The following is a 43,688-nucleotide window of genomic DNA, read 5'->3' as shown; positions in this document are numbered from 1 at the left end:
TATCATCCGCATCAATGAACTCGCCATGATCACTGAAGATGTCGTCGATGCCGCAGGACAGGCCCTCGTCATCGGAAACGCCAAATAGCAATCAAAATTCAAAGCCATGTAGCGATCAAGCTCACACCTGTTCGAGGGCACATGCCCCTGCACCGGGTGTGAGCGCCCCTCTCTCGCCTCGCATGGAGCTTCGGCTCTGAAGGACGCTCTCGGCAACTCGATATTCCGAAACACTTGGTGCGGGGGCTCCTCATCTGCCATTCAGCACGCAAGTATGTGCCCCCTGTCCGATCAAGGATCGATCAGATCGGCCATCATTGCCTTCACAACCAGATGAGTCCGGCTTGTGGCATCCATCTTCTTTTTCGCATTTTCTATGTGATAGAGGACCGTTCTCTCGGCCAACCTAAGAATCTGACCGATCTCCCAAGTACTCTTTCCTCGCGCAACCCAAGTGAGCACCTCAGCTTCACGATCTGTCAACACAGGCAAGTCCCCCAAAAACTTACGCCAAACCAGCTTGAGCAACCCCTGTGGCAAAAGCCGGACTACACAGATACAGAATCAACTGCACGCTTCCTTTTGCCAGGCAAGCATACAAAACAAGACGGCGAAAGAAGCCCCGACACAAACCCCGAAGGGCACCCTGCAGGAACCTGCATTGAATGCACCCAGAAACTCAACCAATAGGGTAAATCTGCTTCGAAAACCAACTATAAGGAATGGGGATACCGGATCAAAGCCCCAAAGACAAAACAAAATCAAAAAAACAAGCAGCAGGCGCGGAAGAGTCTCTCAACCGCGCCTGTCTCAATCATTCCCGATTAGCTCTTGCCAAGGTATCAACCAAGGCCCTGATTTTCTCTCTCTGATTGGCCGGCATATGCCAATAAGACCGGACAAGCTCAAGACTCTCTGTCTTGTTCATAAGGTCGCCAACCGGTCGCCGACCCCGCCCACCAAGGGCAGCAGGATCAATAACATCAGCGTTGCGCTTACGGGAACGCAACACTTCTTCGGTAATATCCTCGAAGAAGTAGAGCATCGAAACACCAAGCGCCTGACACACATCAAAAAGACGACTGGCACTCAATCGATTCAGACCTCGTTCATATTTCTGAACCTGTTGAAATGACACACCAATGGCTTTAGCCAATTGTTCCTGCGTCATGCCCATCAAGGTACGACGCAGCTGCATCCGCGAACCGACATGGATGTCGATCGGATCAGGATCTTTTTCACTATTCACGTTAGACACCTCTCAACAACTCGATAGCACTTATAAAGCACAACCTTGCAGAGAAGGTCAATTACCCGCGCCACACACCATACAAGAGGACTATGAAATAGCCATCCCAAGTAGCTTTTCTATCCCAAAAGCAAATATGTATGCATACATTATAACGCCAAGGTATACCAGAAAGAGATCAATCATGGATTGCAAATCGACTCAAGGCCCTCATGTCCAGGGTAAAGCAAGACAACCCATCAGCATACCGAAACAATGAGATAATCCGGCACAGTATGCAGCACGGCTCTTGCAACGCCACGAATACGGGAACAGAATACCCAACCAGCCTTAATGAAGGGCGCTATCTCAGGGGGGGGGACAGTAAGTATGCCAACAGAGGTTCGCAGGCTGCTTTTCACACAAGATGAAGTATGCAAGGCCATGACTATAGACATGGCTGATCGCCATGAAGAAGATGAAAGCGGCACTGTTATTGGCATAGAAATTATCAACAGTGATCCGGTCAATGTGCGCGGCGTCATTCAGATGCAAAGCGGACGGCAGGTATCCAAGAGCTACGATGCAGCCCTGCTGTGCTCTGCCCTGATTGCTTGGTGTATGGACCAAAAAATTCCAATTGCGCGCAAGGCTCACAAGGCAGCCCGTATAACCCGGGACAAAACCGTCGCCTTGGACCTGACAGTCTCCGCCCCCCCCAAGTAACCCATCATTCTTCCTCTTCTTCAACGTCTGTGACGATAACTGAACCGCTCCAAACCGGAGCAAGCCCCTCATCAGCAACGACGACACTGGTTGATCCCCTTAGACGCCCGACAATAAACAACATGTCGGGATCTCTTAGGTAAAGGTTGGCAACCTCCGGAGCCGAAGAAATAATAATCTTCCCTCCAGCCGGCAGGCGAATGATTTCCAGAGAATCCCTCACCACCTTCACGTCATGAATTTTGTCCGGATTGATAACGGGTGCTTTTGCCTTTTCATCTTCCCAAGGCATCCTGAAGGCTTGGGCCATTACTGGACCAGAGAAAAACCATAGAAACATGCATAAGAAGACGACAATAAACCTTAAGGTACGCACCGCAACGCTCCCCTGCTACAACCCTTTTCTACACTGCCAAAAGGGCTATCCACTTGGCAACTCCGCCGACGGGGGAACGCCCGGGTAGTCATGATCACAGGAATTCCTTGACAGGAATACGCCCCGACTGGATTTTCCGGATGCTTCTTCCGTCCCCTTCATACAGGTCCAAGCCCCCATACACCAATCCTATCAGGAGAAAAGCCTTGATTCCCCGTTACTCCCGCCCCGAAATGGTTTCTGTCTGGGAACCTGCCAACCGGTTTCGCATCTGGTTTGAGATCGAGTCTCACGCTTGCGATGCTCAGGCAAAACTGGGAATCATTCCACAGAAAGCCGCTGAGTCTGTCCGCACATACGGCAACAAACCGTACACGCCTGAACGGATCGCACGGATCGATGCCATAGAACAAACAACAAAGCACGACGTGATTGCCTTCACCACAGAGCTGGCCGAACATATTGGTGAGGATGCCCGCTTTGTGCACCAGGGCATGACATCTTCCGATGTTCTGGATACCTGCCTGGCTGTACAGCTGGCACAGGCATCAGACATTCTTCTGAAAGATATCGATGCCCTTCTGGATGCCCTCAAGACCCGCGCCCTGGAGCACCGGTTGACGGTTTGCATGGGGCGAAGCCATGGCATTCATGCAGAACCTGTCACAATGGGGCTGAAGTTTGCAGGCTTCCACGCCGAGTTCCAGAGAGCACGCGCCAGATTGCTCCAGGCACGGGAGAATATAGCAACATGCGCTATTTCCGGGGCTGTCGGGACCTTTGCCAACATTGATCCTTTTGTTGAGGAATACGTCGCAGAGAAACTGGGACTGAAGCCTGAACCTCTGTCCACCCAGGTTATCCCCCGTGACCGGCATGCCGAATACTTTGCGACCTTGGGAGTCATTGCTTCTTCCATCGAACGGGTTGCAACCGAAATACGTCATCTCCAGAGGACAGAACTGCGTGAGGCTGAAGAATTCTTCTCGGAAGGACAAAAGGGCAGCTCTGCCATGCCCCATAAACGCAACCCGGTCCTGACAGAAAACCTGACAGGACTGGCGCGTCTGGTACGTGGCTATGTCATCCCCGCGATGGAAAACGTAGCCTTGTGGCATGAACGCGATATCAGTCATTCATCCGTTGAAAGGATGATTGCACCGGACGCTACCATAACCCTTGATTTTGCCTTGGCCCGGTTGACCAGCGTTGTCAGGAACCTGCTCATTTACCCCGAAGCTATCGAACGCAATCTCAACCAGATGGGTGGTCTTATCTTCAGCCAGAGGATCCTTCTGGCGCTTACACAGGCGGGTGTCAGCCGGGAAGATGCCTATGCACTGGTACAACGCAATGCCATGAAGGTCTGGCAAGGAAACGGTGATCTTTTGTCCATTCTCAAGCAGGACAAGGACATCACCACCCATATACCGGAAGCAGACCTGACAAAACTGTTCGACCTTGGCTACCACACACGCCACGTTGACACCATATTTCGCCGGGTTTTCGGGGAAAAAATTGCCTGAAGTCAAAGGCACACCAAAAAGCCCGGCACTACGCCGGGCTTTTTGTCAAGCAACAAGCAAACAAGACGCTACCCATCATGCAAGATGCTATCCCTTGCCTCGGTCATTATTTTCTCGACCTTCACTTTCAGACGTGCCTCCGTCATATCCACGTCACGCTCCTGAAAGTCAGTGAGTATCTTCCTGATCACACCCTCCTCACCGGCTTTCTCCAGAGCGACCGTAACAAGGTTGCGCGCGTACTCTTCGGCCCCACCACCGGCTATTCCCAAGGCTTCAGCTACCCACAGACCCAGCATTTTATTACCCCGGGCCCGAATCCGGAACGCCAGATCCTGATCATGCCCGAACTGGGCCTCAAATGCTTTCTCACGATCACGAAAAACCTCAGCCATGCTGAACATATCCCCCATTGCGGCCAGAGATCACGGACCAAGACCCCGTAAAAGGAGAATCTGGTCAATCAAGAAAACCCGGGGATTTATATCCATCCCCAATTCATTACCCACCAAAGATCCCGAAGCTCTACAAAACCTATTGTAACAGACCCCGATGCATAAGGACAAGCTCATGGGACAAGATAATTATATGATATAAAAAGGAATTATAACGTAGTGCATCGTACTCATACTCACACGGGCACACTGCCCTTCCCCACGCACCCCACCCTGACAAAGGCCCGGAAGACTGTCAGTTCACCATTGTCGGTAACGATGGCGCCTGCTATACCGCTTCCGAACCGGAAGAACCCCGGCCTGCCCTGCTTCTTGGCGGACGGCTTCATCCTTGTACCTATTCCGCTCTCCTGCCGTACGGCAGGGTGGAGCCACGAACGGACAATCGCTCACGATGGGACGTCGCAGACAGATTTATGAAGGAAAAGCCAAGATCTTGTTCGAGGGTCCCGAGCCCGGAACATTGGTTCAGTACTTCAAAGATGATGCAACCGCTTTCAATAACCATAAAAAGGGTACCATTACCGGCAAGGGTGTTCTGAACAACCGGATTTCTGAATACCTGTTCCAGAAACTGGGTGACATTGGGGTCCCGACACACTTTATCCGACGCCTGAACATGCGGGAGCAACTGGTCAGAGCCGCAGAAATCATACCGATCGAAGTTGTTATTCGTAACAGCGCCGCCGGCTCCCTTTCCAAGCGGCTGAGCATTCCCGAAGGCACGCTGCTCCCCCGCACAATCGTCGAGTATTATTACAAAAATGATGAGCTGGGGGATCCCATGGTTTCCGAAGAGCACATCACCGCTTTTGGCTGGGCCACGATTCAGGACATTGACGAAATTCTTTCCGTCAGCCTGCGCATTAATGACTTTCTCTCGGGTCTTTTTCTTGGGGTCGGGCTACGCTTGGTTGACTTCAAGCTTGAATTTGGCCGGATTTATCACGAGAGCGGCGAGCCACAGATCATCCTGGCCGATGAAATCAGCCCCGACAATTGCCGTCTGTGGGATGTAAAGACCAACGAAAAACTGGACAAGGACCGCTTCCGCCGTGACATGGGTTCTGTGGAAGAGGCCTATCAGGAAGTGGCGCGCCGCCTCGGGATCCTGCCCGAAGGTGGCCCACGCGACATGCCCGGCCCCGCAACCATGCAATAAGGCAGGGACAGACTCTCCCCGATATTTCTGCGGAAGGACTAAAATCCGTGAAGGCAAAAGTACACGTCACCCTGAAAAACGGGGTTCTGGACCCACAGGGCAAGGCTATTGAAGGGGCGCTGAGAAACTTGGGGCTTGCCGGTATCGACAATGTTCGCCAAGGCAAGTATATCGAGCTGGAACTCGGCGCAACGGATCCAGCAGAAGCCCGTGCACTGGTGGAAAAAGCCTGCCGGGACTTGCTGGCAAATACCGTTATGGAAAATTACACAATCACCATAGAGCCATAAGCCGGAATCAGGTGCGCCCCTGACCGGGGTGACCTGAACACCACCCCGTCTCCTGACATATAGCAGGATATCCGATGAAAGCCGCCGTTATTGTATTTCCCGGCTCCAACTGCGACCGAGACCTTGCTGTCGCCCTGGAGAAAAGTTCGGGCAAGGCTCCGGCCATGATCTGGCACCGTGAAAGCCAGCTTCCTGATCATCTTGACCTTGTTGCCATCCCCGGCGGCTTTTCGTACGGGGATTATCTGCGCTGTGGTGCCATGGCTGCACAAAGCCCTGTCATGCGTGAAGTCAAACGCTTGGCCGCACGGGGAACCCGTGTTCTGGGGATCTGTAACGGATTCCAAATCCTGACCGAAGCTGGCCTTCTCCCCGGTGCCTTGATGCGCAACCGCAACTTGGCCTTTATCTGCCGTGATGTCTTTCTGAGAACAGAAAACAACCAAAGCCCGTTCACGGGGCGGTACACGCCGGCACAAGTCATTCGCATCCCGGTTGCCCATCATGATGGAAACTTTTTCACAGATGACCAAACCCTTGCCCGAATTGAAGACAATGGGCAGGTCGCCTTCCGTTACTGCACTGCTGATGGCGTTGTGGATGAGCGCGCAAACATCAACGGCAGCCGTAACAACATTGCCGGCATCCTTAATGAAAGCAAAACGGTCCTTGGCATGATGCCCCATCCTGAACGACTAGCTGACGAGAAACTCGGCGGCGTGGATGGCAAGCCATTGTTTGATTCCCTGGTGGAGACCCTGTCACAATGACCGCATTGACCCCGGATGTTATTGCAAGCCATGGCCTGAACCAAGGCGAGTATGCGCTGATTCTGGAGATCATGGGGCGGGAACCCAACCTGACCGAGCTGGGGATCTTCTCGGTCATGTGGTCGGAACACTGTTCCTACAAATCATCCAAGAAATGGCTGAAAACACTGCCAACCAAAGCACCGTGGGTGATCTGCGGCCCGGGTGAGAATGCCGGCATCATTGATATCGGCGAAGGCCTGGCCGCTGTCTTCAAGATGGAAAGCCATAATCACCCGTCCTTTATCGAACCCTGCCAAGGGGCAGCAACGGGCGTCGGCGGCATTTTGCGGGATGTGTTCACAATGGGTGCCCGTCCTGTCGCCAATCTCAATGCCCTGCGTTTCGGTGCTCCGGAACATCCCCTGACACGCCACCTCATATCAGGTGTTGTAGCGGGGATTGGTGGGTACGGAAACTGTGTTGGCGTGCCCACTGTCGGCGGCGAGGTTAACTTCCACCCGTCTTACAACGGTAACATTCTGGTCAATGCCATGACGGTTGGCGTTGCCCGCCAAGACCGTATTTTCTACTCTGCCGCAGCAGGGGTGGGAAATCCAGTTGTCTACGTTGGCTCCAAAACCGGGCGCGATGGCATCCATGGCGCCACCATGGCCTCGGCTGAATTTGGTGAAGGGGCCGAGGAAAAGCGACCGACTGTACAGGTTGGTGATCCGTTCACGGAAAAACTCCTGATCGAAGCCTGTATGGAGCTGATGGCCACCGATGCAATTGTGGCTATTCAGGACATGGGGGCTGCCGGCCTCACGTCATCTTCCTTTGAGATGGCCTCCAAGGGTGGCATGGGCGTGGAGCTGGAACTGGACAAGGTTCCCATGCGTGAACCCGGCATGACTCCCTACGAACTGATGCTGTCTGAATCCCAGGAACGTATGCTGATGGTACTGGTTCCGGGCAAGGAAGACATGGCCCGCCGTATCTTCGAGAAATGGGAACTGGATTTTGCTATTATTGGCACCCTGACCGATAGCGGGCGCATGGTATTGAAGTGGCACGGCGAAGTGGTTGGTGACTTGCCGATTGACCCCCTGGCCCAAGCCAGCCCGGAATATGATCGTCCGTGGGTCCCTACCCCACCACAGCCAGAGCTGCCCCCCGATGACGTACCGGAACATGCGTGGACAGGAGTTCTGCCAAAGCTTCTCTCCTGCCCGGACATGGCCAGTCGCCGGTGGATATGGGAACAGTACGACCACATGGTGATGGGCGACACCGTGGTTCGCCCGGGTAGCGATGCGGCTGTTGTCAGATTGCACGGCACAAATCGCGCCCTCGCCATGACAACCGACTGCACGCCACGTTATGTCAAGGCTGACCCTGTTGAAGGCGGGAAACAGGCTGTGGCCGAAAGCTGGCGGAACTTGACGGCATCTGGCGCACGCCCTCTGGCCATTACCGACAACATGAACTTCGGCAACCCGGAGAAGCCCGCCGTCATGGGACAGTTCGTCGGGGCCTGCCAAGGCATTGCGCAAGCCTGTACCACACTGGACTACCCCGTGGTTTCGGGTAACGTGTCCCTGTATAATGAAACCAGTGGCCAAGCGATCTTGCCAACACCAGCCATCGGCGGCGTCGGGCTGATCGAGGATCTGGACCGAACAGCAACCATTCCATTCCAGGCACCGGGGCAAACGATTATCCTGGTTGGTCAGGGAGAACGGCGGGGCTGGCTGGGGCAGTCTCTTTACCTGCGCGAAATCCTTGGCCGGGAAGACGGTGCCCCGCCGCCGGTTGACCTGCACCATGAACGCAAGACCGGTGACTTTGTGCGCTCGGTTATTCAGTGTGGCCATACCCGTACGGTGCACGATGTCTCGGATGGAGGCCTGTTGGCCGCAGTTGCCGAAATGGCGATGGCATCAAGCATCGGGGCAGAGCTGACGCTTGACTTTGGTGGCCCGCTGCATGCAGCCCTGTTCGGTGAAGATCAAGGCCGTTATGTTGTGGTGACAGACGATGGTGAACCCGCACGCGCCATTCTGGCGATGGCTGCCGGGGCCGGGGTTTCAGCCCGCGTGATCGGGCGCACCGGCGGTGATCGCATCATCGTTAACAATCAACATGGTCCCACTGTGAAAGATCTCCACCATACCCACGAAGCTTGGCTGCCGGATTACATGGCCGGCTGAAAGCAGCACAACACAGCGAAAGGACACGATAGACCATGGCCATGCACGCCGCTGATATCGAAGCCCTGATCCGCGAGGCGTTTCCCGACGCCGACGTGGTGATCGAAGATCTGGCCGGAGATGGTGACCATTATGCTGCCCGGGTTATATCCCGCGCGTTTGCCGGCAAAAGCCGCGTGCAACAGCACCAGATGGTGTACGCGGCACTGAAGGGCAAAATGGGCGGAGAGTTACACGCCCTGGCACTGCAAACCGCCGTGCCGGAATAAACGCCATGGCACCGGTCGATCACCCCCACTGGCACGCGTGGACCCCGCAGGAACGGGCTGCGGTGATCGACCGGGATTCCCTGCGCCGTTTGGTTCTGGCTTTCTACGACCGCGTACAAGCACACCCTGATCTGGGGCCAGTGTTCGAGAGCACAATCCAGGGCAACTGGCAACCACACTTGGACAAGATGGTGGAGTTCTGGTGTTCCATGATGCTGGGCACCCGCACTTATGACGGGCGCCCACTGCCCGCGCATCTGGCTTTGCCTGATTTGCAGGATCATCACTTTACCCAGTGGCTGGCCCTGTTCCGCGCCACCACAACTGATGTGTTCTGCCCTGAACCGGCGGAACAATTGTGCATACGCGCGGAACGCATGGCCGCATCGTTCCGCATGGCGCTGGCCATCCAGCGTGGTGAGCGTTTGTTCTAGCGCATCCTGTTTTTTATTTCGTCGCAAGACGGGCCTGTGATCCTGAGAAGCACAGGTCGTGCTTGTGCACGCTTTTTTATAAAAAAATAATAAAATATATTTCATCTTATCAGATAATTTTCGTATAAATGCCCGGATATTTAATGATTGCTCTTGGCGATCTGTCATGGTGCGCGGTTCGTGTGCCGTTTTTGTCTGGCGTTCATACACAAGGATTATTCCCCCGTTATGTCTGAAATCCGTACAAACCTTCTGGCCACCACCGCTTTGGCCGCTGCCCTTTCCCTGCCCGGCATCGCGTATGCGACAAACTGCGACACTGATGAAGCCTTTGACCCAAACAAGGCAGGTAATATCGAAGTCTGCGTTACTAAAGCCAGGATAGATGGCAAAAAGCGTGAGCTGACGGATGCAACAACCAAGGCACAGAATGCGCTGGCAAAGGCAGGGATAACCGCAGCGGACTACGATGCTGTGGTCGGGGAAAAAGCAAATACTGAACCTTTGCCGGGGCTTGCGTCACAGGTAGAAGGCTTTGATTTCCATGCAGGATGGTCAGGAACAGCTAGCACCCAGACTTTCACCGGCTCCCCAAGTGAAGCGGGGCAGGAAAAGCTGCCCGAGTTGGCCAATGCTGTGGCCAGAACCCCGAGAAACTTTGATGCGGGCATTCTGGTCGCACACCCCGTGGCTTTTGATGGAGGAACGCTGAAAAACAAAGCTACTCTTGAGGGAGAGAGGGACACTAAAAACAGAGAAAAGACCAACAAAGAATTAAACAAAGCTCAAGCTGATACACAAGCTTGGCTGGAACGGAAGCTGGGAGAAACGGCCTCAGGCAATCTGTGGACTGCCGCAGGTTTGACAGGCCAGACAGGTACCTACAAACAGTTTCTGGCGCAGGAGAAAGTTTACAGGGACCTGGCAGGAAAAAGCGCTGCGCCAACTGACACGGCGGGATACGCTGCGGTTCTGGATGCATTGCTAGCACGAAACGCGGCAATACAGGGACAGCGAGAAACGCCTGATACTGCCATTGCCCGCCTTGAAGGGGAAATTAGGACTGCGCAAGCAGCCGAAAGACGGAATACCGCGCTACAAGCCCTGAAGACGCAAGACGTACAAGACCTGAAAGCCCGGATTGATGGCCTGAGTGGGTTGAGGGTACGAACCGGGGGCACCGCTGTCACCTTCGGCACTCTGATTGGCGCGAATGCCCCTGCCCTTGACGTCATCAAAGCGGAAGCGGAAGCCATAACCAACGGCCTGACGACACCGCGAACAGGATTCACAGATGGTAGCGTCGAGGCACGCGCCCGGGCTGTGTCTGCTCTGCTGGGCGATAGTAACAAAAAGACTGCCGTTCAAGGCACCCTTGGCAAGATCAACACGGCGGGCCTGACCGGAGAGTTTACTACGGTCAAAACTGACGCAAAAACAAAAGGCGCTACCGCAAAAATCCTCAGAACGACAATCGGAACAATAAGTAGCGATATCGCTGCACTGAGAATTGCTCTGGGCACAGCAGAGCTAAAGGATGATAGCAACAATCCCTTGACCATAGGCGACTCCACACTCAGCGCATTGCGGGGCACACTGGGCACAACCAAGGCAAAGGCTGTTGCTGCTGTAAAGGGTGTAAAGGTTGACTGGAATGAAACCGATGCGATCGCCGAGGACGTCCGGAGCGGTTGGGCTGCTGAGGAACAAGCGGCCTACACCGTGTGGGAAAAAGCCAAAGCCCTGGAAGGCAGTCTGGATGCAACAGCTCTTGGTGAACGTCTCAGTGCCGTTGATAATAATTGGGCAGCAACCGCCGATAACACGAAGCTTTCTGTTCTTGAGGGCTATGCACAGGATGACAAGGTCAGCGCCCTGTCCGATCTGGCAGACACAACAGAAGGAACGTGGGGTGATGTGGAAGTTCTGTCCACTGGCCTGACCGGGGCCAAATTGCAAACCGGGGGGACTGTTCTGGCGGGGGCCACTACCACCAAACTTGCGGATTTGACTACGGCACAGATTGAAGCTGAAATAAAACGGCTCAGCGGCAATAACAACTGGACGGATAATGGGCAGGCTTTGCCGGATACACCAAGCACGCGCCTCGAGATCCTGACCAAAGCCTATCGGGACCTGAAGGCGATAGAGGCTAAAAAACAAGATATCAAAGACAAGGTAGCAGCAGCTGGACTTGCTCTGGGCGATCAACCCACCTTGGGAGATGTGCGGGCGGTTCTGGAAACAGCCGAAACAAGAGACAAAGAAGCCGTTGCAACGCCATCCAACACTCTGGAAGCGCAGAAGAGGACTGTTGATGTTTTCAGCAAGCTCGGGAATGCATCACCCACCGCGATCATAAATGTGGCTGAAGGAAACGGCCTGGCAGGCGGCAACAAACCGGCAACCCTTGCCGCTATTGCAGGGTACACCCCAGGCGACAGCACAGGAATTGATGACCTTCAGAGGGAAATTGATGACCTTCAGGCCGCAATCAACAACCACAGTGCCATACAAACAGCGCATACAGCAAAAACGACCTTGGAAACGGCCAACGCCGCCTTGCGGTCCAAATTGGTTACCCTTGGCGTAACTCTGGACAGTAAAAAAGCTGCCCCTGTAGAAGAAGCAGAATATCTGCAACGCATAGCCAACGTAACCATCGCCAAGGCCATCGCCCACCGGGATATTCAGGCCGCAGAAGCTGCAAAAACTGTAGCGGACGATGCCGACAAATTCCCCGCATATGGCCGTGCAGACGCCTATCGCACAGGCGGCACGCTCCATCTGGAAACCCGTGACACTGGTGTTATCGGGAAGGCCAAAGGCGATATCTATAATGAAGAGGATATCTTCCTGACAGGCCGAATGGACTTGATGAAGGTTGCATCAAAGAAGGACATCTGGCTGAAAGATAATGAGCTGAAAAAATTTGATGCCCTGAAGGGGCGCCTGCGCGTTGAAAATGACGGTGCCGGCAATTTTCATATCAAGAATGCCACTGCAGACAACTCCGGGGGCAGTATCGGTGAGGCCAGCAAGCAGGTTGGTAATGTTCGGATTGATATCGTAACGGGGAATACCCTGTCCTACACCCAATTCCATGCAAAGAATGCGCTGTTCAAGCCAACAAACCCCGATGACGAAGCAACATTAGAAATCACGGAAGACGCCAGCGGTGGTATATGGACCGTTGCCAAGGGAATAACAGTTGACATGCGCGGCGATGCAACCGGCCTGAAAAAGGTGGTTGGCGAGAACGACGGGGATGGAACCTTCCGTTTCTCTGCTAACCTTGGCGAAACGAAGATCCTTAATACCCAGCTGGGTGAAGCCGGGAAACGCCTGGGGCGGGTTGAATACAGTGGCGGTACCCACAAAAGAGAAGGTGCAGGGGCACCATCTTACGACTACGTGCGGGACATTTTCATCCGCGGGAACACTGTGTTTGAAGACAACATCGCCGTAACGTATTCCGATAACGTTACCAACGAAGGCATCCACAACACCAAAGCCGCAACAACGGTCAAAGGAAACTACACCAACCAAGGCACCCACAACATCAACGCCGCGATGAAAGTTGAGCGTGACTATACCAATGATGCCGGAAGCACGCTGAACCTGGATAATCAGCTGGACGTTGCCGGGAAGTTTGAGTCTAAAGACGGCTCCAGGATCAATCTGTCGGCAGAAAACCCGAATGCTTGGATCAAGGCCAATAGCTTCGACTTTGACCAAACGACCCTTAACGTTTCCGGCGTCGTCAATAAAGCTATTCGCGTGTTTGAAGGCACTGTCACCGAGGACAAACTGAAGGAAATCATCCCGAAGATCGAAAACAATGCCTATAACAACATTCTTGATTACAGGATGACCAACAAAAGCGACGGCTCTTACCTGATTGGATCTTCCAGCAGTGCAAAAACGGCAGATCTGGTATCCAGAAGCGGAGCCAGTGCAACCGTGGCCAAGGCGTTTGCCTCCGGTCTGGCTGTCGCTGAAAAGACCGGAGACGGTGACCTGCGCCAAGCTTATGAAAAGGTTGTGCTATCGGGTAATGCTGCCGATATCAAGCTGGCCGCCGAGCAAAGCACCACCAGCAGCAATGTTGCCGCAACCCAAGCCATTACAGGCGCTTCGCGCGCAGCGGCCGGAGCTGTCTCAACACGCTTGGCAGCAACCCGGGGGGAAGCCCAGACCGCCGGCCTTCAGCAAAGCGGTATCGCCGCCGGTGATGATACCCGTCGCAACGGGGCGTGGATAAAAGTGACTGGCGGAATTGCCACCCAGAAGGCCCGCAATGGTGTCGCCGGGAACCGCACCAACACCTATGGGGCCACCATCGGGTTGGACAACAAGGTAACGGAAACGCTTCGTCTGGGCGGGGCACTCAGCTATGCTCAGTCCGATGTCAAAGGAAAGGACAGCGGCCAATCCAAGACCGACATCAACTCCTATCAGGTTGCCTTGTACGGATCTTACGAGCCGGGCCGGTATTTTGTCGAAGGTCAACTGGCCTGGGCCTACAATACCATCAAGACATCGCGCCGGATCACCTTTGGCGGCCTGAACCGTACCGCAAACGGTGAATACGATGCGCACCAGTACTCGGCCAGTACTGCTGTCGGCATGCCTCTGCACAAGGGGGCGGTAACCCTGACTCCGAAGGCCGGGATGTTCTACAGCTACAACAGCCCGTCCAGCTACACGGAAACCGGGGCTGAAGGGTCAAACCTGACGATCAACCCACCCTCCACCCAAATCCTGGAAGGAAGCTTGGGGGGTGTTGTTGCCTATGATCATACGATGCGCTCCGGGGCAGAGCTGCGGCCGGAACTACGGGCTGCGGCCCTGTATGAATTCCTGGGTGATGATGCCACGGCTACAGCCAAGTATGCCGGAGCCGGCGCAACCATCCAGACACCGGGTCTCAAGCCGTCGAAACTGGGCGGTACTGTCGGTGCCGGCATGGGCTATACGACGTCTGATGGTGTGTGGGAAGTACGTGCTGATTACGATGCGGAAATGCGCGCCGGTTATGTATCGCATAATGGCATGTTGACCGGACGTATCAACTTCTGATCCTGGAAGAAGACTGGCAGGGGCACTCGTCTTGAGGCCTCTGCCAGAAACTTGCGAGACCTGATGAAACAACAAAAAGCTCCCCGGCAATTATCCGGGGAGCTTTTTTCTACAGAAATACAGAGGCAAAGGCTACGAAATGCCACCCGTGGGATGAGGCAGCTTTTCGACCTTGGCCAGAAGGTATTCAAGATCGGACTTCTCAAGATCAACACCCAGATCACCATACTGGGTCAGAATTCTTTCCAGAACCCGGCGCTGGTGACGCTCAATATCTCCATCCTCGCCGTCAAAGTCTGTTTCGGCAATGACATCAATGGCAGCGCGAACGGCAGGATACATATTTTCCGGCATGCGACACTTCTGGAAAATACCTTTCAGGCCCAAGGCACCACTATCATGGATCAAGCGACGTACGTTGACAACAGGAAGGCGGGAACGGGCTGCCATCGCATATTCAAAGAAAACCAGATCACCCATGCAGATGGCGCGCACAACGATCGACGGCGTCAAACGCTTATGATCTGACATCTGCCGTACCAAACGCTCTACATCATCTTCCGATGATTCGGATGACAGTGAAATAACCGCACGTTCCCGCGTTTGCATCACCAGATCGGCAGCGAGGTCAGGGGGCAATTCATGGCGGTGAAGAATATGCTCCTTCAGTGCCTCCGACACACGGTTTACCAAGCGCTCCGTAACCGTTACCGGCAAATAGGCACGGGTTGCCAATGGCCCATGCACAACTTCATGGTCTCCAAACCGCTCCACAATTTTCAGCATGGACTTTTCGGTCAGCTCGGCACCGGCATTTCCCGCCAACGTGGCTGCCACGTCTGCATCACCCCGGTTCACCAGTTCATCAGCAACATTTGCCTCAACAACCCGGCGCTTGGCGACAGCCTTGAGAACATCCTGACTTTTCTGACTTCGGACAATTTCAACCAGATCTTCGGCGGTCAGTACCTCGGAGAACTGCAACAGGGGCAAAGACACACTGTCTACATCCCGGGCCAATGACAGGGCAACATCCCGCGGCACCATCGAATTGTCCTTGAGATTCAGCGCGAGCGCTTCACGGACACGCACCTCGGCATCCTGCACCATGATACGAAAAATCTCCTCGGCAATTTCACGCTCGGATTCCGAAAGATCAACCGCATCAAACTGACGGGCGACCTTGGACGCCAAATCCACCCGGATCTCAGGGGACGGCTCCCGCAACAGATTTTGTACATCTTCGGCTGTCAGCTGAATATCTGCCATTGCATCCTGCCTATCTGCCTTGTTACGGAGCTGGCCGCACCATGCGCTATTTCGCACTTGCACAAAAAGTACAGAAAAATAAAGGACCTGTCCCTGCTTTTCTTCTTCCTGTATACCACGGGTCAGGGTGGCACTTCTACATTCCCCGATCAAGACTGATCCATTAAAAAATGGCTTATTTTGTTGACGTTATACGCAACCCTTTCTATTACCTTGGCAATAAGCTACCATCGGGTTCCTCTCCGGACCAGAACGGCTTGAAATGCCTCTCCCCGAAGAAGTGGGGTGCCCTTGGAATGCTTCAGACTCAATACCCAAGGAAAAAACATGCCCATCGATATCCGGAGCCATATACGATCGATCCCGGACTTTCCCAAACCAGGCATAAACTTCTACGATATATCGACCTTGCTACGTGATCCGGATGCTTGGCAAGTCACCATGGGGAGACTGGCCAAAGCTGTCGGGGCTTGGAGGCCAGATGTATTGGCCGGCATTGAGTCGCGTGGTTTCCTGACCGCAGCGCCCTTGGCACTGAAGCTGGGATGCGGGTTTGTCATGGTGCGCAAACGCAACAAGTTGCCTGGGCCAACAATCAGTTATTCCTATGATCTGGAGTATGGCACTGACACCATCGAAATACAGGCTGATGCCATACAGCCTGGCCAGCGTGTCGTTGTTCTCGATGATCTCTTGGCGACGGGGGGAACGGCCAACGCCGCTGTAAACCTGTTAAGAAAGGTCGGCGCTGAAGTTGTGGGACTGGCCGCTATCATCGAACTGAATTTTCTCAAGGGACGAGATAGACTGGATGTTCCGGTTGCAACGCTGGTAGACTACGACACATAGCCTATCGGTCGAAGAATAAGTCCGTGCATTACTTGGCAGGCTCTGCACCAAGACACGGAACATTGCCTGCCCCTTTGACAACGGCATAAGCACCACGCTGGTTGGGAACGGGCTTGAACTTGTCCGTGATGCCCAGAACAGTCTCGGCACCGCCCAAGTAAAGAACGCCATCGTCAGACATCAACTTGGCGATGCCTTCAAGGACACGGCCCTTTGTTGCCTGATCAAAATATATCAGGACATTGCGACAGAAGACGACATCAAACCCTCCCAGCGAGCTGAGGTCACTCAGAAGGTTGAATTCCCGGAAATTAACCATTGCCCGTATACCCGCATCAATCTCCCACTGGTCATCACGCTTGTGGAAATATTTGACGAGCAAAGTGATGGGCAAGCCACGTTGGACCTCAAACTGGCTGTAAAGGCCTGTCTTTGCCTTTTCCAAAATTTCTTTGGACAGGTCTGTGCCAATAATTTCTGTTTTCCATCCTGCCAGTTTTGCTGCCTCTTCCTTCAGAATCATGGAAAGGGAATATGGTTCCTGCCCCGAAGATGCCGCAGCACACCAGATACGAAAGGACTTCTTGGTTGCGCGTGTACGCAAAAGATTCGGAAGCACAATATCTTTGAACTGATCAAACGGCTTCTGGTCCCTGAAAAAGAAGGACTCATTTGTTGTCATGGCTTCGGTCACATCAGAAGCCAAGGCTTCATCATTAGCCCGCAGCTTTTCTGTAAGCTCCTCAATCCCCTTGAATCCGCGCTTGCGGGCAATGGGCATCAGCCGACTTTCCAGCAGATACGATTTATCTGCATTCAGGACAAGCCCGGAGCGGTCCTTAAGGAGTTTGACGAGATATTCGAAGTCTTCTGGTTTCATGCTCATGCTCGCCTTGTGGCGAATTTCTGGATGTAGGAACCGATCTCATCAATCGGAAGGACAGCAGAACACACACCTGTCTGTGCCGTTGCGCCCGGCATACCCCAAACAACACTGGAAGCCTCGTCCTGCGCAATGACAGTGCCTCCGGCCTCGGCAACCACCTTCCCGCCCTTGGCACCGTCAGCCCCCATACCGGTGAGCACACAGGCAAGAACCTTCTTGCCATAGGCCTTGACAATGGAGCGAAACATGGGGTCGACAGCAGGCCGACAGAAGTTTTCCGGCTCGCCTTGTTCGAGCTGGACGTAGCGCTCTCCCCCCTTGCTGTCGATCAACATATGCCAGTCACCAGGGGCAATGTAGATCATGCCACCATTTATCTTCTCACCCTGCGTCGCCTCTTTTGCAGCAAGGCCGGCAATACGGGTAATGTGCTCGGCCAGAATAGCCGTAAATGTTGGCGGCATATGCTGGGTAATCAGGATGGGTTGCTCCACACCCCCGGCTGCCTTCAGCGCTGTCAACACCGTAAACAGGGCCTGCGGCCCCCCAGTCGAACTACCAATAGCTATAACATCAGGGCGTTCGGTCGATGCTTGGCGCAACTGAATCGGCGCTGTAGGAGACAACAGGCTGACACGCGGTGCTGCAGCAGGGGCCGCCGCCGCTGGCTTGGCCACTGCGGGCGCTGCCGGTGCAGAGGGCGCAGCCGCAGAAGGCGCCGGACCAGCCCCGAATGTACGCCGGAGACCTGTACCCCGGCGCGCCGATGCACCCAGAACCTTGACCTTGCTGACCAGAAGTTCCTGAAAGTCACCGGCCCCCGTCAGTTCCTTGGAAGAGCTGGGCTTCGGAATATAATCCGTTGCACCAAGCTCCATTGCTTTCATGCTGATTTCTGCGTTCTTATGCGTCAGTGTCGATGACATCAGAACACGAATACCAGGCTTCTTCTCAATAATTTTCGGAAGTGCTGTAAGGCCATCCATAACCGGCATTTCGATGTCCAGCACAACAACCTCGACATCGATACGATCCAGGGCCTGCAGCGCAGCCTGACCATTACCAACCGATGCAACAACCTTGATTTCCGGATCAGCCTCAAGCATGCGGGTCTCAAGACCACGCACGACCGCAGAGTCGTCGACAACCATCACGAGGTACGGCCCATCCCCGCCTGAAGAACCCGACCCTCCTGTGTCCTGCGCAAAGGCCAAACCCCATCTCCTTCAAAAGTCCCAAGGACACCACGCGTCAGTCAAGAAGACCAACCTGGGAAAATTTGGCCTGCAGGATTTCACTGTCAAATGGCTTCATAATGTACTCGTTGGCACCGGCCTCTATGGCTTCCTGAATGTGGGCAATGTCGTTTTCTGTTGTACAAAAAACAACAACAGGCTTTTGCCCCCCCGGAAGCCGCCGAAGCTCCCGCAGGAAGTCGATACCGCTCATAACCGGCATGTTCCAGTCCAGAAGAATGGCATCAGGAAGCTCCTTGCGACATATGTCCAAGGCACCTTGGCCGTCCTCGGCCTCTAGGGTCGTAAACGACATTTCCTGAAGAATCTTCTTGGCTACCATGCGGATAACCTTGGAGTCATCGACGATCAGACACGATTTCATGCTTCTCCGTGCCCCTCCTTGCAGGGTTCCCTGTCAGCCGGCACCCGCGCCGGACCTTGCACTCTGACAAACCACCATTCCATGGCAGGAAACAACTCTCTGCCTGAATACAGCTTGCCTGTCTTATGCCGCAGCCGCACCAAGAATCTGTCCCAAAGTATTAATCAGGGCATCCCGGTCAAACTTGGCAACATAATCGTCAAATCCTACTTCACGGCCACGCTCAAGGTCACGCTCTGTTGCCCGCGAACTCAGGGCAATCAGCGGGATTGTCGCGAACCGCTCATCCTTGCGCAAGGCTTCCGCAAACTCAAAGCCATTCATGCCAGGCATTTCGATATCCGAGACAACCGCATCAAAGCGTACACCTGAATTCAGGACAGCCATCGCTTTTTCAGCGCTGTCGACTGTTGTGACATCGTAACCCGACACCGACAGAAGTGGCGTCAAAAGGTTACGGAAGAACGGGCTGTCATCAACCAACAACACTGAAGGACCGCCAGCGACACGATCCTGACTGGATGGAAGCTGCGGCTTGCCGAACCAGTCACCAAAGGCCCGTGTCAGGTAGTAACCGGTATCGATCACATCTGTTGCACGATCACCAATAATGGCTGTACCAATGATGCCTTGGGTTTCAGCCTTCAGCTCGACTTTCAGTCGATCCTCGACAATGTCGACGATCTCGTCCACCATCAAGCCCATGGAACGATCGCGATCCGAGAAGACAAGAATAGGCTGGCGCCCTTCTTTCCGGAACTCAATGCCATCGGTAACCGTGACCAATGGCATCAGTTGCCCGCGATACTGCACAACGGGCTTGCCAAAGGAGTATTCGACCTTTTCAAGCTCAATCTCTTCCAACCTGGCAACCAGCGCCAGGGGAACAGCTTTCAATTCGGCTGTCGCTGCGCGGAAGATAAGCAAGCTGGTCATGTCATCCACACGGGTACCCTCGTAGGCAGATGCCCCCTCGCCACCAGCGGAATTCATCGTTACTTCGCCGGTTGCTGTGGCAATACCGTTCGGATCCAGGATCATGATCACAGACCCGTCCCCAAGGATCGTATTCCCGGAGAACATGGAAATATGACGGAGAATGGGAGCAACCGGCTTGACAACGATTTCCTCGGTATCAAACACGCGGTCGACAATAATCCCGAAGGTGTAGGTCCCCACCTGCGTGACAACGATAAATGTTTCGTTCAGGTCGTTGTCCTCGTCCGCCAAACGCGCGGCAAGGTCATGGATATCATCCTGACGCAGCTTGAGCAGATTACCCAAGGAGACAAGGGGCAGCAAACGATCACGCAACCGCAGCACAGGTGCCCGGTTGATCTTCTCGATCTTGGTTTCGGAATTTGCTGTCACCCGGACCAGTTCCAGCACACTGATCTGGGGAATGGCAAACCGTTCTGCCGCACATTCCACAATCAAGGCCGAGACGATCGCAAGGGTCAGCGGGATTTTGATGGTGAACGTCGTACCCTTTCCATAGATGGTCTTGAGCTCGATGGTACCGCCGATCTTTTCGATATTGGTGCGAACCACGTCCATACCGACACCACGGCCCGACACGCTGGTAATCTTCTCGGCCGTGGAGAATCCCGCCTTGAAGATAAACTGCGCAATCTGCTGTTCGTTCATCGAGTCAAGATCGGCTTCGGAAGCCAGGCCATTTGCAATGGCTTTCTCCCGGATACGGTTGATATTCAGCCCGCGACCGTCATCAGAAATCTCGATAATGATGTGCCCACCTTCGTGGAACGCATTCAGCTTGATAATCCCGACTTCGCTCTTCCCGGCGTTACGACGGCCTTCGGTATCTTCCAGCCCATGGTCTGCGGAGTTGCGAACCATGTGGGTCAAAGGATCCTTGATCAGCTCCAGAACCTGGCGGTCGAGTTCTGTTTCAGCACCATACATCTGAAGATCGATCTTCTTGCCGGTTTCAATCCCCAGATCGCGAACAATACGAGGCAACTTTGACCAAGCATTACCGATAGGCTGCATCCTGGTCTTCATCACGCCTTCCTGCAAATCAGACGTAATGTGCGACAGCCGCTGCAGCGGAGCCGCAAATTCGCTATCATCGCGGCCACGTATCATCTGCAAAAGTTGGTTGCGCGTAAGAACCAGTTCGGAAACCAAGGTCATTAGATTTTCAAGCAGGTCCACGTTGACGCGGATAGACTGCGCCGCGATAGAGTTTTCACCCCCACCGCCGCCGCCACCCCCTGCAGGAGCTGCGGGAGCAGCAGCCTTGGCCGATTCCTTCGGTGGCTCTTTTGCCGCAGCAGGAGGCTTGGCCGCTGCAGGCTTCTCAGCCTCAGGTGGGGCAGCAGCAGGCTCTTCAGCAGCCGGAGCAGGCTTGGCAGACGCAGCCTCCTTGGCACGCTCGGCAGCCATCTGGGCATCAAGCTCTGCCTGACTGGTTGCTTTCTTGCCTTGGGATACAGCCTGCTGGACCTCAGCCAGCAATTCCGCAGCCACCGGAAATGCTTCCGCTGCAGCAGGGGGGGCTTCAGGCGCAGGAGGAGGAGGCGGTGGTGGAGCCGCAGCAGCCGAAGCACCACCGCCCGAGGTATTCCCCTCGGCCATGGCGTTCAGCTGGTCGATCAGATCGCGGTCATTTCCTTCGGGTTCTGTCTCGTTGGCTTCCAGATGTCCCAGAAGTTCCTTGATTCGGTCAATAGAAGCCAGAATAAGGGTGACAGCTTCGGCCGTGACGGTCAGCTCACCGTCACGGAACTTGCCCAGAACGTTCTCCCCCGAGTGGGCCAACGACTCAAGGCGTGGCAATCCAAGGAACCCGCACGTGCCTTTTATGGTGTGAACCAACCGAAAGATATTGGACAAGATGCCCGTGTCGTTGGGATTCTGCTCCAGATTCACCAACTCAATATCAAGCGTGGCAAGGCTTTCCGCTGTTTCGGTCAGGAATTCACTGAGCAGGTCGTCCATTGGTATCTCCCCAATGCTCTTCCACGAGAGCGCCGAGAACGAAGCCGTCAAAAACCACCATATCCGGCGGTGCGGCGCACAACGCCCCTCCCTGACCGGATAATCCGGCACCCAGAACGCTTTTGTAACACGGAAAAAACGGGACCAGAAGGGTTCTTGCTGTCCATTGCCACAGCGCCATCAAATAGAAAACCCTAGGATTATAAGCGATGCAATTATAAACGCATTGGTGTTGCGCAAAGGGTTATTTCCCGCTTCGAAAAAGCATGGGACAAGCGCCACTCAGCCCGCATGGCAAGCTGATGAAGCAGGACAACCGGGGCATTGCGTGGTCCGGGAACAACGGGCTGGCCAGACAAAAGATCGTCAAGATCCGGGATAAGGGTAACCTGTGTCCCTGTAGCCGCAACCACAACACCCCTACCGGAGTGCTCTCCCCCGGAACGGACAGAAATAGACCCACCACGAACAAGATGATCAGCCGCCAGCATGATCATGCAGAGAATCATGCGCCCGACGTAACCAGGAGTGGATTGCCTGTCAAAGTCATCACCCCAGAGAAGGGTGATGCCGCTTTTTGTTGCCCGGATCCATTCGTCACAGAGTGTGGCTAAATCGGCAAGATCGCGCTCACCTGCCAGCGACATACCAAAAACCGTGCGCAGGAATCGCAGCCGGCTTGAAACCGCATCAGCCGATCCTTTCAGAAGGGCAACTGTTTCACGGGCCAACCGTGGATCATCTTCATCTGCCATAAGCTCCATGCCAGCAACAACGGCCCCGACAGGCCCGGCCAGATCATGGCACAGACGCGTACACAACAAGTCCGCAAGATCAGCATCCTGCATCACAATGGCAGACCCCCTGTTCTGGCATTGACCATTGGATTACCCCAAAGAACGATGGACCATACCATCCCAAAACAACAAGATGAAATACAACAGAAATGGCCCCCCATTCATGCCTTTTCCCACTTCGTTCAGGCAGATTAATGTCCAGAGTCTGAGCAATTCATCCTTGCCGCCAGGCTGGAAAGGTGGCAATCAGCGGCTCATGAAGACCCCTGTACCCGATACTGTTTTTGCACACCTTCCTGTCAGCGCTGTTATTCCGGACTTACGGGCGGCACTGGAGAAAACAGGACGTGCGGTCCTGCAGGCACCACCCGGGGCCGGAAAAACGACATCCGTACCCTTGGCCCTGCTGACTGAGCCTTGGCTAGCCGACAAAAAGATCATCATGCTTGAACCCCGTCGCCTGGCCGCACGGGCCAGTGCCGCCCGCATGGCGTCCATGCTGGGTGAGAAAGCGGGCGAAACCGTCGGCTTCCGTATTCGTCAGGACCGCTGCGTATCAAGTCGTACACGGATCGAAGTTGTGACCGAGGGCATTCTGACCCGCATGATCCTGGAAGATCCGGGGTTAACCGGTGTCGGATTGATCATCTTTGACGAATTTCATGAACGCTCCCTGCAGGCTGACCTTGGCCTTGCCCTATGCTTGGACATCTCGGAAGCACTGCGTGAAGATCTGCGTCTTCTTGTCATGTCAGCTACCCTTGACAGTGGGCCGTTGTCTTCCCTTCTTGGCAATGCCCCCATCATAACATCGGAAGGACGCAGCTTTCCTGTATCCACCCGTTTCCTGCCACCACGGCGCGGGATAGGCACAGAGCACGCCTGCGCCGAAGCCATTCAGACTCTTGTGGCAGCAGAACAGGGATCCATTCTCGTCTTTCTTCCTGGTGAGAAGGAAATACGTCGTACCGCACATATCCTGTCATCAGCGGATCTTCCTGGTCACATTGATGTACACCCGCTTTATGGAGCCATGCCGCCTCACGAGCAGGACCGTGCCCTTGCACCGGCGGGCACAGGACGTCGCAAAATCGTGCTTGCAACATCGGTTGCAGAAACATCCCTGACTATCGATGGCATACATATTGTTGTGGACTCAGGTCTTTCACGCCGGTCCCGCTTCGACGTCGGCAGCGGAATGGGACATCTGGTCACCACCCGGGTCAGTGCCGCTGAAGCTGCCCAGCGCCAGGGGCGTGCCGGGCGACTGGGACCGGGCCTGGGATGCCGCCTGTGGAGCGAAGCGGAAGATCGGGCCTTGGCACCCTTCCCACCGCCGGAAATTACCGAAGCAGACCTGACACCGCTGCGCCTGGACCTTGCCGTCTGGGGAGCACGGGCAGAGCAGCTTCGGTGGCTGGATGCTCCCCCGGCCCCGGCTCTGGCGCGTGCCGAAGATCTTCTGCAGGCCATGGGGGCTCTTGATCAGGATGGACGGATAACACAACACGGAAAGGCAATGGCAGCCTTACCGCTGCACCCACGCTTGTCCCATATGGTCCTGTCGGCTCAGCCTTTGGATCTGGGTGGGCTAGCCTGCACCATAGCAGCCGTGCTTGCCGAACGGGATCCCGCCCGCGCCTGTCGTAATGCCGATCTACGGCATCGCCTGGAGCTGCTTCAGGGCAAGGTCAAGGACGTGTCAGTCGATCACCGCGCACTGTCGCGTATTCGCGACCTGGCATCCGGATGGCGAAAAAAACTGGGCCTGAAAGACGAATCCGGAATAACCAAGGCTGGCCTGGTGGCCGCACTGGCCTTCCCTGACCGGATTGGAAAACAGAGGGCACGAGGTACCTATACGCTATCTGGTGGGCGCAGCGCGGCCCTGCCCCCGGATGACCCGCTTGCAGTGCATGATTTCCTGGTTGTCATGGACCTTGATGGCCGAGGAGCCAACGGACGTATTTTCCTGGCCGCCCCCCTTGAGCGGCAGGATCTGGAATCCCTGTTTGCTGATTCCATCGAAGAACAGGCCATAACCTGCTGGGACTCACGAACTGGCAGTGTTCTGTCCCGGGTACAACAGCGATTGGGTGCATTGGTCCTTGGCGAGAAGGTCAACAACGCCCTTGATTCGCACACAGCGGCACTGGTCATGGCTGAAGGCGTCCGTCAAACAGGCCTGCATTGCCTACCATGGGATAAACAGAGCCAGCAATTCCGTGCCCGTGTCACCTTTCTGGCCCAACAGGACAAGGACAACTGGCCCGATATGACAGATACAGGGCTTCTGGACAGCCCGTCGGACTGGTTCGTCCCGTTTGCCAGTGGAATTACCCGGCTGGAACATCTGAAGCGCCTTGATCTCCTGTCTGCCCTGACAGCCATGTTGTCCTGGACACAACGCCAGCAACTGGAGCGCACCGCACCCTCCCATTTCACGGTTCCAACAGGGGAGCGAATCCCCCTGGACTATACAGGCGGTGAGACACCGGTCTTGTCGGTGCGGATCCAGCAGCTGTTTGGATGCCGCACACACCCCTCGACAGGAGAAGGCATGATACCCCTGACGGTTCATCTGCTGTCCCCGGCCGGACGACCATTGCAGATAACCCGTGACCTGCCGGGATTCTGGACCGGGAGCTACCCGGCCATACGGGCAGAAATGCGTGGACGGTATCCCCGCCACCCCTGGCCTGACGATCCCCTGACCGCAACGCCAACCAACAGGGCGAAACCACGTGGGAATACCTGAGAGCCATGATTGATCCTGCTTGGCATACCCGTATCGCGCATGCACTGGAGGCCCTGAAAGAACAGGGGCGATACCGTTCCCTGCGCACCACAGAGACAGAAAATAGCATGTCCGTGAAGCGCAACGGATGCAACCTTGTCAATATGTCGTCAAATGACTATCTGGGCCTGTCGCGCCATCCTGCCCTGATAGAGGCTGTCACCCACGCGGTGGAGGAGAACGGGTGTAGCGCCGGGGCATCACGCCTGATCTGTGGCACCCTGCCCTTGCATGACATGCTGGAAGACCAACTGGCCACGCTGAAGGGCACAAGCTCTGCCTTGGTGACAGGATCAGGATTCCAGACCAATGCCTCTGTTCTTGCTGCCCTGCTGGATCAGGGCACGACAAAGACCGCTCCGCTTGTTTTGGTGGATCGCCTGGCCCATGCCTCGATCCACGATGGTCTCAAGCTGGCCGGGGTACGTCAGCTGAGATTTCGTCACAATGACCTGTATCATCTCTCTGATCTGCTGAAGCAATACGGCCACCAGAGCGAGACACGGATCATCATTACGGAAAGCGTGTTCAGTATGGACGGTGACCGTGCAAACCTGCCGGAACTGGTAAAGCTGGCCCAGGAACATGGCGCTCTCCTGTACGTTGACGAAGCACACGCCACAGGCGTTCTGGGGCCGGATGGAGCCGGACTGTGTGCTGACCCCGACGTCAAGGGCAAGGTTGACATTGTGATGGGTACCTTTGGCAAGGCGCTGGGCGGCTATGGAGCGTTTGTTGCAACCTCTCCCCTTCTGCGCGAGTGGCTCATCAACCATTGTAGAGGGTTTATCTATGCAACCGCGCTGCCGCCACCGGTTCTGGCCGCAGCACTGGCCGCGCTGAGAATCCTGCCTTCCCTTGAGAACCAGCGCCGCTACCTGCTGGAGATCGGCAACACACTGCGATCAGGGTTGAGACAGATCGGGATTGATACACTGGACTCCGATACCCAGATTATTCCCGCCGTCATCGGCAATGACCACGACACACTGGCCGCAGCAAGTGTGCTGGAAGACAGGGGCTTTCTGGTGGTTCCCATCCGTCCACCAACCGTTCCACCCGGCACGGGACGCCTGCGGATTGCCCTGTCGGCGCTACACACCCATGACCAAGTTGATCGGCTGCTGGACGCTTTTCAGGCCTTTGCACGGTGCGGCGCATGACACGCATTCTTCTGCTTCATGGCTGGGCCGGATCTGCTAAAGACTGGAAAGGGGTGCAGGCCAATCTACCGAACGACCTAGATACAGAATGCCCCGACGCAGGGTATTTCGGCCAACAGAAGCCATGGTCCGGACACAGGCCTGACCTTGTTGTGGGATATTCCCTTGGATGCCTGGACGCATTGGGTTATCCGGACCTGAACGGCATTCCATGGATAGCGGTCAATGGATTCACGCGGTTCTGTGCGGGGACAGATTTCCCGGAGGGAGTGCCTGTACGCATTCTCCAACGCATGCGGAAACAACTGGATGAAGATACAGCATCAACGGTCATAACCTTTCTATCCAGTATCGGGGCTTCCCGTTTCCTGGATGACAGCGTAACCTATAACCACAAAGCCTTGTCTGCCGGGTTGACCCGCCTTCTTGAGGCAGACAGACGCCCGGCACAGCCTGCCCTTGCGCTGGCTGGAGACAGGGATCCTCTTGTATCTGTTGCACACAGCCGGGCATGCTTTGGTGATTCCGCCGCGATCATCCAAGAGGGCGGACACAGGCTATTACATACCCACCCACACATTGTTGCCAACGCTATTGTCAGGATCATCCGGTCATGAACACGATCGCCTGGAAACAGAAGGTTGCCCGGCGTTTCAATGATGCAGCAACAACCTATGATGCCGCCGCCGCCATCCAGCGCCACATTGCAACAACCCTTGCTGAAAGCCTGAAGGCTATTAACCTGCCCTCCTGCCCTGTTGTTCTGGAAGTTGGGTGTGGAACCGGTTTCCTGACTAAACAGCTTGCACCGGTCCTTCGCCCTGCCCTTTGGCATGCCACGGATATTGCGCCTTCCATGGTTCAAGCCTGTCTGCGTCGCATGCAGCCCCATGCCATAAACCTGAATGGCCGGTGCATGGATGGGGAATGGCCGGACCTTCCCCCGCAATCAGTCGACCTTGTGGTGTCGAACATGACAGCACAGTGGTTCTCTGATTGTCCCTCGGCTTTACGGCGGCTTTACAGCTTATTGCGTCCCGGAGGAATTCTGACAATGACCCTGCCCGGATCGCAAACATTTGTCGAGTGGAGATCCCTGTGCAGTCAGGCCGGCATGCAACCGCCCACACCCCTTGGGCCAAACCGGGATACATTGGCCATACATTTGCCCCATGCGCGCATCTCCGCACATGATGTGCCGATGCACTGTGCAAACCTGTTCGAGTTTCTTGACCATCTGCGCCATACCGGGGCCCGTACAGCACCACAACAAGCTGCCCCCATGACCGTGTCCCAGATGCGTCACCTGATGCGCATAACGCAGGGGCACCCCCTGACCATGACCTATGAAATCCTGACTGTTATATGGAGCCGGCCATGAAGACGGCATTCCGCGGCTTTTTTGTCACCGGCACCGATACGGATGTGGGGAAAACCGTTGCCTGTGCCTGCCTGGTCAAAGCAACAGGTGCCCTGTACTGGAAGCCGGTGCAATCCGGCACCGATGATCTACCGGGCGGAGACACCGCAACGGTAGCCAGCCTGACTGGCCATTACCCAAATGATTTCCCGGCACCAGCTTTCGCCTTCAGGGCTGCCCTGTCGCCGGATCAGGCCGCACGGCTTGAAGGGAAGATCATTGAACCAGCACACCTGGAGAACAGGTTTCCCTCCGAAAGCCCCCTGATCGTTGAGGGTGCCGGTGGCCTGATGGTACCCTTGACCGATCGGGTCCTGATGATCGATATCATGAAAAGATTGGGGATACCCGTTATCATCGTCGCCCGGACAGAACTGGGAACCATCAACCATACCCTGCTCAGCCTGGAAGCACTCAAGGTACGCCATATCCCTGTTGCAGGAGTTCTGTTCTGCGGGCCGGACAATCCTGACAACATCAGCACGATCAAGCGGCTTGGACAGGTTCCCGTAATCGGCCATATTCCCGTGCTCTCCCCACTGGACAAGACATCCATCCGGCACGCGGCAGAAACCCTTGACCTTTCGGCCTGGATATAAAGCGGAGCCATGATGATGAATATGGAAACCAGCAGTCTGATTGCCCTGGATCGTGCTCATCTGTGGCATCCTTTCACCCAGGCCATGACAGCCCCGGATGCCATACCCGTACGGTCCGCATCAGGGGCCGTTCTGACAACAACGGATGGGCGCCATATCTTGGACCTGATTTCATCGTGGTGGGTCAATCTGCATGGGCATGCACATCCCGCCATAGCCCGCGCCGTTGCAGAGCAAGCCGCCACACTGGAACACGTGATTTTTGCGGGATTTACGCACGAGCCAGCCATACGCCTGGCCAGCCGCCTTGCCACACTGCTACCAGACCCATTATCCCGTGTCTTCTTTTCTGACAATGGCTCAACCGCAGTGGAAGTCGCGATGAAAATGGCTTTCCAGCATGCGGCCAACAAAGGAGAAAAGCAGCGGACCCGGTTCCTGGCTTTCGAGGGCGGATATCATGGCGACACCGTTGGGGCCATGTCAGCCGGGGCCTCGTCAAACTTCTTCCGGGCCTGGAAGCAACTTCTGTTGCCAGTAGATATCATGCCGATTGCCTGCCATGATTCTTCCATGGGTCATGACCTGGTCGAGAATGGGGAAGAGCGTGCCCTGAAAGCACTGGAAGCCCATCTTGACCAGTATGGACAGACAACGGTCGCGGCTCTGATCGAGCCTTTGGTTCAAGGGGCCTGCGGCATGCGTATGCACCGCCCGGCCTTCCTGCGTGCTGTCACAGAGCGCCTGCACCATCACGGTATTATGGTTGTCTTTGATGAAGTCATGACAGGTTTCGGACGAACCGGAGATCTGTTTGCATGCGTAAAGGCAGGGGTTACACCCGACTTCATATGCCTGTCCAAAGGCTTGACCGGTGGCTTTATGCCCTTGTCCGCCACGGTAACCAGTGATGCTGTCTACCAGGCTTTTCTGGACGAGTCCGTAGACCGCGCTTTCCTGCACGGGCACTCTTTTACGGCAAACCCGCTGGGATGTGCTGCCGCCTTGGCATCGCTGGATCTTTTGATAACAGATGCCTGCAAGGATGCGCGCCACCAGATTGAAACATTCCACCGCAGCACATTGGCAGACATTGTGGCTGAAAGCGCGTTGACGCGGCACTTCCGGGTTACCGGGACCATCGCAGCCTTTGATCTGGAATGCCCTGATCCCGGCTATGCATCATCCTTGGCACCGCGATTGAGAGAACTGTTCCTGCAAGCCGGCATGCTCATCCGCCCCTTGGGCAACACGGTCTACCTTCTTCCACCGTACTGCATCACCAATGATCAGATGGAAAAGGTGGCCACATCAGTCAGAGCCGTGCTGCAAACACTGGAAAAAGAGGCACCGGGACCAAGAACGGCACCTGTGCCTGTTCCGGCTTTTGACATGTTCTGAAGGAAATCAGCGATCGTCCATATTCATCAGGTCCTTGATAATCCCCTCCAGCTTCCCGCTGCGCTGATCCAGCTCCCTGGCCGCTGCCAGTGTAGAACTGGAGGCTTTGCTGGTGGTGTCGGTCGCCGTGCATACATGCGCAACGTTACCGCTGATTTCTGATGTAGCTGCACTCTGCTCCTCGACAGAGGCCGCAATGGCCGCAGAGATCTCCGACAGGTTCTCAACCTGCCCCATCAGATGATGGGCAATGTCCTGGCATGCTTTTGTTGTATCCTTCAGGAGGCCAATACGGTCACCAACAGAAGCGGCAGATTCCGCTGCCTGGTGCGCCAGGGAATGAACCTCTTCAGCAACAACAGCAAACCCCTTGCCCTCGAAACCAGCACGCGAGGCCTCTATGGCAGCATTCAATGCCAAGACTTTTGTTTGACCGGCAATCGCAGCAATCATGGAAATAACCGTATCAATCTGTGTCGATGCCTCATCCATGGCATACACTTGATCCAACATCTGCCGCATCTCTTCCCTGGTTTCATGGCTGATGCGGGCCGCATCACATAAACGGGCACTGATTTCATTGATGGACACGCTGAGCTGCTCCACAGCCGCCATCACAGACGCCGCCTGGTTGGATGTTTCCTCCGCAGCAGCAGCCCCTTCCGTCGCCTGAACCTTCAGGTCTGTCGATATGGTATTAACCTTGGAGGCCAGCTCCATAACCATGTTGGCAAGACGCTCTTGCTCGGTGACAAGCGACCACGTCACCATGGTGCCGATCACGGCCCCTGCATGATCCTTGACCGGGTTGACGCGAAGATCCATCGCCTCGTCCCCGACGTGGACAACCGCGCGATGCTGGCGGTCACCAAGCTTTTCTATAATCTGCCTTTGATATTCCGGGCGACGGTGGAAGATGTCATAGCTCTTCCCGATAACCTCCTCGGCCTTACAGGGCAGAAGATGTTCTATTTTCTTCAGGGTCTCTCGACTCCTTTTGTTTGTATACGTTATAATTCCATTCTTGTTGCAGAGGATGATGTTCACGGGCATGAGATCCAGCATCTGCAAACGCGCGTTGTTTTCTGCTTCCACACGCAGATGCTCGGTCGCCAGAGACCACGTCAGGCACACTGCAACATAGCGTCCCTTGCCATCGTAAATAGCTGAAAGCTTCAGTTCCAGCTTGTGCGCACCCAAAGATACGATAGCCCGGTGTGGAAGATTCCCCGGGTCTGCAAGCAAGGTACGCTGATGCCCGGGGTTTTTATGAAACGCATCAATACTGGTGCCGACCAGGCTACCGAGAGGAACCGGCAACCACCTCTCCAAAGGAGCGAGAATCTCCATGCTGCGCTTGTTGGCAAACTGAATGGTCAGGGTTTCACTGTCAGCAATCATGACGGCATCGGGCAGTGCATCCAGCGTTGCACGCGACAGCATCTGGATAAAATCATTGTCATATCTGGAGAAAAACATGACGCCCCCGCCCGATACCCTGTATGAGACGGTGTCCATACTCTCATTGACAGTCAAAAATACATTCCATCGCCACAGAAACTGTATCCAGGCAGACAGATATGGATACACTCATACACAAAAGATAATGTGCGCGAATACCCTGACCCTTCTCTGCACCATGAAAGCAGGCTAGGGTCCGGCAAACGGGAAACAGCAGAACAACGGACAACTACGCCCATGTCGACTATTGCCTCCTTGATTGCACAGGATCTCGGCTGTCGGGAATCTCAGGTTAATGCTACAATTGATCTTCTTGCCGCAGGAGCAACCGTTCCTTTTATTGCCCGCTACCGCAAGGAAGCAACAGGCGGGCTGGACGATGCACAGCTCCGCCTTCTGGAAGAGCGACTGGGATACTTGCGTGATCTGGAGGACAGGCGAGACACTATCCTCAAGAGCATCGACAGCCAAGGCAAACTGACCGCTGACCTGCGCACCAGAATTGACGGTGCCAATACAAAAGCCAAGCTGGAGGATATCTACCTCCCCTATCGCCCCAAGCGCCGTACCAAAGCCACCACAGCCCGCGAAGCCGGGCTTGAGCCATTGGCCAATGCTCTTCTTGAAAACCCGGGACACGATCCTGAAACCAAGGCCCACAGCTTTATTGATGCTGACAAGGGAATTGCGAACCCTGCAGAAGCGCTGGAAGGGGCACGCCACATCCTGATCGAGCGGTTCGCTGAACACGCGGAACTCGTCGGAACCCTGCGGGAGTTGATGTGGTCTGAGGGGATTTTATTCTCCACTGTGATCAAAGGGAAAAATGACCAAGGAAACAAGTTTACCGATTACTTTGACCATCGCGAACCCGTACGCCACATAGCAGGTCACCGTGCGCTGGCCATGTTCAGGGGCGCGGCAGAAGGTGTTCTCCGCCTGTCATTACGTCATCCAGACAGTGATGAGAAGACAGGAGACAGTGAAACATGCCTGCGTTATATTGCCAGCCGTTTCGGCATTGGCAACAAGGGACGCCCCGGTGATCCGTGGCTTGTCGAGACCGTGCGGGCCACATGGAAAAACAAGCTGTCCGGGCATATTGAAACGGACATAACCGCACGCCTGCGTGAGAAAGCGGAAAAAGAAGCGATACAGGTCTTTGCTGCCAACCTGAAGGATGTATTGATGGCAGCCCCGGCAGGTATGCGGGCAACACTGGCCCTGGACCCCGGGTACCGTACAGGGGTAAAGGTCGCGGTTATCGACCAGACCGGAAAAGTACTTGAAACAACAACAATTTACCCGCATGAGCCCCGCAAACAATGGAATGAAGCGTTGGCAATGCTGGGCCGCTTGGTCATCAAACATCAGGTACAGCTGATTGCAGTTGGCAATGGCACCGCAAGCCGTGAAACCGATGCATTGGCCGCTGAACTGATCCGACAGCTACCGGAACAGCGGGTTACCAAGGTTACGGTGAGCGAGGCCGGTGCCAGCGTATACTCTGCTTCGGCTTGGGCATCACGGGAACTGCCGGATCTTGATGTTTCGCTCCGCGGTGCGGTCTCCATAGGACGACGCCTGCAGAACCCCCTTGCAGAACTGGTCAAGATCGACCCCAAAAGTATCGGCGTCGGCCAGTACCAGCATGATCTGTCTCAGCCGGAACTGGCCCGGGCGCTGGATGTGGTTGTTGAAGATGCAGTTAATGCCGTTGGCGTGGACCTGAATACAGCATCGGTCCCTCTCCTCAGTCGTGTGGCCGGCATCTCGGAACGACTGGCCGAGAATATTGTCGCCTTCCGCGACAGCAACGGTGCATTCAAGAACCGTCGGACCTTGCTGAAAGTAGCAGGGCTGGGGCCAAAGACCTTTGAACAGTGCGCCGGCTTCCTGCGCATTTTCAATGGCGATGAACCCCTGGATGCATCGGCGGTCCACCCGGAAGCCTATTCCGTTGTGCAAAACATACTGACCATTGCCAAGACCACCATCACGCATGTGATTGGCAATCTTTCCCTGCTGCACACCTTGCGGCCGGAATCCTTTGCCAACGATCGCTTTGGTACTCCGACCGTCATTGACATTCTGAAGGAACTGGAAAAACCAGGACGCGACCCGCGACCGGAATTCAGGACAGCGCAGTTCCGTGATGGCGTGGAGAAAGTGGCGGATCTTGAGCCCGGCATGATTCTGGAAGGAACCATTACCAACGTTGCCAACTTCGGGGCCTTCGTGGACATCGGTGTACACCAGGACGGGCTGATCCACATTTCTGCCTTGTCCGACCGCTTCGTCAAAGACCCAAGAAGTGTTGTAAAGGTCGGCGACGTCGTGAAAGTGAAGGTTCTGGATGTTGATCTGCAACGTAAGCGTATCGCGTTGACACGGCGGATGGATGAAGAACCCGGCAAGCCAGGTAACCAGCCCCGGACACCCGGACAGGACGAAATCCGGAAAGTGCCACGGGCACATCCAAAGGCCAAGGATAACGCAAGGAATCAAAATACTGACAATGCGCTCGCCCATGCCCTGACCAAAGCCGGTTGGAAGACAAAGCCGAATAAAAAGGAACCCCGGTCATGATCCGGTCTGCAAACACACCTGCCACAGAAGGAAAAACGGAACGGAACCTGATCACCCCGCATGGCCTGAAGGCGTTGAAAGAAGAGTACCGCCACCTGTGGACCGTTGAAAGACCCAAGACCGTAGATGCCGTATGGCGGGCTGCGCAAAATGGCGACCGGTCAGAAAATGGTGACTATCTGTATAACAAGAAACGCCTGCGGGAGATTGACCGACGGGTCCGCTTCTTGCTGAAACGGATAGACTGTGCAGAAGTAATCGATCCATCACGGCAAACAAACCGGTCGCAGGTTTTTTTTGGTGCCACGGTGACCTTTGTCAATGAACGCGATGAAGAAAAAACCGTCACCATTCTGGGTAAGGATGAAGCAGACATGGCTACCGGCTCAATCAGCTGGCAGTCCCCCGTTGCCCGGGCGTTGATGAAAGCCGGTATCGGAGACACCGTAACCGTTCGTACCCCTGCCGGCATCAGTACACTGGAAGTCCTGTTGATCACTTACCCAAGCCCGGACGGATCCTCTGAAGAGGTATGACTGGCTGACAGACAGTGACTGTGGTCTGAAAGGACTTCAATCACACGGCAGGCACGGACTGTATGGCCATTCGGGTGCTCGGACATATGCTCCAGCTCTTGCTCCAAACGCTGCAACCTGGCAATGCGGTCGCGCACGCGGTGCAGGTGGCGCATGGCGATACGATCCACTTCATGGCAAGGTTTTTCCGGATGATCGGACAAACGCAGAAGCTCGCGAATGTCATCGAGGGTAAAACCAAGCTCGCGGCTGTGCCTGATAAAGCTGAGACGGTCCAGATGCGCAGGTCCGTAAACACGCTGATTACCAGCTGTACGATTCGGAACAGGCATCAGACCGATCTGCTCATAGTACCGGATTGTTGGCACCTTGCAGCCACTCTGCCTGGCCAAATATCCAATACTGAACAGGTCTTGACGCGCTCTCACACTCCATCCCTCTCCACATACAGGACAAGGCGATCAGGGTGGCCGATCAGGGCCAAGGGCACAAGAGCAAAGATAAATGGCGATACCCCACTGTTGCGGCCCGAAACCGAGTATGAAATAACGGGTACTCTTGCCGCGACAGCCGCCCAACATTGTACGGAACACCTACACGGATGATTGTTGTTCGCAACCTCTGTCATACCTATCCGGGATCACGACGCCAGCCGCAGCGAATGGCGCTGGACAACCTGGATCTTACCGTTGAAATGGGCACCCTGTGCATTCTGTCCGGCCCGAACGGCAGTGGAAAATCAAGTCTTTTTCGCATGCTGTGCGGGCTGTCACAGCCGTCTTCGGGATCAATCCGTATTGACGGATCCGACGTACTGGCCAATCCCGGGGCTGCCCGGCGTATAACAGGGGTGGTTTTCCAGAGCCCCGCACTGGACAAACAATTGTCCGTTGCCGAGAACCTTCGCCTGCATGCGCGTCTGCATGGCTTGGGGACAGAGGACTACAGGACACGCTGTGCTCAAGCATTGGCATGGACAGACCTCGGCGATCGACTGGATGAGAGGGTAGAGACCCTTTCCGGTGGGCTGGCCCGGCAGGTCGAGCTTGCAAAGTGCTTGTTGACACGCCCTCGCATTCTTTTGCTGGATGAACCAACAACAGGGCTGGATCCAGCCAGCCGGCGCTCTTTCCTGAACACACTCAAACGCGTGCAGCAGGACGAAAACATAACAATCCTGATGACCAGCCATGTCTTCTCCGATGCTGATTATGCTGATACCGTGGCCATCATGCACAATGGCAGGCTTCTGGCCCATGACAGCCCGGATATGCTGAAAGCCCGGGTCGGGGCAACCATGGTGGTGATGACCCCACGTGACCCACAAGCCTTTGCAACCATCCTGTCCTCGCAATTCGGGCAAACATCATGGCGCTATGGCGATGAACTGCGCATCGACAATACAAATGCCGACAAAGCAGCATCCTTGATCAGTGGTATTCTGGAACATTACAACGCCGAGGTTCTGTCGATCGGGGTTCGTCAGCCGGATCTTGAGGATGTCTTCGTACACGTGACCGGCAAGAAAGTGGTTGAGCACACCAGCTCCCCCACCCTGGAGAAAGTTCCATGAACGCACTGGTTCTTCCCGCTTTTTATCTGGCTCACCGTGAGTTCATCCGCTTCATACGCCAACCGCACCGCGTTGTCGGAAGCCTGGGACAACCTCTTCTGTTCTGGCTGTTTCTTGGAACCGGGTTCTCTCCCTCCTTCCGCCCCCCAGGCATGGATGGGATCAGCTATGTGGAATACTTCTATCCCGGCGTGCTGATGATGCTGATCCTGTTTGCCTCGATCTTCTCGATCATTACAGTCATCGAGGACCGGGAGCATGGCTTCCTTCAAGGGGTGTTAACCGCGCCGGTGCCACGGATGGCAATTGTGCTGGGTAAGGTTGGTGGCGGAACCAGCATTGCCCTTTTCCAAAGCGTTATTTTGCTGCTGGCGGTTCCGTTTCTGGATCTCCCCATTACCGCCAGCGGACTGCTTCTGGTCTTGCTGGCTATGGTGTTATCCGCACTGGGCTACGCCGCTCTCAGCTTTGCCATTGCATGGACCATGAAATCAACATCAGGCTTCCACGCCATTATGATGATCTTTCTGATGCCACTGTGGCTTCTGTCGGGAGCCCTGTTTCCGGTTACAGGTTCTCCGCTGTGGCTGCAGATCGTCATGATAGCCAATCCGGTTGCTCATGCCCTGACTATTATGCGCATTCCGTTCTATCAAACGGCTTCAGAATGCCTGTCAAACCCTGAATACCTGATGTCACTGTCTGTTGTGACAAGCTGGGTTGCTATCTGCTTGTGGCTGGGGGCCAAGCGCGTTGCCCACCGCGACAAGGGCGTAGGCAGCGTAGCGGCTGCATCTTGAAGAGAACACGTCAATATTGGATCCGACACCGTGCATTACCCTGCCAAAATTGAAGTCGCTCACCCCCCACTGATTGACAGCCTTGTGGATCGGTCACGCCAGGCATGGGATGCTTATACCCAGCATGCTTTTGTTCAGGCACTGGGCGATGGAACTCTGCCCCGCAAGGCTTTCCTGCACTATCTCAGGCAAGATTACATCTTTCTGGTTCACTTCTCGCGGGCATGGTCCTTGGCTGCATTCAAGGCTGAAACCGTCGAGGATATACGCCAATGCGCCTCAACCGTTCATGCCCTGACCACACACGAAATGCCGTTGCATGTGCAAACGTGCGAGGCAGAGGGCATTACCCTGTCCGATCTTGAAAAAACGGATGAAGAGGTTGCCAATATCGCCTATACTCGCTTTGTCATGGATTGCGGTCTACGCGGTGATCTTCTCGACCTTCTGGTGGCATTGGCTCCGTGCGTCTTCGGGTATGGCGCCATCGGGAATGCACTGGCAGTACAGAACAAGGCTATGCTGTCGCAGCATCCTTATGCAGACTGGATAAGGACCTACGCCAGTCCCGAATATCAGGATGTATGCCACGCGGTCAGTACGCTTCTGGACCGGGTTGCCTATAACGCACTGGGTGATCAGCCTGAAACATCACCACGCTGGACCAGCTTGGTCAGAACGTTCAATACCGCCTGCGTGCTGGAAAGCAACTTCTGGCAAATGGGCCTGAACCCGCCCTGATATCAGGCAACGGGAACCGAAGACCGCGCCGGTACACCACAGAAACGAACGGGGATCCCGGCAGGAATGCCACTGACCATCGTATCGCGCATGGCAAAAGCACCACGTACAACCGTATGAACAGGACGCCCCGCTGCGTGAAACCCGTCAAAGGGCGTCCATCCACAGCGACTGGCAATCCAGGAATCGCTGATCGTCCAACGCTGCTTCAAGTCTACAATCGTCAGATCTGCATCATAGCCAAGTGCAATCCGTCCCTTCCCGGCTATTCCAAAGACTCGCGCCGGCCCGGCACTGGTTAGATCCACAAACCGCGCAAGGGACAAACGGCCACTGGCAACATGGGTCAGCATAACCGGGACCAGTGTCTGGACACCGGTCATACCAGATGGACTGTCGGGGTAAGGGCGTGCCTTTTCTTCCAGGGTATGGGGCGCATGATCAGACCCGATGACATCGACAACACCATCTGATACAGCCTGCCACAGGGCCTCGCGATGCGCTGCGTCACGGATCGGAGGGTTCATCTGTAGACGCGTTCCAAGTCTCTCGTAATCACCGGGGCCGGCAAACATCAGATGCTGGGGAGTCACTTCGACGGTGGCAAAATCCCTGCATGTTGCCAGAAGCTGCATTTCTGCTGCCGTTGTCACATGCAACACGTGAACCAGTCGGCGTGCTCTTCTGGCAAGTTTCAACAGGCGAGTTGTTGCCAGAAGGGCAGTTTCTTCGTCACGCCACGCAGGGTGCATGGCAACATCGGCGCCGCCGCCAACAATGCCCCTGCGTTCTTTCAGACGCTCCTCATCCTCGCAATGAACAGCTATCCGACGGTAACCTTGCGACAAGACATCGGCCAAGGTGTTATCATCAGCTACCAGCAGGGAGCCTGTTGAAGAGCCCATAAAAACCTTGATCCCTGCACAGCCGGGGATACGTTCCAGCTCTGCCAAGTCCTGCAGGTTGCCCGCCGTCGCACCAATGTAGAAGGCATGATCGCACCATGAACGCCCCACAGCCCTGAACAACTTGTCAGCCAAGTCTTCGGCACTGACGGTACCCGGCTGCGTATTGGGCATTTCAAAGACAGAGGTTACACCGCCAAGGACAGCGGCACGGGTTCCTGTCTCCAGATCCTCCTTGTGCTCCAGTCCGGGTTCACGGAAATGAACTTGACTATCAATAACACCGGGCAAGACGGTCAGGCCATCTAGGTCAACAATACGCTCCCCCCGGGTCCCCAAGGAACCAAAAGCCGCAATCCGCCCGTCCCGGATACCGATATCAGTCAGGACAGGGCCACCCGGCATCCAGACGGTCCCGCCGGACAGGACAAGGTCAAAGAGTTCGCTGTTATGGATCATCACAACACCCGGAGGATTGATTGTTGCCTGTAAGTAGCCACAGGTAGCATATATACCCAAGGTTGTCTACAGGCCAGATAACCTTCCTTATACGCCTCTAGGGGGGAGATGATAAAACATGAAAAACATCACCATCCACAGCCTGCCCCATAATGTGGCGGCGATACCACAAGTCCAGAAATAACAAAGACCAAGCGGCAAAACGCTCCCGCCGTCCAGGTGCCATAAACAAGGAGCGGACAACAGCAGGATCAGCCACGCGGCTAGCCAACTCTCCCCTGGCAACCAAGGCCCCTAATTCCTGCCCACGGGCCGCTATCCACTCCCCGACAGGCACCGTAAACCCCTTTTTGGGTGCAAACGGATTGGCCTGAGGCAAGGCATTCTCCAGCCAACGGCGCAAAATATACTTCCCCTGCCCTCCACGTATTTTAAGGGACCGTGGAAGACGGGCAGCGACCTCGGCCACGACCGGATCCAGAAACGGCACGCGTCCTTCCATACCATGAGCCATCAAACAACGATCAAGCTTGGTCAAAAGATCGTTGGGAAGCCAATCCGCGCAATCAATATACTGCGCACGCAACAGACGGTCATGAACCGTACGAGCCGCATCTTCCTCGGATGCCTGGTAGCCGGTACGCCATGAAGGGAAACGACCGAGATTTCCGCCCAACCCTTCAAACAGTCCACGACGACGCATCGCCCGGGTAAAAGGCCACGGCCGTGAAGCTGCTCGGTAACGGCTATAACCGGCAAACAGCTCATCCCCTCCTTCACCAGACAGAACAACCGTTACATAGGGACGTGCTGCCCGGGCAAGCAACCAAACAGGGATAATGGCATAGTCGGTCGCCGGATCATCCATACAGGCAACAATCCGGGGCAAACAGTCCCAGAAATCCCGATCGGTTACCGACAGTTCGATATGCTCCGCCCCGACAGCCTGGGCAAGAGAACGCGCATGATCCCGTTCATCGTGTACACCCGTTTCCGGAAAACCCGCCGTAAAGGCCAGAACCGGGCGCTCATTTAGACGGGACATCAAGGCCAGGAGAGCCGCACTGTCAACACCTCCGGACAGAAACATGCCATAAGGCACATCAGACCGTTGGTGCACGGCAACACTGTCCATCAAAGCCTGATCCAAAGCCCGAAGAGCTTCTCTTTCCGTTTCAAGAGGAGGCTGGCTGCTGCGTAATGGCAAGGGCTGACGGCAGCTGTCAACAATACGCCCCTTGCGGATCATGATCATCTCGCCGGGAAGCAGACGACGAATACCGTCAAACAACGTCCGACTTCCCGTTGTGAATTGAAGGTTAAGTAACTCACCAGCAGCATCTGCACACAGAGACGGAGCCACAAAACCACCCGCAACCAGCGCCTGAGCCTCGGACGCAAAGGCGACGCCATCAGCATGCTCAACCACGTATAATGGCTTGATCCCGAATGGATCCCGCCCAAGCAGTAGTATGTCTTCCGCAGAATCATACAAGGCAAAGGCAATCATGCCCCGCAAAGACGCCGGAAATGAAAGACCCTGGCGATCATACAGGGCAAGAAGACTCTCGCAGTCCGAACCCGTACGGAAAGGAGCAGCTGGCATATCCTTGCGGACAGATGGATCATTGTAAATCTCGCCATTGGCGACCAGAATGCGGCCACCGGGCCAGAACAGTGGCTGGTCACCACCAGCAGGATCAATAATGGCCAAGCGAGTGTGTACTAACCCGACAGGGCCATCAACATGCACATGAACACCATCGGGACCACGGTGAGCCAAGGCATCGGCCATAGCTCTCAGCCCAGCCTCCGGCACCGCCCCATGGGCGGCAAAAAAACCTGCTATGCCACACATCAGGCCGACACCCGGGCAAAAAAGTCCCTGTACTTGCCGATAACAATACTTTCGGTAAACTCTTCCGTGAAGCTTTTCCGCCCCTCTTCGGCAAGACGCGCCAGAAGATCACGATCCCGCAAGGCCTGACGAATAGCATCCGCCATCGCATCAACATCATCCACCGGGGTTAAAAGCCCATTCACGCCATGCTTGATCAGTGCTGCCGGTCCCTGACTTGCCGCCGCAAGAACAGGCCGACCTTGCGCCCAGGCCTCCAGCACAACATTCCCCAAGGGTTCGTGGCGCGAAGGGCATATAAACAGATCGCACGAGGCATGAAAAGCCGGGGCATCATCGCGCCATCCCAAGAAACGGACACGCGGGCGTACACCGACTTCATAAGCCAGTGCTTCCAGGCGTTCCCGCTCCGGCCCATCACCGGCAATCCACAGATACACGTCTGACAAACGCGCAAACGCACGGATCAGGGTATCAAACCCCTTGTTTTCGTGCAGCCGCCCCAGTGCAAAAACAATAGGCACACGGTCAGGGGTATAAAATTCAGCACGATTGACCGGCGGCGCCGTACGTTCATCAACAAAATTGGGTAGGTAATGGGCTCGCTCTACCGGCCAGCCGTGACTTGTCACATAGTCAACAAGATCACGGGTATTGCACACTAGATGATCACACGACTGATAATGCTTCAGGTCGTAGTAACCACCCAAGCGACCAACATGCACGAACGGAACAGAGATCTGCGTTCTGGACGGACAAAAAGACGTCGCCCTGTTCATCCAGGTCAGCACAACTGCTGGCTGGAATCTCTCAATTTCCCGACGGAAAGCGCGGCGTGTAGAAAAATCAAACCGTCCGCCAAAGCCAAGAGCCACCGGATCAAGCCCCCCCTCACGCAGGCGGGCCATTCTGTTGCTGTCCGGACGCAAGAGTATGTGCTGCTGGACACCGGCACGATGAAGGGCCAGAACAAGCCGCTCGAAAAACAGCTCCGCTCCACCATTCGGGGCACCGGCCATAGCCTGCAGGATCCGAAGATTTACCATCTGTTGCACACAACTCCTGTCATCATACGGACGGCTCGCCTCCTGCAAGAGACGTTTAAACCTCTTCCGTTTCCTCCATGGCCTTTATGTACGAAAGCAGCGGATACAGCGCCGTACACAAGGCCACAACCAACCCCATACGCCCCTCACGATACCCCTTGCGGAACAGATAGACCCGTAAAAAACGCGATAGTGCCGAGCGGATAGCCCCGGCCAGAGATCCTGCTTGGCCGGACTCCCGCAGGTCAACAGCACGCGCTGAAGTATACCGGTCAAGACGGTGCAGCATATCGGAAATATTGCGATCAACATAGTGCAACAGCGGAGCTGTCAGAGCCGGACCGCGCGTACCAGACCACTGAAGAGCCGGGTGAACCCTCTGGCGGCCCCATATTTTCACGCCACGCCGGAAAAGTGCCGGGCACCCTGCCTTACCGAAACTGGATCCCCACCCATGACGGACCAAGCGTGTGCCAATGTAATTGTCGACGGGAACAACGTGCCAGTCGAAAAGGGAGGATGCAATGACGGCACGAACCTCCGCAGCCAAGGCAGACGATACGTGCTCGTCTGCATCCACTTCCAGAATCCAGTCTCCACGGCATGCTTCTATGCCCGCATTCCGACGATCGCCTTCAACCGGCCAGGCGCCCTCTATCATCCTGGCCCCGGCAGAACGGGCAATATCAGCCGAACGATCGGTACACCGATCAAGAACGACGACAATCTCGTCGGCAAATGTCAAACGCTCCAGGCACGCTGGCAGACGCTCTTCCTCATTATGAACGACAACCAAGGCTGAAAGCCGGGGCAATTCCTTCATGACCGGGTACGCCTCCACAGCTGACAGGCGGCATCAAAAACACTATCGACAGCAAGGCCATCCATTAACGTCCCCGTTTTGCGATGGTCAAACCCGGGAGGATAGATGGTCTGAAGGGTTTCCGGCGTACGAACAAACGCCGCATTAGGCCCCCATGGACCGTACAGGCACTCATCACTGGGGCCAAAGAGACCAAGTGTCGGGATACCGGCAGCAGCAGCCATATGCATCAGCGCGCTGTCATTGCCAACATAGAAAGAACAGCGCCGGAGACAAGCCGCCGCAACAGGAAGAGACAAACGGCCAACAAGATCAAGACAACGATCCGATGGAAGGGTACGGGCAACCTGCTCTGCCTGGTGGCGTTCATCCGGTGCACCGAAAAGGGCAACGCGCGCCCCCGGCAGGATGCCATCCGGTGCGGTCAGGCGCGCGACAAGTTCCGCAAAACGCTCGGCACGCCAGATCTTGGCAGGCCAGTTTGCAGCTGGCCCGACGGCCAGAACCGGTGAACCATCGGGAATGAGCTGACATGCTTTCTGCTCATCATCACCTGTGGTCCACAAAACAGGCGAAGGAGGATCATCCACCAAACCGACAAGAGAGCCGGCAGCCCTAACGC

At 55.3% G+C, this 43,688-nt stretch carries 40 protein-coding genes (1 of these 40 only partly in view); 21 read left to right on the top strand and 19 right to left on the bottom strand.

Annotated features, from left to right (window positions below):
* Nucleotides 1-291: 291 nt before the first annotated feature.
* Nucleotides 292-486, bottom strand: coding sequence for a helix-turn-helix domain-containing protein (locus HEQ61_RS08545; protein ID WP_209315422.1), 195 nt, complete (start codon nt 484-486; stop codon nt 292-294).
* 328 nt (nt 487-814) lie between these two features.
* Complete coding sequence (locus HEQ61_RS08540) at nt 815-1,249, bottom strand: helix-turn-helix domain-containing protein (RefSeq protein WP_167804778.1); 435 nt, start codon at nt 1,247-1,249, stop codon at nt 815-817.
* Nucleotides 1,250-1,684: 435 nt separating this feature from the next.
* On the opposite strand from HEQ61_RS08540, the gene HEQ61_RS08535 reads away from it, so the two are divergent.
* On the top strand, nt 1,685-1,954 hold the full coding sequence (locus tag HEQ61_RS08535) for a hypothetical protein (protein ID WP_168022294.1): 270 nt from the start codon (nt 1,685-1,687) through the stop codon (nt 1,952-1,954).
* A gap of 4 nt (nt 1,955-1,958) precedes the next feature.
* Here the strand turns inward: HEQ61_RS08535 and HEQ61_RS08530 are convergent, their stop codons facing one another.
* Nucleotides 1,959-2,264: a pilus assembly protein N-terminal domain-containing protein gene (locus HEQ61_RS08530; protein WP_168022293.1), complete on the bottom strand. Its 306-nt coding sequence runs from the start codon at nt 2,262-2,264 to the stop codon at nt 1,959-1,961.
* A gap of 272 nt (nt 2,265-2,536) precedes the next feature.
* Here HEQ61_RS08530 and purB point away from each other — a divergent pair, with 272 nt between their 5' ends.
* Nucleotides 2,537-3,856, top strand: coding sequence for an adenylosuccinate lyase (purB, locus tag HEQ61_RS08525; RefSeq protein WP_168020738.1), 1,320 nt, complete (start codon nt 2,537-2,539; stop codon nt 3,854-3,856).
* A gap of 68 nt (nt 3,857-3,924) precedes the next feature.
* Here the strand turns inward: purB and HEQ61_RS08520 are convergent, their stop codons facing one another.
* Both HEQ61_RS08520 and HEQ61_RS08515 read right to left on the bottom strand, forming a co-directional pair.
* Nucleotides 3,925-4,251 carry a DUF1476 domain-containing protein gene (locus HEQ61_RS08520; RefSeq protein ID WP_168020737.1) on the bottom strand — a complete coding sequence of 109 codons (327 nt, stop codon included), beginning with the start codon at nt 4,249-4,251 and terminating at the stop codon, nt 3,925-3,927.
* Nucleotides 4,252-4,487: 236 nt separating this feature from the next.
* A complete protein-coding gene (locus HEQ61_RS08515) occupies nt 4,488-4,640 on the bottom strand; it encodes a hypothetical protein (protein WP_168020736.1) in 153 nt (50 codons plus the stop codon).
* A 65-nt stretch (nt 4,641-4,705) separates the two neighbouring features.
* On the opposite strand from HEQ61_RS08515, the gene purC reads away from it, so the two are divergent.
* The 7 genes from purC (at nt 4,706) to HEQ61_RS08480 (ending at nt 14,510) form a co-directional block, all read left to right on the top strand.
* Nucleotides 4,706-5,473: a phosphoribosylaminoimidazolesuccinocarboxamide synthase gene (gene purC / locus HEQ61_RS08510; RefSeq protein ID WP_168020735.1), complete on the top strand. Its 768-nt coding sequence runs from the start codon at nt 4,706-4,708 to the stop codon at nt 5,471-5,473.
* A 47-nt stretch (nt 5,474-5,520) separates the two neighbouring features.
* Nucleotides 5,521-5,763, top strand: a complete 243-nt coding sequence (purS, locus tag HEQ61_RS08505; RefSeq protein WP_168020734.1) for a phosphoribosylformylglycinamidine synthase subunit PurS — start codon at nt 5,521-5,523, stop codon at nt 5,761-5,763.
* 74 nt (nt 5,764-5,837) lie between these two features.
* Entirely contained in the window at nt 5,838-6,533 is a 696-nt protein-coding gene (purQ, locus tag HEQ61_RS08500; RefSeq protein ID WP_168020733.1) for a phosphoribosylformylglycinamidine synthase subunit PurQ, read from the top strand.
* Nucleotides 6,530-8,725: a phosphoribosylformylglycinamidine synthase subunit PurL gene (gene purL, locus HEQ61_RS08495; protein ID WP_168020732.1), complete on the top strand. Its 2,196-nt coding sequence runs from the start codon at nt 6,530-6,532 to the stop codon at nt 8,723-8,725. The genes purQ and purL overlap by 4 nt, the downstream gene beginning before the upstream one ends.
* A 35-nt stretch (nt 8,726-8,760) precedes the next feature.
* Entirely contained in the window at nt 8,761-8,994 is a 234-nt protein-coding gene (locus tag HEQ61_RS08490) for a BolA family protein (protein WP_066136098.1), read from the top strand.
* A gap of 5 nt (nt 8,995-8,999) precedes the next feature.
* A complete protein-coding gene (locus HEQ61_RS08485; RefSeq protein ID WP_168020731.1) occupies nt 9,000-9,428 on the top strand; it encodes a group III truncated hemoglobin in 429 nt (142 codons plus the stop codon).
* A 228-nt stretch (nt 9,429-9,656) separates the two neighbouring features.
* Nucleotides 9,657-14,510 (top strand): autotransporter domain-containing protein, encoded by a 4,854-nt coding sequence (locus tag HEQ61_RS08480; RefSeq protein ID WP_168020730.1) that lies wholly within the window; start codon nt 9,657-9,659, stop codon nt 14,508-14,510.
* A 132-nt stretch (nt 14,511-14,642) separates the two neighbouring features.
* On the opposite strand, the gene HEQ61_RS08475 is transcribed toward HEQ61_RS08480, so the two are convergent.
* Nucleotides 14,643-15,779, bottom strand: coding sequence for a DUF2336 domain-containing protein (locus HEQ61_RS08475; RefSeq protein WP_168020729.1), 1,137 nt, complete (start codon nt 15,777-15,779; stop codon nt 14,643-14,645).
* A gap of 327 nt (nt 15,780-16,106) precedes the next feature.
* Between HEQ61_RS08475 and HEQ61_RS08470 the strand changes: the two genes are divergently transcribed.
* A complete protein-coding gene (locus HEQ61_RS08470) occupies nt 16,107-16,628 on the top strand; it encodes an adenine phosphoribosyltransferase (protein ID WP_209315423.1) in 522 nt (173 codons plus the stop codon).
* A 28-nt stretch (nt 16,629-16,656) separates the two neighbouring features.
* On the opposite strand, the gene HEQ61_RS08465 is transcribed toward HEQ61_RS08470, so the two are convergent.
* The 6 genes from HEQ61_RS08465 to HEQ61_RS08440 form a co-directional block, all read right to left on the bottom strand.
* Nucleotides 16,657-17,508, bottom strand: coding sequence for a CheR family methyltransferase (locus HEQ61_RS08465; protein WP_168020749.1), 852 nt, complete (start codon nt 17,506-17,508; stop codon nt 16,657-16,659).
* A gap of 2 nt (nt 17,509-17,510) precedes the next feature.
* Nucleotides 17,511-18,665: a protein-glutamate methylesterase/protein-glutamine glutaminase gene (locus tag HEQ61_RS08460; protein ID WP_168020748.1), complete on the bottom strand. Its 1,155-nt coding sequence runs from the start codon at nt 18,663-18,665 to the stop codon at nt 17,511-17,513.
* 100 nt (nt 18,666-18,765) lie between these two features.
* Complete coding sequence (locus HEQ61_RS08455) at nt 18,766-19,134, bottom strand: response regulator (RefSeq protein ID WP_066136106.1); 369 nt, start codon at nt 19,132-19,134, stop codon at nt 18,766-18,768.
* A gap of 123 nt (nt 19,135-19,257) precedes the next feature.
* Nucleotides 19,258-22,098, bottom strand: coding sequence for a chemotaxis protein CheW (locus tag HEQ61_RS08450; protein WP_168020728.1), 2,841 nt, complete (start codon nt 22,096-22,098; stop codon nt 19,258-19,260).
* Nucleotides 22,079-22,279, bottom strand: coding sequence for a hypothetical protein (locus tag HEQ61_RS08445; RefSeq protein ID WP_168020726.1), 201 nt, complete (start codon nt 22,277-22,279; stop codon nt 22,079-22,081). Before HEQ61_RS08445 ends, HEQ61_RS08450 begins: the two co-directional genes overlap by 20 nt.
* 34 nt (nt 22,280-22,313) lie before the next feature.
* A complete protein-coding gene (locus HEQ61_RS08440) occupies nt 22,314-22,946 on the bottom strand; it encodes a histidine phosphotransferase family protein (RefSeq protein ID WP_245183214.1) in 633 nt (210 codons plus the stop codon).
* Nucleotides 22,947-23,151: 205 nt separating this feature from the next.
* Here HEQ61_RS08440 and hrpB point away from each other — a divergent pair, with 205 nt between their 5' ends.
* From hrpB to HEQ61_RS08410, 6 genes are read left to right on the top strand one after another with little or no spacing between them, the layout of a single operon-like run.
* The gene (gene hrpB / locus HEQ61_RS08435) at nt 23,152-25,653 is read left to right on the top strand and encodes an ATP-dependent helicase HrpB (RefSeq protein ID WP_168020722.1); all 2,502 of its coding nucleotides are present in this window, start codon (nt 23,152-23,154) and stop codon (nt 25,651-25,653) included.
* 5 nt (nt 25,654-25,658) lie between these two features.
* Nucleotides 25,659-26,855, top strand: a complete 1,197-nt coding sequence (gene bioF / locus HEQ61_RS08430; protein ID WP_168020720.1) for an 8-amino-7-oxononanoate synthase — start codon at nt 25,659-25,661, stop codon at nt 26,853-26,855.
* Complete coding sequence (locus HEQ61_RS08425; RefSeq protein WP_168020718.1) at nt 26,852-27,472, top strand: alpha/beta fold hydrolase; 621 nt, start codon at nt 26,852-26,854, stop codon at nt 27,470-27,472. The genes bioF and HEQ61_RS08425 overlap by 4 nt, the downstream gene beginning before the upstream one ends.
* Entirely contained in the window at nt 27,469-28,236 is a 768-nt protein-coding gene (locus HEQ61_RS08420; protein ID WP_168020717.1) for a methyltransferase domain-containing protein, read from the top strand. Before HEQ61_RS08425 ends, HEQ61_RS08420 begins: the two co-directional genes overlap by 4 nt.
* Nucleotides 28,233-28,874 carry a dethiobiotin synthase gene (gene bioD / locus HEQ61_RS08415; protein WP_168020716.1) on the top strand — a complete coding sequence of 214 codons (642 nt, stop codon included), beginning with the start codon at nt 28,233-28,235 and terminating at the stop codon, nt 28,872-28,874. The genes HEQ61_RS08420 and bioD overlap by 4 nt, the downstream gene beginning before the upstream one ends.
* 9 nt (nt 28,875-28,883) lie before the next feature.
* Nucleotides 28,884-30,275, top strand: coding sequence for an adenosylmethionine--8-amino-7-oxononanoate transaminase (locus HEQ61_RS08410; protein WP_245183206.1), 1,392 nt, complete (start codon nt 28,884-28,886; stop codon nt 30,273-30,275).
* A 6-nt stretch (nt 30,276-30,281) separates the two neighbouring features.
* Here HEQ61_RS08410 and HEQ61_RS08405 read toward each other — a convergent pair whose 3' ends face one another.
* A complete protein-coding gene (locus HEQ61_RS08405; protein WP_168020715.1) occupies nt 30,282-31,754 on the bottom strand; it encodes a methyl-accepting chemotaxis protein in 1,473 nt (490 codons plus the stop codon).
* 219 nt (nt 31,755-31,973) lie between these two features.
* Here HEQ61_RS08405 and HEQ61_RS08400 point away from each other — a divergent pair, with 219 nt between their 5' ends.
* Nucleotides 31,974-34,325 carry a Tex family protein gene (locus HEQ61_RS08400; RefSeq protein WP_168020714.1) on the top strand — a complete coding sequence of 784 codons (2,352 nt, stop codon included), beginning with the start codon at nt 31,974-31,976 and terminating at the stop codon, nt 34,323-34,325.
* Nucleotides 34,322-34,861, top strand: a complete 540-nt coding sequence (gene greB / locus HEQ61_RS08395; RefSeq protein ID WP_168020713.1) for a transcription elongation factor GreB — start codon at nt 34,322-34,324, stop codon at nt 34,859-34,861. The genes HEQ61_RS08400 and greB overlap by 4 nt, the downstream gene beginning before the upstream one ends.
* Here greB and HEQ61_RS08390 read toward each other — a convergent pair.
* A complete protein-coding gene (locus HEQ61_RS08390) occupies nt 34,825-35,271 on the bottom strand; it encodes a MerR family transcriptional regulator (RefSeq protein WP_168020746.1) in 447 nt (148 codons plus the stop codon). The two genes, greB and HEQ61_RS08390, sit on opposite strands and share 37 nt — an antisense overlap.
* Nucleotides 35,272-35,462: 191 nt before the next feature.
* On the opposite strand from HEQ61_RS08390, the gene HEQ61_RS08385 reads away from it, so the two are divergent.
* Genes HEQ61_RS08385 through tenA form a run of 3 tightly spaced genes read left to right on the top strand, consistent with a single transcriptional unit; the run spans nt 35,463 to nt 37,975 of the window.
* A complete protein-coding gene (locus tag HEQ61_RS08385; RefSeq protein ID WP_168020712.1) occupies nt 35,463-36,434 on the top strand; it encodes an ABC transporter ATP-binding protein in 972 nt (323 codons plus the stop codon).
* Entirely contained in the window at nt 36,431-37,234 is an 804-nt protein-coding gene (locus tag HEQ61_RS08380) for an ABC transporter permease (protein WP_168020711.1), read from the top strand. Before HEQ61_RS08385 ends, HEQ61_RS08380 begins: the two co-directional genes overlap by 4 nt.
* A 30-nt stretch (nt 37,235-37,264) precedes the next feature.
* Entirely contained in the window at nt 37,265-37,975 is a 711-nt protein-coding gene (gene tenA / locus HEQ61_RS08375; protein ID WP_209315686.1) for a thiaminase II, read from the top strand.
* A 2-nt stretch (nt 37,976-37,977) separates the two neighbouring features.
* Here the strand turns inward: tenA and HEQ61_RS08370 are convergent, their stop codons facing one another.
* The 5 genes from HEQ61_RS08370 to HEQ61_RS08350 all read right to left on the bottom strand — a co-directional run.
* Nucleotides 37,978-39,339 carry a dihydroorotase gene (locus HEQ61_RS08370; RefSeq protein WP_168020709.1) on the bottom strand — a complete coding sequence of 454 codons (1,362 nt, stop codon included), beginning with the start codon at nt 39,337-39,339 and terminating at the stop codon, nt 37,978-37,980.
* Nucleotides 39,340-39,436: 97 nt separating this feature from the next.
* Nucleotides 39,437-41,197, bottom strand: coding sequence for an asparagine synthase (glutamine-hydrolyzing) (gene asnB, locus HEQ61_RS08365; protein WP_168020707.1), 1,761 nt, complete (start codon nt 41,195-41,197; stop codon nt 39,437-39,439).
* Entirely contained in the window at nt 41,197-42,243 is a 1,047-nt protein-coding gene (locus HEQ61_RS08360) for a glycosyltransferase (RefSeq protein WP_168020705.1), read from the bottom strand. Before HEQ61_RS08360 ends, asnB begins: the two co-directional genes overlap by 1 nt.
* A gap of 55 nt (nt 42,244-42,298) precedes the next feature.
* A complete protein-coding gene (locus tag HEQ61_RS08355) occupies nt 42,299-43,066 on the bottom strand; it encodes a glycosyltransferase family 2 protein (protein WP_168020703.1) in 768 nt (255 codons plus the stop codon).
* A protein-coding gene (locus tag HEQ61_RS08350) for a glycosyltransferase family 9 protein (RefSeq protein ID WP_168020701.1) crosses the window boundary here: on the bottom strand, nt 43,063-43,688 show its 3' portion. Its footprint extends 334 nt past the window's final position; only the last 626 of its 960 coding nucleotides appear in the window; its start codon lies beyond the right edge, outside the window — the gene reads right to left on this strand; its stop codon occupies nt 43,063-43,065. The genes HEQ61_RS08355 and HEQ61_RS08350 overlap by 4 nt, the downstream gene beginning before the upstream one ends.

Source organism: Haematospirillum sp. H4485 (assembly GCF_012102745.1).
In the GTDB taxonomy this organism is placed as follows: domain Bacteria; phylum Pseudomonadota; class Alphaproteobacteria; order Rhodospirillales; family Rhodospirillaceae; genus Haematospirillum.
This window is presented reverse-complemented; position numbering and strand designations above follow the sequence as displayed.

Bases quoted from the DNA above. Each gene is read 5' to 3' on its own strand.
- HEQ61_RS08450 (WP_168020728.1), bottom strand. From the start codon at position 22,098: ATGGACGACCTGCTCAGTGAATTCCTGACCGAAACAGCGGAAAGCCTT.
- purQ (WP_168020733.1), top strand. From the start codon at position 5,838: ATGAAAGCCGCCGTTATTGTATTTCCCGGCTCCAACTGCGACCGAGAC.
- HEQ61_RS08480 (WP_168020730.1), top strand. From the start codon at position 9,657: ATGTCTGAAATCCGTACAAACCTTCTGGCCACCACCGCTTTGGCCGCT.
- HEQ61_RS08465 (WP_168020749.1), bottom strand. From the start codon at position 17,508: ATGAAACCAGAAGACTTCGAATATCTCGTCAAACTCCTTAAGGACCGC.
- HEQ61_RS08360 (WP_168020705.1), bottom strand. From the start codon at position 42,243: ATGGTAAATCTTCGGATCCTGCAGGCTATGGCCGGTGCCCCGAATGGT.
- HEQ61_RS08490 (WP_066136098.1), top strand. From the start codon at position 8,761: ATGGCCATGCACGCCGCTGATATCGAAGCCCTGATCCGCGAGGCGTTT.
- HEQ61_RS08530 (WP_168022293.1), bottom strand. From the start codon at position 2,264: ATGGCCCAAGCCTTCAGGATGCCTTGGGAAGATGAAAAGGCAAAAGCA.
- HEQ61_RS08440 (WP_245183214.1), bottom strand. From the start codon at position 22,946: ATGCAGGATGCTGATCTTGCGGACTTGTTGTGTACGCGTCTGTGCCAT.
- HEQ61_RS08370 (WP_168020709.1), bottom strand. From the start codon at position 39,339: ATGATCCATAACAGCGAACTCTTTGACCTTGTCCTGTCCGGCGGGACC.
- HEQ61_RS08405 (WP_168020715.1), bottom strand. From the start codon at position 31,754: ATGTTTTTCTCCAGATATGACAATGATTTTATCCAGATGCTGTCGCGT.
- bioF (WP_168020720.1), top strand. From the start codon at position 25,659: ATGATTGATCCTGCTTGGCATACCCGTATCGCGCATGCACTGGAGGCC.
- HEQ61_RS08485 (WP_168020731.1), top strand. From the start codon at position 9,000: ATGGCACCGGTCGATCACCCCCACTGGCACGCGTGGACCCCGCAGGAA.
- bioD (WP_168020716.1), top strand. From the start codon at position 28,233: ATGAAGACGGCATTCCGCGGCTTTTTTGTCACCGGCACCGATACGGAT.
- HEQ61_RS08455 (WP_066136106.1), bottom strand. From the start codon at position 19,134: ATGAAATCGTGTCTGATCGTCGATGACTCCAAGGTTATCCGCATGGTA.
- HEQ61_RS08400 (WP_168020714.1), top strand. From the start codon at position 31,974: ATGTCGACTATTGCCTCCTTGATTGCACAGGATCTCGGCTGTCGGGAA.
- HEQ61_RS08470 (WP_209315423.1), top strand. From the start codon at position 16,107: ATGCCCATCGATATCCGGAGCCATATACGATCGATCCCGGACTTTCCC.
- greB (WP_168020713.1), top strand. From the start codon at position 34,322: ATGATCCGGTCTGCAAACACACCTGCCACAGAAGGAAAAACGGAACGG.
- HEQ61_RS08385 (WP_168020712.1), top strand. From the start codon at position 35,463: ATGATTGTTGTTCGCAACCTCTGTCATACCTATCCGGGATCACGACGC.
- HEQ61_RS08420 (WP_168020717.1), top strand. From the start codon at position 27,469: ATGAACACGATCGCCTGGAAACAGAAGGTTGCCCGGCGTTTCAATGAT.
- purL (WP_168020732.1), top strand. From the start codon at position 6,530: ATGACCGCATTGACCCCGGATGTTATTGCAAGCCATGGCCTGAACCAA.
- hrpB (WP_168020722.1), top strand. From the start codon at position 23,152: ATGAAGACCCCTGTACCCGATACTGTTTTTGCACACCTTCCTGTCAGC.
- HEQ61_RS08425 (WP_168020718.1), top strand. From the start codon at position 26,852: ATGACACGCATTCTTCTGCTTCATGGCTGGGCCGGATCTGCTAAAGAC.
- HEQ61_RS08535 (WP_168022294.1), top strand. From the start codon at position 1,685: ATGGCTGATCGCCATGAAGAAGATGAAAGCGGCACTGTTATTGGCATA.
- HEQ61_RS08520 (WP_168020737.1), bottom strand. From the start codon at position 4,251: ATGGCTGAGGTTTTTCGTGATCGTGAGAAAGCATTTGAGGCCCAGTTC.
- HEQ61_RS08475 (WP_168020729.1), bottom strand. From the start codon at position 15,779: ATGGCAGATATTCAGCTGACAGCCGAAGATGTACAAAATCTGTTGCGG.
- HEQ61_RS08515 (WP_168020736.1), bottom strand. From the start codon at position 4,640: ATGAAGCCGTCCGCCAAGAAGCAGGGCAGGCCGGGGTTCTTCCGGTTC.
- purC (WP_168020735.1), top strand. From the start codon at position 4,706: ATGGGACGTCGCAGACAGATTTATGAAGGAAAAGCCAAGATCTTGTTC.
- HEQ61_RS08355 (WP_168020703.1), bottom strand. From the start codon at position 43,066: ATGAAGGAATTGCCCCGGCTTTCAGCCTTGGTTGTCGTTCATAATGAG.
- HEQ61_RS08460 (WP_168020748.1), bottom strand. From the start codon at position 18,665: ATGGTTGTCGACGACTCTGCGGTCGTGCGTGGTCTTGAGACCCGCATG.
- HEQ61_RS08380 (WP_168020711.1), top strand. From the start codon at position 36,431: ATGAACGCACTGGTTCTTCCCGCTTTTTATCTGGCTCACCGTGAGTTC.
- HEQ61_RS08445 (WP_168020726.1), bottom strand. From the start codon at position 22,279: ATGGCGCTGTGGCAATGGACAGCAAGAACCCTTCTGGTCCCGTTTTTT.
- asnB (WP_168020707.1), bottom strand. From the start codon at position 41,197: ATGTGTGGCATAGCAGGTTTTTTTGCCGCCCATGGGGCGGTGCCGGAG.
- HEQ61_RS08410 (WP_245183206.1), top strand. From the start codon at position 28,884: ATGATGATGAATATGGAAACCAGCAGTCTGATTGCCCTGGATCGTGCT.